This window comes from Saccharopolyspora spinosa NRRL 18395 (assembly GCF_000194155.1).
Lineage (GTDB): Bacteria > Actinomycetota > Actinomycetes > Mycobacteriales > Pseudonocardiaceae > Saccharopolyspora > Saccharopolyspora spinosa.
Genome location: NZ_GL877879.1, coordinates 1659992 through 1717662, shown reverse-complemented (window position 1 = coordinate 1717662; position 57671 = coordinate 1659992). Strand labels below are relative to the sequence as shown.

The 57671-nt window shown below is 69.3% G+C and carries 48 protein-coding genes and 3 pseudogenes (1 of these 51 cut by a window edge); 36 read left to right on the top strand and 15 right to left on the bottom strand.

The window, feature by feature from the left end; all coding sequences use genetic code 11:
- A protein-coding gene (locus tag SSPN_RS0127050) for a tetratricopeptide repeat protein (RefSeq protein ID WP_010311183.1) crosses the window boundary here: on the top strand, positions 1-1182 show its end. It extends 2820 nt beyond the left edge of the window; 1182 of the gene's 4002 nt are visible here — the last part of the coding sequence; the start codon falls outside the window, past its left edge; the stop codon is at positions 1180-1182.
- Here SSPN_RS0127050 and SSPN_RS0127045 read toward each other — a convergent pair whose 3' ends face one another.
- The gene (locus tag SSPN_RS0127045; RefSeq protein WP_010311181.1) at positions 1183-2595 is read right to left on the bottom strand and encodes a lipase maturation factor family protein; all 1413 of its coding nucleotides are present in this window, start codon (positions 2593-2595) and stop codon (positions 1183-1185) included. It lies immediately after the preceding gene.
- 61 nt (positions 2596-2656) lie between these two features.
- On the opposite strand from SSPN_RS0127045, the gene SSPN_RS0127040 reads away from it, so the two are divergent.
- Entirely contained in the window at positions 2657-3481 is an 825-nt protein-coding gene (locus SSPN_RS0127040; protein ID WP_010311180.1) for a putative RNA methyltransferase, read from the top strand.
- 27 nt (positions 3482-3508) lie between these two features.
- Here SSPN_RS0127040 and SSPN_RS52035 read toward each other — a convergent pair whose 3' ends face one another.
- Together SSPN_RS52035 and SSPN_RS0127035 are read right to left on the bottom strand one after the other, a co-directional pair.
- Positions 3509-3793 (bottom strand): DUF397 domain-containing protein, encoded by a 285-nt coding sequence (locus SSPN_RS52035; protein ID WP_010311179.1) that lies wholly within the window; start codon positions 3791-3793, stop codon positions 3509-3511.
- A complete protein-coding gene (locus SSPN_RS0127035) occupies positions 3790-4641 on the bottom strand; it encodes a helix-turn-helix domain-containing protein (RefSeq protein WP_049887668.1) in 852 nt (283 codons plus the stop codon). Before SSPN_RS0127035 ends, SSPN_RS52035 begins: the two co-directional genes overlap by 4 nt.
- A 254-nt stretch (positions 4642-4895) precedes the next feature.
- Between SSPN_RS0127035 and SSPN_RS0127030 the strand changes: the two genes are divergently transcribed.
- The gene (locus SSPN_RS0127030; RefSeq protein WP_010311177.1) at positions 4896-5147 is read left to right on the top strand and encodes a hypothetical protein; all 252 of its coding nucleotides are present in this window, start codon (positions 4896-4898) and stop codon (positions 5145-5147) included.
- Positions 5148-5667: 520 nt separating this feature from the next.
- On the opposite strand, the gene SSPN_RS52025 is transcribed toward SSPN_RS0127030, so the two are convergent.
- The 4 genes and pseudogenes from SSPN_RS52025 to SSPN_RS0127015 form a co-directional block, all read right to left on the bottom strand.
- Complete coding sequence (locus SSPN_RS52025) at positions 5668-5895, bottom strand: hypothetical protein (RefSeq protein ID WP_010311174.1); 228 nt, start codon at positions 5893-5895, stop codon at positions 5668-5670.
- Positions 5867-7645 carry a group II intron reverse transcriptase/maturase gene (ltrA, locus tag SSPN_RS0127025; protein ID WP_010311172.1) on the bottom strand — a complete coding sequence of 593 codons (1779 nt, stop codon included), beginning with the start codon at positions 7643-7645 and terminating at the stop codon, positions 5867-5869. Before ltrA ends, SSPN_RS52025 begins: the two co-directional genes overlap by 29 nt.
- 651 nt (positions 7646-8296) lie before the next feature.
- Positions 8297-9277 (bottom strand): annotated as a pseudogene (locus SSPN_RS45980) (IS630 family transposase); the annotation flags it as partial.
- Between the two features lie 189 nt (positions 9278-9466).
- Positions 9467-10930 carry an aldehyde dehydrogenase (NADP(+)) gene (locus SSPN_RS0127015; RefSeq protein WP_044574989.1) on the bottom strand — a complete coding sequence of 488 codons (1464 nt, stop codon included), beginning with the start codon at positions 10928-10930 and terminating at the stop codon, positions 9467-9469.
- A gap of 303 nt (positions 10931-11233) precedes the next feature.
- On the opposite strand from SSPN_RS0127015, the gene SSPN_RS45975 reads away from it, so the two are divergent.
- Both SSPN_RS45975 and SSPN_RS49285 read left to right on the top strand, forming a co-directional pair.
- Positions 11234-11599 carry an effector-associated constant component EACC1 gene (locus tag SSPN_RS45975; RefSeq protein ID WP_010311167.1) on the top strand — a complete coding sequence of 122 codons (366 nt, stop codon included), beginning with the start codon at positions 11234-11236 and terminating at the stop codon, positions 11597-11599.
- Positions 11580-13385, top strand: a complete 1806-nt coding sequence (locus SSPN_RS49285) for a WD40 repeat domain-containing protein (RefSeq protein ID WP_010311165.1) — start codon at positions 11580-11582, stop codon at positions 13383-13385. The genes SSPN_RS45975 and SSPN_RS49285 overlap by 20 nt, the downstream gene beginning before the upstream one ends.
- A gap of 250 nt (positions 13386-13635) precedes the next feature.
- Here the strand turns inward: SSPN_RS49285 and SSPN_RS0127000 are convergent, their stop codons facing one another.
- The gene (locus tag SSPN_RS0127000) at positions 13636-14118 is read right to left on the bottom strand and encodes a hypothetical protein (RefSeq protein WP_010311163.1); all 483 of its coding nucleotides are present in this window, start codon (positions 14116-14118) and stop codon (positions 13636-13638) included.
- A gap of 298 nt (positions 14119-14416) precedes the next feature.
- A complete protein-coding gene (locus tag SSPN_RS0126995) occupies positions 14417-15766 on the bottom strand; it encodes an FAD-dependent oxidoreductase (RefSeq protein WP_010311161.1) in 1350 nt (449 codons plus the stop codon).
- A gap of 341 nt (positions 15767-16107) precedes the next feature.
- Here SSPN_RS0126995 and SSPN_RS0126990 point away from each other — a divergent pair, with 341 nt between their 5' ends.
- The 4 genes from SSPN_RS0126990 to SSPN_RS0126975 all read left to right on the top strand — a co-directional run bounded on the left by SSPN_RS0126990 (position 16108) and on the right by SSPN_RS0126975 (position 21790).
- Positions 16108-16917, top strand: coding sequence for an SAM-dependent methyltransferase (locus SSPN_RS0126990; RefSeq protein WP_029535753.1), 810 nt, complete (start codon positions 16108-16110; stop codon positions 16915-16917).
- A 5-nt stretch (positions 16918-16922) separates the two neighbouring features.
- The gene (locus SSPN_RS0126985; protein ID WP_010311158.1) at positions 16923-19043 is read left to right on the top strand and encodes a putative bifunctional diguanylate cyclase/phosphodiesterase; all 2121 of its coding nucleotides are present in this window, start codon (positions 16923-16925) and stop codon (positions 19041-19043) included.
- 159 nt (positions 19044-19202) lie between these two features.
- Positions 19203-21218, top strand: a complete 2016-nt coding sequence (thrS, locus tag SSPN_RS0126980) for a threonine--tRNA ligase (protein ID WP_010311157.1) — start codon at positions 19203-19205, stop codon at positions 21216-21218.
- Positions 21215-21790 (top strand): HIT family protein, encoded by a 576-nt coding sequence (locus SSPN_RS0126975; protein WP_010311156.1) that lies wholly within the window; start codon positions 21215-21217, stop codon positions 21788-21790. Before thrS ends, SSPN_RS0126975 begins: the two co-directional genes overlap by 4 nt.
- A gap of 93 nt (positions 21791-21883) precedes the next feature.
- On the opposite strand, the gene SSPN_RS0126970 is transcribed toward SSPN_RS0126975, so the two are convergent.
- A complete protein-coding gene (locus SSPN_RS0126970) occupies positions 21884-22408 on the bottom strand; it encodes a YceI family protein (RefSeq protein ID WP_010311154.1) in 525 nt (174 codons plus the stop codon).
- 186 nt (positions 22409-22594) lie between these two features.
- On the opposite strand from SSPN_RS0126970, the gene pgsA reads away from it, so the two are divergent.
- Positions 22595-23200, top strand: coding sequence for a phosphatidylinositol phosphate synthase (gene pgsA / locus SSPN_RS0126965; protein WP_010311151.1), 606 nt, complete (start codon positions 22595-22597; stop codon positions 23198-23200).
- Positions 23201-23287: 87 nt separating this feature from the next.
- On the opposite strand, the gene SSPN_RS0126960 is transcribed toward pgsA, so the two are convergent.
- Complete coding sequence (locus SSPN_RS0126960) at positions 23288-25402, bottom strand: elongation factor G-like protein EF-G2 (RefSeq protein WP_010311149.1); 2115 nt, start codon at positions 25400-25402, stop codon at positions 23288-23290.
- Positions 25403-25614: 212 nt separating this feature from the next.
- On the opposite strand from SSPN_RS0126960, the gene pdxS reads away from it, so the two are divergent.
- Entirely contained in the window at positions 25615-26532 is a 918-nt protein-coding gene (pdxS, locus tag SSPN_RS0126955) for a pyridoxal 5'-phosphate synthase lyase subunit PdxS (RefSeq protein WP_010311147.1), read from the top strand.
- A gap of 81 nt (positions 26533-26613) precedes the next feature.
- Here the strand turns inward: pdxS and SSPN_RS0126950 are convergent, their stop codons facing one another.
- Positions 26614-27186: a helix-turn-helix domain-containing protein gene (locus SSPN_RS0126950; protein ID WP_010311144.1), complete on the bottom strand. Its 573-nt coding sequence runs from the start codon at positions 27184-27186 to the stop codon at positions 26614-26616.
- A 69-nt stretch (positions 27187-27255) separates the two neighbouring features.
- Between SSPN_RS0126950 and SSPN_RS0126945 the strand changes: the two genes are divergently transcribed.
- From SSPN_RS0126945 to SSPN_RS0126885, 13 genes are all read left to right on the top strand, one after another.
- Positions 27256-27963, top strand: coding sequence for an AzlC family ABC transporter permease (locus SSPN_RS0126945; protein ID WP_010311142.1), 708 nt, complete (start codon positions 27256-27258; stop codon positions 27961-27963).
- Positions 27960-28271 carry an AzlD domain-containing protein gene (locus SSPN_RS0126940; RefSeq protein WP_010311140.1) on the top strand — a complete coding sequence of 104 codons (312 nt, stop codon included), beginning with the start codon at positions 27960-27962 and terminating at the stop codon, positions 28269-28271. Before SSPN_RS0126945 ends, SSPN_RS0126940 begins: the two co-directional genes overlap by 4 nt.
- A 149-nt stretch (positions 28272-28420) precedes the next feature.
- On the top strand, positions 28421-29071 hold the full coding sequence (pdxT, locus tag SSPN_RS0126935; protein ID WP_010311137.1) for a pyridoxal 5'-phosphate synthase glutaminase subunit PdxT: 651 nt from the start codon (positions 28421-28423) through the stop codon (positions 29069-29071).
- 15 nt (positions 29072-29086) lie between these two features.
- Positions 29087-29836 (top strand): YebC/PmpR family DNA-binding transcriptional regulator, encoded by a 750-nt coding sequence (locus SSPN_RS0126930; protein ID WP_010311134.1) that lies wholly within the window; start codon positions 29087-29089, stop codon positions 29834-29836.
- A 97-nt stretch (positions 29837-29933) separates the two neighbouring features.
- Positions 29934-30443, top strand: a complete 510-nt coding sequence (locus SSPN_RS0126925) for a DUF4262 domain-containing protein (RefSeq protein ID WP_010311132.1) — start codon at positions 29934-29936, stop codon at positions 30441-30443.
- 117 nt (positions 30444-30560) lie between these two features.
- The gene (ruvC, locus tag SSPN_RS0126920; RefSeq protein ID WP_010311130.1) at positions 30561-31151 is read left to right on the top strand and encodes a crossover junction endodeoxyribonuclease RuvC; all 591 of its coding nucleotides are present in this window, start codon (positions 30561-30563) and stop codon (positions 31149-31151) included.
- Positions 31148-31747 (top strand): Holliday junction branch migration protein RuvA, encoded by a 600-nt coding sequence (gene ruvA / locus SSPN_RS0126915; RefSeq protein WP_010311128.1) that lies wholly within the window; start codon positions 31148-31150, stop codon positions 31745-31747. Before ruvC ends, ruvA begins: the two co-directional genes overlap by 4 nt.
- 10 nt (positions 31748-31757) lie before the next feature.
- Complete coding sequence (gene ruvB / locus SSPN_RS0126910) at positions 31758-32825, top strand: Holliday junction branch migration DNA helicase RuvB (protein ID WP_010311126.1); 1068 nt, start codon at positions 31758-31760, stop codon at positions 32823-32825.
- A gap of 372 nt (positions 32826-33197) precedes the next feature.
- Entirely contained in the window at positions 33198-33590 is a 393-nt protein-coding gene (yajC, locus tag SSPN_RS0126905; RefSeq protein ID WP_010311125.1) for a preprotein translocase subunit YajC, read from the top strand.
- 380 nt (positions 33591-33970) lie between these two features.
- Positions 33971-35533, top strand: a complete 1563-nt coding sequence (gene secD, locus SSPN_RS0126900; RefSeq protein ID WP_010311124.1) for a protein translocase subunit SecD — start codon at positions 33971-33973, stop codon at positions 35531-35533.
- Positions 35530-36714, top strand: a complete 1185-nt coding sequence (secF, locus tag SSPN_RS0126895) for a protein translocase subunit SecF (protein WP_010311123.1) — start codon at positions 35530-35532, stop codon at positions 36712-36714. The genes secD and secF overlap by 4 nt, the downstream gene beginning before the upstream one ends.
- Complete coding sequence (locus SSPN_RS0126890; RefSeq protein ID WP_010311121.1) at positions 36711-37277, top strand: adenine phosphoribosyltransferase; 567 nt, start codon at positions 36711-36713, stop codon at positions 37275-37277. Before secF ends, SSPN_RS0126890 begins: the two co-directional genes overlap by 4 nt.
- 224 nt (positions 37278-37501) lie before the next feature.
- Positions 37502-39820: a RelA/SpoT family protein gene (locus SSPN_RS0126885; protein ID WP_010311120.1), complete on the top strand. Its 2319-nt coding sequence runs from the start codon at positions 37502-37504 to the stop codon at positions 39818-39820.
- A 157-nt stretch (positions 39821-39977) separates the two neighbouring features.
- On the opposite strand, the gene SSPN_RS0126880 is transcribed toward SSPN_RS0126885, so the two are convergent.
- Positions 39978-40817 carry a peptidylprolyl isomerase gene (locus SSPN_RS0126880; protein ID WP_010311119.1) on the bottom strand — a complete coding sequence of 280 codons (840 nt, stop codon included), beginning with the start codon at positions 40815-40817 and terminating at the stop codon, positions 39978-39980.
- Positions 40818-41001: 184 nt separating this feature from the next.
- Between SSPN_RS0126880 and SSPN_RS0126875 the strand changes: the two genes are divergently transcribed.
- From SSPN_RS0126875 to SSPN_RS0126865, 3 genes are read left to right on the top strand one after another with little or no spacing between them, the layout of a single operon-like run.
- On the top strand, positions 41002-41685 hold the full coding sequence (locus SSPN_RS0126875) for an MBL fold metallo-hydrolase (RefSeq protein WP_010311118.1): 684 nt from the start codon (positions 41002-41004) through the stop codon (positions 41683-41685).
- A 20-nt stretch (positions 41686-41705) separates the two neighbouring features.
- Positions 41706-42974, top strand: a complete 1269-nt coding sequence (gene hisS / locus SSPN_RS0126870) for a histidine--tRNA ligase (RefSeq protein ID WP_010311117.1) — start codon at positions 41706-41708, stop codon at positions 42972-42974.
- Positions 42971-43606: a hypothetical protein gene (locus SSPN_RS0126865; protein ID WP_010311115.1), complete on the top strand. Its 636-nt coding sequence runs from the start codon at positions 42971-42973 to the stop codon at positions 43604-43606. The genes hisS and SSPN_RS0126865 overlap by 4 nt, the downstream gene beginning before the upstream one ends.
- A 120-nt stretch (positions 43607-43726) precedes the next feature.
- Here SSPN_RS0126865 and SSPN_RS45965 read toward each other — a convergent pair whose 3' ends face one another.
- On the bottom strand, positions 43727-45208 hold the full coding sequence (locus SSPN_RS45965) for a YibE/F family protein (protein WP_083822125.1): 1482 nt from the start codon (positions 45206-45208) through the stop codon (positions 43727-43729).
- A gap of 307 nt (positions 45209-45515) precedes the next feature.
- On the opposite strand from SSPN_RS45965, the gene SSPN_RS0126855 reads away from it, so the two are divergent.
- Positions 45516-46595, top strand: coding sequence for an Rv2578c family radical SAM protein (locus SSPN_RS0126855; protein ID WP_010311111.1), 1080 nt, complete (start codon positions 45516-45518; stop codon positions 46593-46595).
- Between the two features lie 221 nt (positions 46596-46816).
- On the opposite strand, the gene SSPN_RS0126850 is transcribed toward SSPN_RS0126855, so the two are convergent.
- Positions 46817-47860, bottom strand: a complete 1044-nt coding sequence (locus SSPN_RS0126850) for a hypothetical protein (RefSeq protein WP_010311110.1) — start codon at positions 47858-47860, stop codon at positions 46817-46819.
- Between the two features lie 521 nt (positions 47861-48381).
- Here SSPN_RS0126850 and aspS point away from each other — a divergent pair.
- The 8 genes and pseudogenes from aspS to SSPN_RS0126800 all read left to right on the top strand — a co-directional run bounded on the left by aspS (position 48382) and on the right by SSPN_RS0126800 (position 57564).
- A complete protein-coding gene (gene aspS / locus SSPN_RS0126845; RefSeq protein WP_010311109.1) occupies positions 48382-50202 on the top strand; it encodes an aspartate--tRNA ligase in 1821 nt (606 codons plus the stop codon).
- A gap of 127 nt (positions 50203-50329) precedes the next feature.
- A pseudogene (locus tag SSPN_RS52020) lies at positions 50330-50859 on the top strand (DUF389 domain-containing protein); the annotation flags it as partial.
- Between the two features lie 262 nt (positions 50860-51121).
- Positions 51122-52330, top strand: coding sequence for a phosphotransferase family protein (locus SSPN_RS0126825; RefSeq protein ID WP_010311104.1), 1209 nt, complete (start codon positions 51122-51124; stop codon positions 52328-52330).
- A gap of 121 nt (positions 52331-52451) precedes the next feature.
- Positions 52452-53222, top strand: a pseudogene (locus tag SSPN_RS62975) (GNAT family N-acetyltransferase).
- Positions 53223-53560: 338 nt separating this feature from the next.
- Entirely contained in the window at positions 53561-53935 is a 375-nt protein-coding gene (locus SSPN_RS0126815; RefSeq protein ID WP_049887667.1) for a hypothetical protein, read from the top strand.
- A gap of 45 nt (positions 53936-53980) precedes the next feature.
- A complete protein-coding gene (locus SSPN_RS0126810; protein ID WP_010311101.1) occupies positions 53981-54577 on the top strand; it encodes a carbonic anhydrase in 597 nt (198 codons plus the stop codon).
- Between the two features lie 86 nt (positions 54578-54663).
- Positions 54664-56178: a SulP family inorganic anion transporter gene (locus SSPN_RS0126805; protein WP_010311098.1), complete on the top strand. Its 1515-nt coding sequence runs from the start codon at positions 54664-54666 to the stop codon at positions 56176-56178.
- Between the two features lie 30 nt (positions 56179-56208).
- The gene (locus SSPN_RS0126800) at positions 56209-57564 is read left to right on the top strand and encodes a replication-associated recombination protein A (RefSeq protein ID WP_010311096.1); all 1356 of its coding nucleotides are present in this window, start codon (positions 56209-56211) and stop codon (positions 57562-57564) included.
- The last annotated feature ends 107 nt before the right edge of the window (positions 57565-57671 follow it).

The following is a 57671-nucleotide window of genomic DNA, read 5'->3' as shown; positions in this document are numbered from 1 at the left end:
CTGCGCGACGTGGGAACGGCGCAGCACGACGAGGTGGAACGGCTGTGCCTGGGCGTCATCGAAGACGACCCGTGCGACGACGAGGCGCATGCGCTGCTGGGCGTGCTGAACTTCCGGCGCGGCAACCACGCCGCCGCCGAGCACCACCTGCGCACCGCCATCGACCTCGACCCCTACGCCGGTGCCCACGTCGACCTCGCCGCGCTGTACAGCCAGCTCGGGCGGTTCGACGAGGCCGAGAAGCTGCTGGACCAGGCCGTCGAACGGGACTGGTACGACGTGCAGGCGCACGTCGAGCTGGGCAACGTCTACCTCCAGCGGGACGTCGACGGCGGGGAGCCGGGGGAGTGGGCCGGGCGGGCGACGCAGCAGTTCCGCCAGGCGACCGTGCTGGATCCGGGCAACGGGACGGCCGCGATCGGTCTGGCGCGCTCGGTGGTGCGGTCCTCCGGGGACCTGGTGAGCGCGGAGGAGCCGCTGCGCTACGTGCTCGACCGGTCGGACTGCGACCTGCCGAAGTGGCGCCTGCAGGTCGAGTTGGCCCGGCTGCTGGTCCAGCGGGGCGACGCGACCGGCAGCGAGGACCTCTACCTGGAGGCGCTGGCGGTCGCCCGGGAGGCGATCGGTTCGGCCTCGGACCAGGCCGAACCGCACTTCGTGGCCGGTGTCGCGGCGTACAAGATCGGGGAGAGCGGCGATGTGCAGCTCTCGTCGCTGCATTTCCGCCGGGCGATGCGCTACTTGCGCCGGGTGGAGCAGTTCGACAGCCGGCACTCCGAGGCGCACCGGGTTCGGGTGCTCGCGCAGCAGCGCATCCGGAGGGCCCGCTCCAGCGTGGTCGGCAGCACCGCGCTGATCACCGTGTCGCTGGTGATGCTGGCGTTGATGTGGGGCGCGTTCTTCCTGCGGTACCAGGTGCCGACCGTGCTGCTCGGCACCTTGACGCCCGTGCTCGTGGCGATGGTGGCGATCGGTTTTCTGCTGCCGTTGCTGGTCCGGCTGAAGCTACCGGGCGGCCTGGAGGCCGATCTTTCCGCGAGCCTGCACCAGGTTTCCTCCGGGCCGACCGGTGAGGTCACCCTCGGCGCCGGGCGTTACGGGGGTAGGCGCAACGAGCAGGTGCGCTCCCGACCGGCATCGCTTAGCGAGGGCCCGCGCGGGGAGCTCTCCGGCCGCAGCTGACTAGGCCAGGTCCTCCAGCGTCAGGGGCGGAATGAAGTCGCCGACGCGGCTGCGGATCCAGAACGCGCCGGTCTCGCGGCGTTCGGCGCGGGTCGCGAAGCGGTAGCGGTACAGGTGCGCCCGCACGAACATCGGCGGCGACTCCGGGAACGGGTTGTGGCGCAGCAGGCGCAGCACGTGCTCTTCGTTGCGCAGCAATGCTGCCACCAGGTTCGGCAGCCACGTCCGGCCGTAGCTGGGGGAGATCGCCAGGAACCACATCAGCCAGTCCAGGCGGAGGTGGTAGGGCGCGACCTGCGGCGGGCGCCTGCGCGGGTCACCGGGCTTGCCCTTGAACTCGTACTCCAGCCAGTCGCCGTCCGAGCCGGCCGCGCCCTCGATGATCACCTCGTAGCGGGTCCGCGTGACGCTGCCGAAGGCGCCGTAGGTGTTGCCCAGGTGCAGCCGGTTGAAGCTGCGGTTCATCACCTGCCGCCGCCCCAGCATGTTCCGCAGCGGCCAGTAGCTGAGCACCACGAAGATCACCGTCACGGCGAGCACCGCCGCCACGAACCACGGCGGCGGGGCGGTCAGCGGCGGCGGGGCGGGCGTCACCCAGCGCAGCAGCCACGAGCCCATCGCCGAGAACGCCAGCGTGATGGTCAACCAGTTCAGCCAGGCGAAGTTCCCGCTCAGCATCAGCCAGCCCTGAGTCACCACGACGATCAGCGCGGCCACCGTGGCGGCGGGCTGCGGGGCGAACAGGATGAAAGGCACCACCAGCTGCGTGCCGTGGTTGGCCGCGACTTCGACCTTGTGCAGTGTGCGCGGCAACCAGTGGAACCAGCGGCTGAACGGGCCGGGCATCGGTTGGGTCTCGTGGTGGTAGTACAGCGCGGTGAAGTCCCGCCAGCAGGAGTCGCCGCGCAGCTTGATCAACCCGGCACCGAACTCGACGCGGAACAGCAGCCAGGTGAGCAGCCACAGCACCGGTGTGGGTGGGGCGACCGATCCCGGGCCGAGGAAGATCGCCAGGAAACCCGCTTCCAGCAGCAGCGATTCCCAGCCGAACGAGTACCAGACCTGCCCGACGTTGACGATGGACAGGTACAGCAGCCACAACACCAGCCACAGCGCGATCCACACCCACAACGGCGCGAGGTCGACGACCAGCGCCAACAGGCTGCCGACGACCCCGACCCAGCAGACGCCCGCGCAGAACCGGTCGGAGTAGTGCAGGTGGAACAGGCTCGGCGAGCCGCGGAACGCGACCCGAGCCAGGAACCGGGGGATCGGCGTCAGGCCGCGTTCGCCCAGCAGGCCCCGGAACTGGCGCAGCGCGCTGGTGAAACCCAGCAGGTATCCGATCGCGATCAGGTGCTGCACCGCGAACCGCGCGGCCCAGTAGTCGGGTGCCGAAACCCAGTCCCACATCCTCCCCATCCCTGCCGGTGGACGGCTCCTAGAATCGCGTACCGACGGTGTGGAGGCGAGCTTGCTGGACGACGTGGTGGCGGTGCTGGCCTGTCCGCACTGCGGTGCGGACCTCGACCGGGCCGGTAACAGCCTGCGCTGCCCGGCCAACCACGTGTTCGACGTCGCCCGCCAGGGCTACGTGAGCCTGCTGGCCGGTGGCACGAAGGTCGTCGGTGACACGGCGGCGATGGTCGCGGCGCGCGCGGAGTTCCTCGAAGCCGGCCACTACGCCCCGATCGCCGAAGCGGTGGCCTCGGCGGTGTCTTCGCTTGATGGCTGCCTCGTGGATGTCGGCGCCGGCACGGGCTATTACCTCGCCCGCGCCCTGGCGGAATCAAACCGGGTCGGGGTCGCGCTGGACGTCTCCAAGTACGCCTGCCGCCGCGCGGCGAAGGCGCACCCGCGCCTGGGAGCAGTGGTGGCCGATGCGTGGCAGGTGCTGCCGGTGCGCAGCGGCGCGGCGTCGGCGGTGCTGAACGTCTTCGCGCCGCGCAACGCCGCCGAGATGCACCGGGTGCTGCGTCCCGGCGGCGAGCTGGTGGTGGTCGTCCCGAACTCGGGCCACCTCGTGGAGCTGGTGTCCGCCCTCGGCCTCCTGCAAGTGGACGAGCGCAAGCAGGAGCGGCTGACCGAACAACTGGCCGACCACTTCGATCTGGTCTCGCAGGATGCCCGCGAGTTCCGCCTGTCCCTGAGCCCGGAGGAGGCGGAGTCGGTGGTGGCGATGGGCCCCAGCGCCTGGCACGCCGACCCGGAAGACCTCCGCGCCCGCATCGCCGACCTTCCGAAGCCCCTCGCCCCGACCGCATCCGTCACGGTCGCCCGCTTCGCCCGCCGAGGCTGAGCCCGGTGAAGGATGGCCTGGCGCTGTTCAGCGGTCGAATCGATCCGCTTTGACGCCGCTGAGAAACCCGTCCCAAGCATCGGCCCCGAACAAAAGCGCCGGACCACTCGGATCCTTCGAATCCCGAACCCCGGTCATCGAGGCCCCAAGCCCCCCAACCTCGACGCATGCTCCGCCGTTCGGTCCGCTGTAGCTGCTCCTGCGCCAGACAGCGCCGACCTCGACGCACGCTCCGCCACCTGAGCCGCTCCGGCTGCTCCGACGCCAGGTGACGTTGGCTAACTCAGAGGCATCGGAGACATGGGTGTTCATGCTGTGTCCTCCACTAGCTTGGTCAGGAACTTCGTAGATTCTGCGGGCGATAGCGCTCTTTGCTCCAGCTGCGCGAACTCTTGGTGGAACCCGGTGACCTCGTGGGACTCTTCGAGGTACAGGCCGCCCTTCTGATTCTCGACATAGACGACGCCAGGATCGTCTGGTCTCGGAAAACCAAGCCACTGAAATGACCCCAGCTGGCCCCGATGCGGCCCTGCTTCGAACGGGATGACTTGCAACGTGACCTGCCGGTGACGGCTGACCGTAACGAGGAACTCCAGTTGCTCGCGCATCACCTGCGTACTTCCGACCCGGCGTCGCAGAGCGGCCTCGTCAACGATCGCATGGAGTTTCAACGGGTATTCCGCTCGATCAAGCGCCGTCTGCCGGTGCAAACGAAGTTCCGTCTGCTCTTCAAAATGGCGCTCAGTGGCCGTTAGGCCATCGCGAATCACCGCTGCCGCGTACGACCTTGTCTGAAGCAGACCTGGCACGTATCCCAGGTCCCACTCGTGGATCTCGCTGGCTCCCCATTCGAGTCCGATGTAGAGGGAGAACCAGTCGGGGATGGCGCGGTTACCGTCCCACCAGCCCTTTTCCATTGCCACGTCGGCGAGGTGGAGGTACCAGTCGATGCGTTCCGGCGGTACGCCGAGGAACGAGAGCATGACTTCCAGGTCAGGGCCGCTGATCGTGTTTCGCATGCTCTCCATGTGGCCGATCTTCGAAGGGTTGCATCGGAGACGTTTGGCGACCTCGCTTTGCTTCAGCCCGGCAGCTTCGCGAAGTCGACGAACTTCCTGAGCGAGCCAGCGCCGTCCCACTGTGGGACTGATCGTCGGCACCTAAGACAGGTCGGAAGCGCTCACGCTCGTCCTCTCTCGTGTCACGAATCCGGTACATCCCATCAGGTGGTCATGGCTCGCGACCATGACCCGAACGTGATCGTAGGACCTACTCAGTAGGATCTACGCTACGGTCTGTTTCTAATACGTCGCCAACCGTATTGGTATGCCACGAGTGCCGGGGAGGCTCCATGCGCTGTGCGATTGCCCTGTACCAGGTCATTCATCCCGAATCGATCGGCTCCTAGGACAAGTTGCTGCTCGTCGAGCCGTTGCCCGGGGACGAATCGCTGGCCGTGTGGCAGGGATGCCTGCACGACTGGGCGCTGGCGAAGCTCCGTCGAGGCGATCATCGCTTCGGGCTGTACCTCGCCGCCGTCGTCCCGGTCGGCGACCACGGACAACCGGACGAGGACGGGCTCGACGACCTCATCGAGCAGGACTTGGCGCCGATAGAAACCCACGTCTGCTGGTCCGGCGTCGGCGAGCTCGTCGAGGCGTCGTGAGTGATGCGAAGTGAGTGAAGGGCATCCGTGACCGAAGGACTATCGGGTCGAAGGTGCCCTTCACTAGTGTCCTGCGCCAGAAATTCGTGAGATATATTTGTGCAGGGAGTTGAGGATCTCGGTTTGTGATCCACTCGCGGACGTCTTTTTCCAGTGCCACAACGCTTTTGTGGACGCCGCGGCGCAGGAGTTGGTCGGTGAGGAAGGCGAACCACCGCTCGTCGGGTAGCTCCAGCGCGTTGCCGCGCCGGAGCCCCCTTAGAACCGGCCATGCCCGTTTCCGAGCAACCGGCTCAAGCAAGCCCTGAAGGCTCACAGGTGGACAGAAGTGCTGTGCCCACTGCCATTGCTGATGACCCGGTGCTGGCAATGGGCGTGTATGAGACGGTCTGCGGTGCGTTCGTCCGGCGTGCCCACGCCCCAAGCGGTGACCGCGACACTCCAGGTACTCCTGGCCACCTGGACAGGCCGATGCCCCACCTGCCACCAAAAACCACCATGACGATCTAACAAAGCCCTACTAGTGTCCTGCGCCAGAAATTCGTGAGATATATTTGTGCAGGGAGTTGAGGATCTCGTCTGCGGTCTTGGTCCAGGCGAAGGGTTTGGGGTCGGCGTTCCAGTTTGTGATCCACTCGCGGACGTCTTTTTCCAGTGCCACAACGCTTTTGTGGACGCCGCGGCGCAGGAGTTGGTCGGTGAGGAAGGCGAACCACGGCTCACAGGTGGACAGAAGTGCTGTGCCCACTGCCATTGCTGATGACCCGGTGCTGGCAATGGGCGTGTATGAGACGGTCTGCGGTGCGTTCGTCCGGCGTGCCCACGCCCCAAGCGGTGACCGCGTGTTTGCGGATCGCTTTGCGGGTGGCCGCGAGCCATTGTTCCCACTCCCGTGGGGTGTGCGGCTCGCGATCGGCGTGTAGCAACAACCCCTGGCAGAGCGGGCATCGACCCTGTTGGATCCGTAAAAGCCGGAGCGTGGTCGCGCCCAACGGGGGTGTGCCGCGGCGACGTCGTGTAGCCCAGTAGTCGGTCAGGGACGGATCATCCGGAGACGCCATCCCTGCGACCATCCGGTGCCGGACAATCGTGGTCCAGGCGAACTTGCGCAGGTAGAAGCCGGTTTGGTGGCTTCCGAAAATCCACGTGTCCTGCCTGGCGGGGTTGAACTTGCCGAAATACCGGGCAGTCACCCAGCGGGTCGGCTTGTTCGAGTGGGAGAAGCGGGCCCACTTATAGACCACTCTCCACACGTGAGCGTCCAACGCATTGAACACCCGTTTTGACACCCCGATCCGGTAGTAGGCAGCCCACCCGGCAATGACCGGGTTGAGTTTCGCGATCACCGCGTCGGCGTTGGCCCCACGTAGGGCCTTCACCTCGACCGACAGCCGCTTCCGGATCCGCCGCACCGCGTCGTTACTCGGCTTGGTCAACAGCTTTCCGTTGGGGTAACGGCGAATGGCGAACCCCAGAAAGTTCACGTCGCCTTGTTCAAGGTGCGTGATTCGGGTCTTGTCCTCGTTGAAGACCAACCCCCTGGGAGCCAACCACTCGGCGAGCCGCGACTTGACCTGCTCGGCCTGTTCACGGGATTGACACAAAGCGAGGAGATCGTCGGCGTAGCGGATCACCGCCGGAGAGTTCGACATCGTCTTACCGGCACGGGTGCCGGTGACGTAGTACCGCACCCCAGCGGCGGCCTCCATGCCGTGCAGAGCAACGTTAAGTAGCAACGGGCTGATCACCCCGCCCTGAGGAACTCCATCCTCGGTCGGGGTGAACCGGCCATCCTCGATCACACCGGCCGTCATCCATTGCCTGACCAGCCCTCGTGCGGGGAACGTGCCCAGCGACTGGTAGATGTGATCATGGTTGAGTCCGTCGAACGCCGCCTTCAAATCGGCGTCTAGCACCCACAGACGCTTCGCGTCAGTGCGGCTGGCCGTCGTGTGGATTGCCACGATCGCGTCATGACAACCACGACCCGGTCGGAAACCATAGGACTTCGGTTCGAATCGGGCCTCCCACTCGGGTTCCAGCGCGTTGACCGTCAGTGCTTGGAGGCATCTGTCGGCGATTACGGGAATTCCGAGCGGGCGGCGGCGCCCGTTGCTTTTCGGCACATACACCCGCTTGACCGGGCGCGGTGACCACGGCTCGGCCTGGTGCTGCACCCAGTCGGCCAGATCGGCCTTCTGTTCCGGTGTCACCACGACCTTGCCGTCGACCCCGGCAGTCTTGCGGCCAGCGTTGACCTCCGTCACCCGCCGCACACTCACCAGAGCGTTGCTGCGCGAACGGAGCATCAACTTCTGCAAATTACGGACCCTCTTCAGGTCCCCTGCCTGTGAAGCCGCGAAGATCCGCTGCCGCAGCCGCCGTACCTCGTCCTCGGCCCGTCGCCAACTCACAACGTCCCAGCCAAGAAGTCGGTCCTCGGGTCCGTTCACCGTGCCGCCGCCGGAGGCGACCATGGTCGTCTCCAGTTTCGTCATGGCGTCCAACTTGCCCCTTCGGTTCCAGCGTTGCCGATCACCTGAGTCTTCGCAGGCTCACCCGACCCGCGTCAGCACCCTTTCAGGTCAGGGCCATGCGCCCCTATCCGGCCAGTTATGCAGACAACACTGATGGAGGAATCAGCTTGTAGTGCCCGGTTTCCTGTTGCCTTTCGGCTGCCGACGTTCGCTTCTCGGGTCATCCTGCGTCCGCTGGGGAATTCAGCCTTCCTCGCAGTCGGCCTACCAAGCAGCGTTCGCTTGGACCCCATCGGGGTTTTCACGTTCCACATGAGACAGATACGACCGGGGTGGGTGCCCTCTGGACCCCGGGGACGGTGGTGCGCTCCCGCCCGGCCAAGTTCGTCCGGACGGCACCTGTCGCTTTCCAGCGACCAGTCCCTATCTCCCACTACAACATCCCATCGGCGGGAGTGATCATGACGAGGCGTCAACGAGGATTCACGCGATTCACCCGTCCGGTCTTCCCCAGCCTGTAGCCACCGGATGGAACAGCGGCCCTTGGGCATTTCCCTGGGCTTCGCACCCCGCAGTTACCCGCGACGCACGCCAAGGCAGGGACAGTCCTTACGCACTGGACCGGGCACTACACCGTCGACATCACGTCCAACCTCCTTCGATGCGTGCCGCTGTACTCATGCGACTTCGATGTCGCACCACCTGGTTGATCCACGAGGAGCCGGTGGGGGTGAAGTGCAGCTTGAAGCGCGGATGTTTGGCCAGCCAGTCGTTGATGGCCGGGGTCTTGTGGGTGGCGAGGTTGTCGCAGACCAGGTGCACGTCCAGCTCGGCTGGGACGGCTTTGTCGATGCGGGTGAGGAACTTCTTGAACTCCACGGCGCGATGCTTGCGGTGGATCGCGGAGATCACGGTGCCGTCGGCGATGTTGAACGCGGCGAACAGGCTACTCACCCCGTGCCGGATGTAGTCATGACTGCGTCGTTCGGGCATGCCGGGCATCATCGGCAACACCGGTTGCGATCGGTCCAGGGCTTGCATCCCGGATTTCTCATCCACGCACAACACCACCGCCTTCTCCGGCGGGTTGTGGTACAGGCCAACAACATCGACGACCTTCTCCACGAACAACGGGTCTCTGGACAGCTTGAACCCGTCGGCGAGGTGCGGTTTGAGTTCGAACTTTCGCCAGATGCGCCCGATGGTGGACTTCGACAGTTCGCTGCGGGCGGCCATCGACGCCCGGGACCAATGCGTGGCGTTCTTCGGCGTCTCTTCCAATGTCGCCGTGATCACCTCCTCCACCTTATCCAGCAGGATCGACGGCGGGCGCCCTGGCCGCGACTCGTCCACCAGTCCTTCCAGGCGCTTGGCCACGAACCGTCGGCGCCACTTGTTCACCGTGTTCGCAGCGATGCGCAGATCGGCTGCGACCTGTTTGTTCGTCACGCCTGGCTGGGCGCAGGCCAGCACGATCCGCGACCGCAACGCCAACGCCTGGGACGACTTTGCTCGCCGTGACCACCGCGTCAGCTGCTCTCGCTCCTCATCGGTGAGCACCAGATCAGCCTTGTGGCGCCCCGGCCGTTGCCGGTCGACCAACCCATCCAGCCTCGCCTCGGCAAACCGCTTACGCCACTTACCCACGGTCATCGCGGTCACACCCAGATCAGCGGGAGCTGATCACGCTCGTCATCACTCAAAACGAACTCGACATCAGAATCCGCCATTCACGGACCATATCAAACTAACCAACGAACTTCCAGCGCAGGACACTAGCAGATTTCGCGCGAAATCGGCACCCCGCCCACTCGAGGTGACGTGCCCGTTCTGCGCGACCGGTTACTTGGGTTCGTGGATGGTTTGCGGGATTCCCCAGGGGTTTTCGTCGCGCAGCGCCTCCGGGAGGAGGTCCTGCGGGACGTTCTGGTAGGTCACCGGGCGCAGGAAGCGGTCGATCGACGCCGTGCCCACCGACGTGAAGCGGGCGTCCGTCGCCGCCGGGTACGGGCCGCCGTGCTGCATCGCCGGGGACACCGCGACACCTGTGGGCCAGCCGTTGAACAGCACTCGGCCCGCGCGCTCGCGCAAGCGGCTCACCAGGGTTGCCGCAAACTCCGTGTCGTCGGATTCGGCGTGCAGCGTCGCGGTGAGGTTGCCTTCGAACGCCTCGGCCGCGCGCCGGGCTTCGTCCCCGGATGAGTAGGTGACCACAATGGACAGCGGCCCGAAGACTTCCTCCAACAGCTCCTGGCGGTTCGCCAGCAGTGTGTCGACGTCGGTGGCCAGCAGCGTCGGCACCGCGCCGTCGTCGACGCTGCCTTCCGCCAGCACCCGCACGCCCGCCACCTCCGTGACGGCGGCACGCCGCCCGCGGTAGCCCTCGTGCAGGCGCTCGTTGAGCAGCTTGTGCGCCGCGACGGCCTTCGACTCCGCCGCGAGCAACTCGTCCAGGCCGTGGTCAGCAGGCAGGAACAGCAGCCCCGGCTTGGTGCACAGCTGCCCGGCGTTGCCCGAGTACGACGTCACGTAGCCCTTGGCGATCTCCTCGCCGCGGGCGTGTACCGCGCTGGGCGTGACGAAGACCGGGTTCAGGCTGCCGAGCTCGCCGAAGAACGGGATCGGCGTGGGTCGCGAGTTGGCGATGTCGAACAGCGCGCGACCCGCCGGGACCGAGCCGGTGAACGCCGCCGCCTTGATCCGCGGGTCCTGCAGCGCAGCGGTGCCGACCTCGAAGCCCAGCACGACCTGGAAAGCCCCGTGCGGGGCACCGGATTCGGCCAGCGACTGCACGATGATCTCGCCCGTGCGCACCGAGAGCCGCGGGTGTCCGGGGTGGCCCTTGAGCACCACCGGGCAACCCGCCGCGAGCGCCGAGGCGGTGTCGCCGCCGGCGACGGAGAACGCGAACGGGAAGTTGCTCGCCGCGAACACCAGCACCGGGCCGATCGGCTGCAGGATCCGGCGCAGGTCCGGCTTGGCGCCCAGCGGGAATGCGGCGTCCGCGCGGTCCAGAGTGGCCTGCAGGTAGCTGCCGTCGTCGAGGACCTCGGCGAACACCCGCAGCTGGAAGGTGGTGCGCTTGAGCTCAACCCGCCCCTCGGACAGGTTGGACTCGGCCATCGCCAGCGGCACCAGCTCGCTGCTGGCGGCGTCGAGCGCGTCGGCGGCGGCGACGAGCTGGCGGGCGCGGGCGGCGGGCGGCTGCGCGCCGAAGGCCTCGGCGGCGTCGGCGGCCCGCTGCAGGACGGTGTCGAGTTCGGCTTGGGTGGTGTCCGGAATCCGGGTCGCGGTCAACGTGCCCATCCTTTGCGCGGTACGAGTGCTTGCCCCCTCACCGTAGTACTCCTACCAACCGACAGGTCGGACGACGTTCGAAATCACGTACCGGTGCTGAGAACGTGGATTTTGCGAAGGCGCGCAGGCGGGTCGGCCGTTGCCCGAGCGATGTGGAACTCGTCTAAAACCGGCGATATCCGCTGTCCGGGGCCTCGGGCGGACGGCTTTCGAAAACGGCGTGTGCGGATGTTTCCGGGTGGGCGATGCGGGAGTTGATCTCACGATAGGCTCCCGCGTCGTTACCGTGCGCGACTGCGAAAGGGGGCTGGTGTGTGGGCCAAGGTTTCGGTCGACGGTGATCCCGGCGATTTCGAGCAGCTGTTCCGGCTGCTGCGCGCCGAGCTGCGCGGGCGCGTGTCGCTGGCGCAGGACCAACCCGCCGACGGCGCGATGGGGGCAGGCGTCGAGCTGTGGATCGCGCTGCCCGCCGCGACGGTGGTCCCGGCGCTGGCCGGGGTGCTGAAGGTCTGGTTGACGCACCGCCGCGCCGACGTGAGCGCGACCGTGACCGCGCCCGACGGCCGCCGTCTCAAGGTCGACGCGAGCCGGGTGGCGGATCCCGAGGCGCTGCTGGAGAAGTTGGGGGAGCTGCTGGAGTCCGCGGAGGTGTCCGACGATGCCGACGAGGCTTCCTGAACCGGCGAGCTCACGAGTCGTCCTGATCGGCACGAGCAGTTACAAGGAACTGCCGAACCTGCCTGCCGTGCAACGAAATCTGCTCGCACTGAACGATGTGCTCACCGACGCGCGCACCGGCGGGTTCGCCTCCGAGCACTGCACGATCGTCGAGAACCCCGAGAACCCTTCGGCCGCCTACGATCCGCTGGACGAGGCGGCGCGGGCGGCCACGAACACGCTGCTGGTCTACTTCGCCGGTCACGGCCTCGTCGGGCCCGAGGCCGACAAGCTGTACCTGGGGCTGCCCGGGAGCACGACGGACAAGCCGTGGATCAACGCGCTGGACTTCGACCACGTGCGCATGGCCATGCAGAACAGCATGGCGTCGAACCGGATCCTCATCCTGGACTGCTGCTTCAGCGGCCGGGCGGTGGGCGACTTCATGACACCCGTCGGGTCGGCGGTGGCGGCCGCGACGACCGTCCGCGGCACCGTCACCCTGGCCTCGTCGCAGAGCGGCATGGTGTCGCTGGCGCCGAAGGCGGCGAAGTACACCGCGTTCACCGGTGAGCTGATCCGCCTGCTGGGGAGCGGAATTCCGGACGGCCCCGAGATGCTGCCCCTGGACCGCATCTTCGGCCTGCTGGAGCACGCGATGCGCGAGCAGGGCAGGCCGACCCCGACGATGCGCAGCACGGACAGCGCTGGAAACCTCGCGCTCACCCGAAACCGGGCCGTGGACCCGACCGCGCCGCCGTGGTCGGACCCGGTGCCCGCGCGGACCGGGTTGCCCCGCCGGAAAATGCTCAAGGCCGCCATCGGCGCGGGCGTCCTCGGGTTGGGAGCCTGGGGAACCTACGAGCTGACCGCGTGCTCGACGGTTCCGGAAAGCCTTCCCGGGCCGGATCGGGTCGAGACCTTGGCGTTCAGCCCGACGGAGGACGTGCTCGTCGCCGGGTACAACGACCGGACGCTTCGGATGTGGGAAACCAGGAACTGGCAGGAGGTCGCCCGGTTCGACACCGGTGCGTCGGTCCGGAGCACGGCGTTCAGCCCGGACGGCCGCATCCTGGCGATCGGTTCGCGCGAGACGGTTTCGAAGGTGCTGCTGTGGGACGTGCGGACCAGGCAGCCGATCGGTGCGCCGCTCCCGGCCGGGCACGGCGAATGGGTTGACGGCCTGGCCTTCGACCGGCGCGGCACGGTGCTTGCGACCTCCGGCCGCGACAGCGTGGTGCACCTGTGGGATGTGGCTGGTCAGCGCCGGATCGGGTCGCTCATTGGTCACGGCGGGGCAGCGGTGTACGGCGTCGCATTCCACCCCAGGGACGACAACACCATCGCGACTGCGGGCAACGACGGCACCGCGCGGCTGTGGGACGCGTCGAGCCAGCGCCAGGTGGGCGATTCGCTGGTGCATCCCGCATTCGTCAACGACGTGGCGTTCAGCCCGGGCGACGGGGCGCTGCTCGCGACCGCGTGCTGGGACGCGCGGGTGTGGTTGTGGGATGTCAGCCGCAGGCGGCCGCTCGACCCGCCGCTGAAGGGCCACCCGCTGCACGTCTACCGCGTGGCGTTCCGGTCCGACGGGCTGCTGGCCTCGGTCGGGTACGCCAACGAGTCCTGGGCGAACCGGCCCCTGCTGTGGGACGTGAAAACCCAGTCCCAGGAACCGCTCTACGGGCACGTCGGGACGATCAACGACCTGTCGTTCAACCGGCACGGCGACGTGCTCGCTACCGCGGGCTGGAACGACCACGCCGTACGCCTCTGGCGGCTGCCGGCTCGATTCGTGGATGAGTGAAAGTGAAGGCACCATCTGGGAGCGTATTCGCTCTGACCAGCGGTTTTACGATTTGTGGATCTTGTCAGGCCCTGTGCGGTGGAAGCCGCCCGTGTCTCGGCAATCGCCTCGGCTCTTCGGCGCAACCCACCCCGAGCAAGACGGTGGCATCGCGTTGCCTCCGGCGGGAAGGGACAAGGAACTCGCGTGGCCAGCGGAGGCGCATCAGCGAGGCGCCCCGTCTCTTCGCGAAAAGGTGGGGCGCATCGTTCTACTCGCGTTCGGCGCCATCCGGCCACACAACAGTGATGGGCATCCCGAGCTCACGCGCTGTCTGTACGACGTCGCCGGTTCCGCCGCGCCCGTCCGCTGGTTGGCCGTCCCACACCGCGAACATCGCGTCGACAGAGCCGAGGATGTGTTCACTGGCGCCCATGTAGGCGTCGCGATTCGATTCGGCAAACGGCATCGTGTGAACCTTTGCCGCCTTGCTGATCAGCTCGTCGAACTCGGCGGCATTGTCCGGCTTGACCTTCCGCTCGCGGTAATCGGCGGCTGGCAGTACGGCCTCCAGCGACCCTCCGAGGCTCAACACCACGTGAGCGAAGAGCTGATCGGCGCCCCGAGCAAGGCAACTCACGCCGACGAGTTCCTGCTCCCGGTAGGCAGAAAGCTCGGATTCCAGCGCCTTGCGAACGAGCGGGACGCACGCGGCGCTGAGGTTTGAGTGTCCAGTGATTCCGATGCGCGGCAATTTCGGCCCTTCCGTCCCGTGTTGCTCAGACTGAGATCAGATCACGAATGGCGTCGCGTGTGCTGCGCACTGTAGGGGACATGGCGAACGACTTCGATTCACGGTGGAACAGGCCGTGTCCAGGCCGTCTGAGGTCGAAAACCGTCCAAACACGTCGGTACTCCTCAGCACTATTCGTGCTGTTCAGAGCAAATTTGCGGACATTCGCCCAGATCCCGACAGGCCCCGATACAGAGGGCACCTTCGACCGGCTTGCGCGACCCGCTTGCTCGGCCGAAGGTGCCCTCACCGGAGAAGTTCACTCGGAGCGGGAGATTCGGACCATCTCGTCGCGTGGGACGACCTTGATGCGCTCGCGGCCCTGGGCTTCGCCCAGCGCCTTCTCGTGCGCGTCCAGGCGGGCCCAGCCCTCCCACGTCGTGTACTCGACGCCGCGATCTTCCAGCAGCCGCAGGATGCTCTCGCCCGACGGCTCCTCGGCCTTCGGTATCGTCGCCAGGTCCGCTAGCAGGTTGTTGATCGTCTCCAGCGCGTCGCCCTTGGTGTGGCCGATCAGGCCCACCGGGCCGCGCTTGATCCAGCCGGTGGTGTAGACGCCCGGGATGTGCTCGCCGTCGAGGTCCAGCACCCGGCCGCCCTCGTTGGTCACGGTGCCCGTCTGGTGGTCGAACGGGATGTCCGCCAGCGGCGAGCTCAGGTACCCGACCGCGCGGTAGACCTGCTGCACCGGGTAGGTCTCGTACTCGCCGGTGCCGCGCACGTTGCCGTCGCCGCTGAGCTCCATGACCTCGACCTTGAAGCCCTCGACCCGGTCGGTGCCCAGCACCTCGACCGGCGAGCGCAGGAAGTGCAGGTGCAGCCGCCGCGCGGTGTCGTGCTTCGGATCCCGCAGCGCCCAGTCCTGCAGCGTCTTGACGATCGTCTTGACCTGGTTGTTGGTGCGGATCGCCTCCTCGCTGGCCGCGTCGAGCTCGAAGCCCTCCGGGTGCACGATGACCTCCACGTCCGCCTGGTGGTCGAGCTCGCGCAGTTCCAGGGGGGTGAACTTGGCCTGCGCCGGGCCGCGCCGGGCGAACAGGTGCACGTCGGTGACGCGGGAGTCCTTCAGGCCCGCGTGCACGTTGTCCGGGATCTCGGTGCTCACCAGGTCGTCGGCCTGCTTGGCCAGCACCCGGGCCACGTCCAGCGCGACGTTGCCGGCGCCGATCACCGCGACCTCCTCGCCGTCCAGCGTCCAGTCGCGCGGGGCCTCCGGGTAGCCGTCGTACCAGTAGACGAAGTCGGCCGCGCCGAAGCTGTGCGGCAGGTCGATGCCGGGGATGTCCAGCGCCCGGTCCTGGTCCGCGCCGGTGGCGAAGATGACCGCGTCGTAGTGGTGGCGAAGGTCGTCCAGCTTGACGTCCACGCCGTAGTCCACATGCCCGAGGAACCTGATCTCCGGCTTCTCCAGCACCCGGTGCAGCGCGCTGACGATGCCCTTGATGCGCGGGTGGTCGGGAGCCACGCCGTAGCGGATCAGGCCGTAGGGGGCCGGCATCCGGTCCAGCAGGTCGATCTCGACCGGGGTCTCGGACTTGGTCAGGATGTCGGCGGCGTACACGCCGGCCGGACCGGCCCCGACGATCGCAACCCGCAGAGGGCGAGTCATTCCATCTCCTCCTACGCCCCGCACCGGCCCGAACGGATATCGGCCGGATGGCGGCGCTCGCTGACTGGCCCATGACGACTGGGCGTGGTGGGCGTCCACCAAGACCCCACCAGCTTAGGTATCCCTTACCCGGGATCCCGCGATGCGGACGGTGACAATGCTCATATCCGATCCGCATGCAGCTGGGGGCGACGCTGAGTGGGTGACTCGAAGCGGTGGGTGACAGTAGGATCGCCGCTTGATCAACGCTCCCGAGCGCGGTGACGTTCGACAGTTCGAGACGGTTCTGGTCGGAGCCGCGGTCCGGGGTGCCGGAAGACCGAGCGCTGGAGGTCACGCGCATGGAGCAGCGGCCGGACTGGATACCTGAGGGCGTCGACCTGGAGAACCCCAGCGCCGCCCGATGCTACGACTTCTACCTCGGCGGGGCCCACAACTTCGCCGTCGACCGCGAACTCGGCCGCAAGGTCATGGAGGTCGTGCCGAACGTGCAGGAGGTGGCCCGGAACAACCGGGCCTTCCTGCGCCGCGCGGTTCGGTACTGCCTAGACCAGGGCGTGCGGCAGTTCCTGGACATCGGCTCCGGGATCCCCACCGCGGGCAATGTGCACGAGACCGCGCAGGCCGTCGACCCCGCGGCCCGCGTGGTCTACGTCGACAACGAGCCGGTCGCCGTGGCGCACAGCCGCTCGATCCTCAACGGCAACGAGAACGCCACGATCGTGCAAGCCGACCTGGTCAACGTCGATGCCGTCCTGGACGCCCCGGCGACCCGGCGGATGCTCGACTTCTCCCAGCCCGTCGCGGTCATGATGGTCGCGCTGGTGCACTTCGTCCCGGACAGCAGCAAGCCCCGCGAGGTGATCCGGAGCTACCACGACCGACTCCCGGCTGGCAGCTACCTCGGCTTCTCCCACGTCACCGGCGACCATTACCCGGAAGGCGTCCAGGGCCTGGTCGACCTGTACAAGAGCAGCACCAACCCGGTCACGCTGCGTACCCGCGACGAGGTCGCCGAGCTGGTGTCCGACTTCGAGATCGTCGATCCGGGCGTGGTCTACGTGCCCGATTGGCGCCCCGACACCCCGGAGGACGTCTGGGAGAAGCCGGAGCGGTCGATCGTCTATGGGGCCGTGGCCCGCAAGGTGTGACGCGCATGCCAGGAACGGGCGGATCGGCCGCCGACAGCGGGGAGCTAGGACCGGAGGACGTGGTGAGGCAGTGGACCTCTGAGGTCATCCACACCAGCTACGTCCCGATGGGCCGCCCCGACGTCGAGGCCTTCCTGGCCGAATGCGTCGACGAGCTGCTGCTGGTCCTCGATGGCGGACCGGTCGGTGCCGCGCGCGGTATCGGCGAGCGGCTCGTCGGGGTGCACCTCACCAACTCGGCGGCGCTGGCCCGCACGCTGCGGATCCTCGCCACGGAGCTGCCGAGGATCCGGGAGATCGACCCGGTCAGGCTGATCGAGGCGCTCAGCGAGCTGGCCGCCGGGTTCGCCGGGGCGCTGCGGGAGCAGACACTGCGCGAACAGGAAGTGATCCAGCGCGCCGTGTCGGACGCCCGGGACGCGGCGGAGGAGGCGCTGCGGGCGAGCGAGGCGCGCTCGCGGGCGGTCTTCACCTCCTCGGCGCTGGGCATCGCGGTCGTCACGCTGGACGGGGTGGTGGAGGAGACCAACGGGGCGCTGGCGCGGATCTTCCGGCGCCCGGAGGCCCAGCTCGTCGGCGGCACCGTGTTCGAGCTCGCCGACGAGACGTGGCAGGCGCAGCTGACCGGCACCATCGCCGAGCTGGCGGCCGGCGTCGCGGACCGGAGCTTCCTGGACGTCCGCTTCACCGTTCCCGATGGCGCGCACGTGTGGACCCAGCTGTCCGCGTCGCTGGTCCGCGACGCCCGCGGCGAACCGGACTACCTGGTGCTGCTCTACGAGGACATCACCGACCGGCACATGCTCCAGGAGCACTTCCGCCAGCAGGCCGTCCGGGATCCGCTGACCGGCCTGGCCAACCGCACCAAGCTGGGATCCAGCCTGGACACCGCGCTGGAGCCGACGCACCCGGGCCGCCGGGTGGGGCTGTGTTTCTTCGACCTCGACGGGTTCAAGGCGGTCAACGACAGCCTCGGTCATCCGATCGGCGACCGGTTGTTGCGGCAGGTCGCGCAACGCCTGGAGGCGACGGCCGCGGAAGTGGGCGCGGTCGCGGCGCGGATGGGTGGCGACGAGTTCCTGGTGCTGGTTCCCGACTCGAGCGGCGCAGGCCCGGTGATCGACCTGGTGGAACGCCTGTTGCGGGAGATCACGCGGCCGGTGCTGATCGGCGCGCACGAGCTCAGCGCTTCGGCCAGCGTCGGCGTCGTGGAGCGCGAGGTGGCCGGCACCGACGCCGAGGCGCTGCTGCGGGACGCCGACATCACCCTCTACCGGGCCAAGAGCGACGGCCGCGCGCAGTGGGTGCTGTTCGACCCCGAACGCAACGCGGCGGCGCGCGACCGGTTCAAGCTCTCGGCGGCACTGCCTGCGGCCCTGGACCAGAACGAGCTGTTCGTCGAGTACGAGCCGATCGAGGACCTGGCCACCGGCTCGCTCGCGGGCGCCATCGCCGCCGTGCGCTGGGACCACCAGGAGTTCGGCGAGCTGGGCGAGGAGCGGTTCCTGGGGCTGGCGGAGGAGACCGGGCTGATCGTCCGGCTCGGCAGCTGGGCGCTGGAGCAGGTCTGCGAGCATGCGGCGCGCTGGTTGCGGCAGCTCGGTCCGGCGGCCCCGGTCCCGACGGTGAACCTGTCGCAGCGGCACTGCCGCGACCCCGAGCTCGTCGCCGACGTGCAAGGCATCTTGCGGCGCACCGGGCTGCCACCGGGCGCGCTGGCGCTGGGGCTGCCGGGGTCCGCCCTGTTCGACCACCAGGGCGACCCGGTCGACACCCTGGAGATCTTCGCCGACATGGGGATCAAGCTGGTGGTCAACGAGTTCGGCGACGGCGGCGCGCTGTTGGGCCGGCTGCGCGGTCTGCCGCTGGCCGGGGTGCGCATCGACGGGCCGCACGTGGCTGGCCTGGCCGACCCGGGCGACCCGGACCCGCTGGACCAGCACCTGGTCGTCGCCGCTGTAGGGGGCGCGCGGCTGCTGGGGCTGCCGGTGCTCGCCACCGGGGTGCGCACCGAGTTGCAGGCCGACCGGCTGCGCGAGCTCGGCGTCAGCACGGTCCAGGGCCCCTACGCCGGCTACCGCGCGTCGGCGCTGGAGATCGAGCAGTACGTCGCGGCGATTCGCTGAGCAACCACCTGTTCCGAGCGCTGCGGGGAGCGGGGGAAATGTGGTGGCGACAGGCCGATAGCATCGGTAAGCGAAGTGCATCCGCGCCGGTCGGTGGGTCGGCCCAGCCTAGGAGTGATCGTGTCCGTACAGCCTTCCCAAGCTCAACAAGCTCTCCGGGTGAAGGTTCCGGCGGGCACTACTGCGGGCGAGGCGGTCGCCGAGGCGGGGCTGCCGTCGAAGGGGCCGGAGGCGGTCGTGGTGGTTCGCGACGCCGAGGGCAACCTGCGCGACCTCGCGTGGGCGCCGGAGGCCGACGTCGAGGTGGAGGCGGTCGCCGCCGACACCGAGGACGGCCGCAGCGTCATCCGGCACTCCGCGGCGCACGTGCTCGCGCAGGCGGTGCAGAACCTCTTCCCCGACGCGAAGCTCGGGATCGGCCCGCCGGTCCGGGACGGCTTTTACTACGACTTCGACGTCGACCGCCCGTTCACCCCGGAGGACCTGCAGGCGCTGGAGAAGCGCATGAAGCAGATCATCAAGTCCGGGCAGAAGTTCTCCCGCCGCAGGCTGGAGTCGGTCGACGCCGCCAAGAAGGAGCTGGCGGGCGAGCCGTACAAGCTGGAGCTGGTGGACATCAAGTCCGATGTGGACACCAGCGAGGTGATGGAGGTCGGCGGCGGCGAGCTGACCGTCTACGACAACATCGACCGGCACGGCGAGGTCGTCTGGGGCGACCTGTGCCGCGGCCCGCACGTGCCGCACACCCGGTTCATCCCGGCGGTCAAGCTGATGCGGGTGGCCGCCGCGTACTGGCGCGGCAACCAGAACAACCCGCAGCTGCAGCGGGTCTACGGCACGGCCTGGGAGTCCAAGGAGAAGCTCGACCAGCACCTGGAGTGGCTGGCCGAGGCCGAACGCCGCGACCACCGGCGGCTCGGCGCCGAGCTGGACCTGTTTTCCTTCCCGGACGAGATCGGCTCCGGGCTGCCGGTGTTCCACCCCAAGGGCGGCATCATCCGCCGCGAGCTGGAGGACTACTCCCGCAAGCGGCACGAGCAGGCGGGCTACGAGTTCGTCAACACCCCGCACATCACAAAGGACACGCTGTTCAAGACCTCCGGGCACCTGGACTGGTACAAGGACGGCATGTTCCCGGCGATGCACCTCGACGAGGAGCGGGACGCCAACGGTGAGCTGCGCAAGCCGGGCGTTGACTACTACCTCAAGCCGATGAACTGCCCGTTCCACAACCTGATCTTCCGCTCGCGCGGGCGCTCCTACCGGGAGCTGCCGCTGCGGCTGTTCGAGTTCGGGTCGGTGTACCGGTACGAGAAGTCCGGCGTGGTGCACGGGCTGACCCGGGTGCGCGGCATGACGCAGGACGACGCGCACATCTACTGCACCCCCGAGCAGCTGCAGGACGAGCTGAAGTCGCTGCTGGGCTTCGTGCTGGACCTGCTGCGGGACTACGGCCTGGACGACTTCTACCTGGAGCTGTCCACCCGCAACGACGAGAAGTACGTCGGCAGCGACGAGAGCTGGGCGGTGGCCACCGAGGCGCTGCGCACCGCCGCCGTGGACTCCGGCCTGGAGCTGGTGCCGGACCCGGGCGGGGCGGCGTTCTACGGCCCGAAGATCTCCGTGCAGGCCAAGGACGCGCTGGGCCGCAGCTGGCAGATGTCGACCATCCAGGTCGACTACCACCTGCCGGAGCTGTTCAACCTGGAGTACACCGCGCCGGACGGCAGCAAGCAGCGGCCGATCAAGATCCACCGCGCGCTGTTCGGCTCGATCGAGCGGTTCTTCGGGGTGCTCACCGAGCACTACGCGGGTGCCTTCCCGGCCTGGCTGGCGCCGGTGCAGGCGGTCGGCATCCCGATCGCCGACGAGCACGTCGAGCACCTGCAGCAGGTGGCGAAGGCGTTGCGCGACAAGGGGATCCGCATCGACGTCGACACCAGCGACGACCGGATGCAGAAGAAGATCCGCACCCACACCACGCAGAAGGTGCCGTTCCTGCTGCTGGCCGGCGGCAAGGACGTGGAGGCCGACGCGGTGTCATTCCGGTTCCGCGACGGCAGCCAGATCAACGGGGTCCCGGTGGACACCGCGGTCGCCGCGTTGGAGGACTGGATCGGGCGCCGCGAGAACGCGTCGCCGACCGCGGAGAACTTCCAGGCGGAGCGGGCGTGAGCGGAGTTCGCGGCCCGGAGGGCGTGGAGCTGACCGAGCAGCACGGCGTCGGCGTCCAGGACGCGTTGCAGCGGCTGTGGACCCCGCACCGGATGGCCTACATCCAGGGCGAGAACAAGCCGGAGGGCGACGACAGCGACGGATGCCCGTTCTGCCGGCTGCTCGAGTCGGGGCGGCCGGACGACGAGACGCTGATCGTCGCGCGCGACGAGCTGGTCTTCGCGATCCTCAACCTGTACCCGTACAACCCGGGGCACCTGATGGTGCTGCCGTACCGGCACGTGGCCGACTACACCGAGCTCAGCGCGGCGGAGACGGTGGCGGTCGCGGAGTACACGCAGCGGGCGATGCGGGTGATCCGGCGGGTTTCCGCGCCGCACGGCTTCAACATCGGGCTCAACCAGGGGCCGGTGGCGGGGGCGGGCATCGCCGCGCACCTGCACCAGCACGTGGTGCCCCGCTGGGGTGGCGACTCGAACTTCATGCCGGTCATCGGCCACACCAAAGTGCTGCCGCAGCTGCTCGGCGAGACCCGCCAGCTGCTGGCCGACGCCTGGTCCGAAGTGGACTGACCGGGTGACCGCCAGTTTCAATTGAAACTGGGCCGGGCCGGCAGAAGCGGGCCGAGGACGTGGTCGTCCCCGGCCCGCTTCGACGTCGTGAGCTCAGCTGCGGAGCTTGGCCTCGATGTCGAGGGTGATGGTGATCTTCTCGCCAAGCATGGCGCCACCGGCCGGGCCCACACCGAAGTCGGTGCGGTTGAGGACGACCTTGGCGGACAACCCCAGCAGGCCCTCGGCGAAACCGCCCAGCTCGGTCTCCAGCGACACCGGCTTGGTGACGCCGTGCAGGGTGAACTCGCCGTCGATCACGAACTCGTCGCCGTCCTGGCGGACGCCGGTGGAGCGGAAGGCCGCGGTGGGGAACTGCTCTACGTCGAGGAAGTCGGCGTTGCGCACGTGCGCGTCGCGGTCGGCGTTGCCGGTGTCGATCGACGAGGCGTCGATCGTGGCGGTGACCGTCGACTCCACCGGGTCGGCAGAGGTGACGATCTCGCCCTGGAAGCTGCCGAACCGGCCGCGGGACTTGCCGACGCCCATGTGGCGAACGGAGAACGTGATGTCCGAGTGGACGGTGTCGATGTCCCAGGTACCAGCGACGTAGCCGGGGATCTGCGCCGTTGCCGTCATGCTGCCTCCAAGAGAAGAACGCGATGGGAGTTTCAACCGTAAAACGCGGTTGAAACTTCAACCATTCCGCGCTGTGTCCGAGCTCACTGCGCCCGAGTTCTCGGGCGTCTGCCGGTGCCGCTGATCACCGACGGCTAATCTGCAGGAAAGGACAACTCGGTGCACAGGCGGCTGACACTACAAGCAATGCTCAACATCTTCGCGCGGGCTTCTATATCGCGACTGACCGACCCGATCGGCGCGGGCCTGGTCTGCCTCGGGCTGTCACCGAACGCGGTGACGGTGACCGGCACGGCCGCCAGCATCACCGCGGCGCTCTGGTTCTTCCCACGCGACCAGCTGTTCGTGGGCACCGTGGTGGTCGCGGTGTTCCTGATGTTCGACATCCTCGACGGCGCGATGGCGCGGTCCGGCGGTAAGGCGACGAAGTTCGGCGGCGTGCTGGACGCGAGTTGCGACCGGCTGGTCGACGGCGCGCTGTTCGGCGCGCTGGTGTGGTGGTCGCTGGTCGTCGAGGTGAACCACCTGCGCGGCCTGGCGTTGCTGATCTGCCTGGTGGGCGCCCAGGTGATCTCGTACGTGAAGGCGCGTGCGGAGGCCAACGGCCTCAGCGCCGACGGCGGTCTCGCGGAGCGCGCCGAACGGTTCCTAGTGGTCCTGGTCGGCACCGGCCTCCACGGCCTGGGCGTGCCGTACGTGCTGGACGTCGCGGTCTGGCTGCTGGTGGTGCTGTCGCTGATCACGATCGCCCAACGCCTGATCGCCGTCCACGCCTCCTACCGCGACCTCTGACGCGCCCTCCCACCCCGGGTTCCCCGCGATTTCAATGGAAATCGAAGGTTCGATTTCCATTGAAATCGCACGGGACCGTGGCGGTGGTCACTTCTGCGGGACGAGGGACTCGGGCATCGGCTCGTAGCTCTCGAACTGCCGCGTGTAGGTCGCGCTGCCGGAGCTCAACGACCGCACGTTCACGGTGTAGCGCACGAGTTCGCTCGCCGGCACGTGCGCGCGCACCACGGTCCACCCGCTGTCCTCCGGCTCGGTTCCGATCACCTTGCCGCGTCGGCTGGACAAGTCGCCGAGCACCGCCCCGAGGTGCTCGTCGGGGATGCGCACCGCGACCTCGTCGACAGGCTCCAGCGTGATCAGCCCCGCCTGCTCGGCGGCGGCCTTGAGCGCCAGCGCGCCGGCGGCCTGGAACGCCGCATCGGAGGAATCGACGCTGTGCGCCTTGCCGTCCACCAGCGTGACCCGCACGTCCACCAGTGGGGCACCCTCGTTGATGCCCTTCTCGATCTGCGCCCGCACGCCCTTCTCGACGCTCGGGATGAACTGCCGCGGCACCGCGCCGCCGACCACCCGGTCGGCGAACTCGAAGCCCGAACCGCGCGGCAGCGGCTCGACCTCGACGTCGCACACCGCGTACTGGCCGTGCCCGCCGGACTGCTTGACGTGCCGCCCGTGGCCCTTGGCGGGCTGGGCGAAGGTCTGCCGCAGGGGCACCCGAACCGGCACCGTGTCGACCTCCGCGCCGCCTTCGCGCAGCCGTTGCAACACCACTTCCGCGTGCGCTTCGCCCATGCACCACAGCACCAGCTGGTGCGTCTCGCTGTCGCGCTCCAACCGCAGGCTCGGATCGGCGGCGATCAGCCGGTTGAGGTTGCGCGCCAACGCGTCCTCGTCGCTGCGGGTGTGCGCGGTGACGGCGATCGGAAGCAGCGGCTCCGGCATCGGCCACGGCTTGAGCAGCAGCGGCTCCGCCGGATCGGACAGCGTGTCACCGGTCTCGGCCGAGCCGATCTTGGTCAGCGCGCACAGGTCGCCGGCGATGCAGTGCGGCACCTCGCGCAGGTTCACGCCCAGCGGCGAGTACAGGTGGGCCACCCGCTCGTCCTCGTCGTGGTCGGGGTGCCCGCGCTCGGCCATGCCGTGACCGGAGACGTGCACCGGCCGCTCCGGTCGCATCGTGCCGGAGAACACGCGTGCCAACGAGACGCGGCCCACGTACGAGTCGACCGAGGTGTGCACCACCTCGGCCGCCAGCGGCCCGTCCGGGTCCGGAGTGAGCGTGTGCGGATTGCGGCCCTGCGGGTCGGTGAACTCCGGCAGCGGGTGCTCCAGCGGCGACGGGAAGCCGCGCCGGATGCCGTCGAGCACCTCGCGGATGCCGACCCCGGTCATCGAGCACACCGGCAGCACCGGGTGCAGGCCACCCTGGGCCACCGCCTTCTCCAGGTCGGCGATCAACGTGTCCTCGTCGATCTGCTCGCCGTTGAGGTAGCGGTCCATCAGCGACTCGTCTTCGCTCTCGGCGATGATCGCCTCAATGAGCTCGCCGCGCGGCTGGTCGATCTGCTCGCGCAGCCGCTCGTCGGCCGCGATGGTGCCGCCGAGCTCGTAGACCTGCTCGGTGAGCAGGCCGACCAGCCCGAAGAGTTCGCCTTCCGCGTCGGAGTGCGGCAGGTACAGCGGCAGTACCCCGGAGCCGAAGGCGTCCTGGCAGCTCAGCAACGCGGTTTCGAAGTCCGCGCGCGGCTGGTCCAGCCGGGCGATGACCACCGCGCGCGGCATGCCGACCGCCGCGCACTCCTGCCAGATCGCACGGGTCGCGGGGTCGACGCCTTCCGCGGCCGCTACCACGAACAACGCGGCGTCTGCGGCGCGCAGCCCGGCGCGCAGCTCGCCGACGAAGTCCGCGTAGCCGGGCGTGTCGATCAGGTTGATCTTGATGTCGCCGTGGTGCATCGGCGCGACGGCGAGGCCGATGGATCGTTGCTGCTCGACCGAGGCGGGCTCGTGGTCGCACACCGTGGTGCCCTCGGTGACCAGCCCGGTTCTCGGGATAGTCGAGGTGGCGGCCAGCATCGCCTCGGCGAGCGTTGTTTTGCCGGCCGCCGACGGGCCGACCAGCACGACGTTGCGGATCTTCGCGGGTTCTGAGGGGGCCGGGATCGCCGACCCTCCTACCGTGCCGCTTTGTTTGCTACCCATGAGTCAACTCCCTGCGCGCTCCCGGCGACCGACTGTGTCTCCGATCACACACCTCGTTTTCGGGTCGTGCAAGGCCGGTGGTCACCCGTCGTGCGGGTGGTTTCCGCTGGCCGCAAGTGGACTACCGGAATTCGGGGTTAGTGGACCGTGGAAATGGTCCAGTTCCGGAATAGCCTGGTCGCGGCAGAGCACCGACAACAGGAAGGCCGAAGGTGACGACCGTCGACGCCAAGGACACCACCGGCAACGCCCAGACCGGTACGGACGGGGTCAAGCGGGGCATGGCCGAAATGCTCAAGGGCGGCGTGATCATGGACGTGGTGACGCCCGAGCAGGCCAAGATCGCCGAGGCCGCCGGTGCGGTCGCGGTGATGGCGCTGGAGCGGGTGCCCGCCGACATCCGCGTCCAGGGCGGTGTAGCCCGCATGTCCGACCCGGACATGATCGAGGGCATCATCGACGCCGTGTCCATCCCCGTGATGGCCAAGGCGCGCATCGGCCACTTCGTCGAGGCGCAGGTGCTGCAGTCGCTGGGCGTGGACTACATCGACGAGTCCGAGGTGCTCACCCCGGCCGATGAGGTCAACCACATCGACAAGTGGGCGTTCACCGTGCCGTTCGTGTGCGGCGCGACCAACCTCGGCGAGGCCCTGCGGCGCATCTCCGAAGGCGCGGCGATGATCCGCTCCAAGGGCGAAGCCGGCACCGGGAACGTCGTCGAGGCGACCCGGCACATGCGGCAGATCCGCGCCGAGATGCGGCGGCTCTCGGTGCTCGGCGACGACGAGCTCTACGTCGCGGCTAAGGAGCTGCGCGCCCCGGTGCAACTGGTCCGGGAGATCGCCAAGACCGGGAAGCTGCCGGTCGTGTTGTTCACCGCGGGCGGCATCGCGACCCCGGCCGACGCGGCGATGATGCGTCAGCTGGGCGCGGAAGGGGTCTTCGTCGGCTCGGGCATCTTCAAGTCCGGCGACCCCGCGAAGCGCGCCGAGGCGATCGTCAAGGCGACGACGTTCTACGACGACCCGGACGTGATCGCGAAGATCTCCCGGGGTCTCGGCGAGGCGATGGTCGGCATCAACCTCGACGACCTCACCGAGCAGCAGCGCTACGCCCAACGCGGCTGGTAACCGCGATCGTGTGCAGGGCGAAGGGCGCCGCTGGCCGGCTACGTCGGTCGGCGGCGCCCTTCGCGTCATTCGTGGTCGCCGTCAGGCGTGTTCCATGACGAGGACCGCTTTGGTGCTCGGTTCGAGGGCTTCGTAGACGTGGGGGACGTCGCCGGAGAAGGAGATGTAGTCGCCCACCGCCATCTCCACCGGGTTCTCTTTCGGGCCCGCTCGCAAGCGCCCCGAGGTCAGGACGACGTGTTCGACGGAGCCGGGGATGTGGGCGTCCGCGTGGCGGACTCCGCCCGGCTCCAGTTCCAGGACGTAGAGGTCGCGGCGGGCGCCGGAGCGGCCCGAGGACAGCAGCGCCGCGGCGTAGGTCGACTGCTCCGAGCGCACGAGCGGGACCTGGCCGGCTCGGACGACACGCACCTGCGGAGTCGGCGGGTCGACGAGGCGGCTGAACGGCACTCCCAGCGCAACGCCGAGCGCCCACAGCGTTTCCACGCTGGGGTTCCCGGTGCCTGATTCGAGCTGCGACAGGGTGGACTTCGCGATCCCGGCGCGCCGGGCGAGTTCGGTGAGGGTCAGCCCGGCCCGGTCGCGTTCGCGGCGGAGGGAGGCGGCGATGGTCTCCAGCGGCGGCGCGGCCGCGGTGTTCTCGGTCTCACTCATGGCTGTTCGCTCTATCAGTCCTTGAATTCGGTTTGACGAACACGGCCCTTGGTGTTCAGGATAGCGAACGTGGGTACGTTAGAGCGAACACGAGCGGGATTCTGGCGGGATGCGCTGCTGCGCGACGTGCTTTCGATGGCGGTGGCGATGGCCATCGTCGGCGCCTCGCTCGGCGCCATCGCGGTGAGCAAGGGCGTGCCGCTGTGGATGATCACGCTGATGGGCGCGGTCGTGTTCGCCGGCGGCTCGGAGTTCATGACGGTCGGCCTGGTCACCGCCGGTGCCGCCCCGATCACCGCCATCCTCGGCGGGCTGATGCTCAACGCCCGCCACCTCCCGTTCGGCGTGGCGGTCGGTGGACTGCTGGATCGCGGCTGGCCAAGCCGGTTGATCGGCAGCCACCTGATGGTCGACGAATCCGTCGCGTTCGCGCTCGCGCAGGACACCGTTGCCGAGAAGAAGCGCGCGTACTGGCTGACCGGCATCACGCTGTACTGCGCCTGGGCCCCGTCGGTGTTTCTCGGCGGGCTGCTCGGCCAGGGCGTCGGCGACCCGGGCGCGTTCGGCCTGGACGCCGCGATGCCCGCGGCCCTGCTCGCGCTGATCATGCCGTCGCTGCGTGAATTCCGGACCCTGCGGGCGGTCGCGGTGGGTGCGCTGGTCGCCGTGGTCACCACCCCGCTGTTGCCGGAAGGCCTGCCCGTGATGGCCGGGCTGGTCGGCCTGGCCGCCGCGCTGCCGCTGCCGAAGCGACTGGCGGGGGAGGCGGCCCGATGACGCTCGGAGTGGTCTTCGCGCTCGCCGCAGGCACCTACGCCATGCGCCTGGCCGGCCCGCTGCTGCGCGGCCGGATCCGGATCTCCGACCAGTGGGAGCAGCTGATGTCGATCGCCGCGATCGTGCTGCTCGCGGCGTTCGTCGCCACCAGCACCGCGTTCGAGTCCGGTGGCTTCGCCGGGTGGGCCCGCTTCGCGGGTGTCGCGGTCGGCGGTGTGCTGGCCTGGCGCCGGGCCCCGTTCGTGCTCGTAGTGGTCGCCGCAGCCGCCACCACGGCCCTGCTCCGGCTCACCGGCATCGCGATGTAGGTCCTCGGTTCGCCGCAAAATCGGACCTTCGATTTCAATGGAAATCGGACCTTCGAGTTCCATTGAAATTGCGGTAGCGCCGGGCGCGGGCTCGCGAGCGACGCATCCCGGGCTTCGGCTGCGGGCGGAAGTGCAGGAGAATCGGAACCGTGACGAAACCCCTGATCGGAGTCCTCGCGCTGCAGGGCGGCGTGGCAGAGCACCTGGCCGCGCTGGAGCGCAGCGGGGCCGACGCCCGGCCGGTCCGCCGCCCCGAGGAACTGGCCGCGGTGCACGGCATCGTGGTGCCGGGCGGTGAGTCGACCACGATGACCCGCCTGCTGGACACCTTCGAGCTCTACGAGCCGCTGCGCGAGCGGCTCGCGGCGGGGTTGCCCGCCTACGGCTCGTGCGCCGGGATGATCATGCTCTCCGGCGAAGTGCTCGATGAGGGCCGGAAGCCGCCGGCGGTCCGCCCGCTGGGTGCGCTCGACATCGTCGTGCGCCGCAACGCCTTCGGGCGGCAGGTCGACTCCTTCGAGACCGACCTGGACTTCGCGGGCATTCCGGACGGCCCGGTGCATGCGGTCTTCATCCGCGCACCGTGGGTCGAGAAGGTCGGCGCCGACGTGGAGGTGCTGGCGACCGTGCCCGACGACCCGGACAACACCGGGCGGAACGAGGCCGCCGGTAGGATGGTTCAGCAGGGACCGGTGCTCGCCACCTCCTTCCACCCGGAGCTGGTAGGCGGGGACGAGCGCGTGCACCGCTATTTCGTAAAGATCGTCCAAGCGCGGCTGAATACCGCAGCGCAGGCGTAGAACGACGGAGGAGAGATGAGCGGCCACTCAAAGTGGGCCACCACCAAGCACAAGAAGGCCGCCCTCGACGCCAAGCGCGGCAAGCTCTTCGCGAAGCTGATCAAGAACGTCGAGGTTGCCGCGCGGACCGGTGGGGGCGACCCCGAGGGCAACCCGACCCTGTACGACGCCATCCAGAAGGCGCGTAAGAACTCGGTGCCGATGGACAACATCGAGCGGGCGCGCAAGCGCGGTGCCGGTGAAGAAGCCGGCGGCGCCGACTGGCAGACGATCATGTACGAGGGCTACGGCCCCAACGGTGTCGCGATGCTGGTTGAGTGCCTGACCGACAACCGCAACCGGGCGGCCGGCGAGGTCCGCACCGCGATGACCCGCAATGGCGGCTCGATGGCCGACGCGGGCTCGGTGGCGTACCTGTTCAACCGCAAGGGCGTCGTGCTGCTGCCGAAGAACGGCCTCAGCGAGGACGACGTGCTCTCGGCGGTGCTGGAGGCCGGCGCCGAGGAGATCAACGACCTCGGGGAGAGCTACGAGATCCTGGCCGACCCGACCGACCTGGTCGACGTGCGCAAGGCGCTGCAGACGGCGGGCATCGAGTACGACTCGGCGGAGACCAACTTCCTGGCCTCGGTCAACGTCGAGCTGGACGCCGAGGGCGCCCGCAAGATCTTCAAGCTGATCGACGCGCTCGAGGACTGCGACGACGTGCAGAACGTCTTCGCCAACTTCGACGTCTCGGACGACATCATGGCCGAGGTGGGCTGACACGAGCCGTGCACGGACCGCTCCCGTCGGTGTCCACAGTGGCCCAGTGCCCCGGGTGCCGGCGGGGGCGGTTTTGCTTCGCGGGCAGACGGGCAGAATGACGGCCGTGGTCGACACTGATGAGGCTCTGCGCAAGTGGATGGTGAACACCGCAGACGAGCACGGCGCCGCGGTGATGCACGTGGCGGGTGACGACCGCGGCGCGGCCTACGCGTTCTCGGTGGGCGCGTGGCGGCGCTTCGGAAAGCCCGAGGTCGTCGTGATCGGGCTGCCCCAGGACGTCGCGCACGCGGTGGTCAACACCTACGTGGAGCGGGTGGGCAGGGGCGAGCGGTTCCAGCCGGGACAGCTCTACGACGGCTTCCTGCAGGGTTGCCCGATCACCTTCGAGAAGGTCGCGCTGCAGCACTACCCGGAGTACCTGGGCAGCGCGTTCCTGGTCTACAACGGGCCGGACTTCCCGGCGGTGCAGCTGATCGCGTCGAGCCCGGAGGGTGGCAAGTTCCCCTGGCAGCCCGATGCGCCGGGCGGCTTCCGCGAGTACCAGCCGATCCTGACCGACAGCGGCCTGCCGGAGAGCTGGACCCCCGGCGCCAACGGCCCCTGATTGCCCACGCCGCCCCGCATCGGGGGAGCGCGTGCGTGTCGGTGCGGTGTCGGTGCTCGGCGGTTCGATAGGATTCGAACGAATGTTCATCAGGCGAGGGCTAGGGCGGGTGGCGTCGTGCGCGTGCTGGGAGTCGACCCCGGGCTGACTCGCTGCGGGCTCGGCGTGGTCGACGGCGGTCGCGGCCGGGAGCTCGCCTGCATCGCGGTCGGCGTGGCGCGCACCCCGCCCGAGGACGAGCTGGCCAGCCGACTGCGGTCGGTCGCCGACGTGGTAGAGCAGTGGATGGACGAGCACCGCCCCGAGGTGGTGGCGATCGAGCGCGTCTTCAGCCAGCACAACGTGCGCACCGTGATGGGCACCGCGCAGGTCTCCGGCGTCGTTGCGCTGGCCGCCGCCCGGCGCAACCTGCCGGTGGCGTTCCACACGCCGAGCGAGGTCAAGGCCGCCGTCAGCGGTTCCGGCCGCGCCGACAAGCGCCAGGTCGCCCTGATGATCACCAAGATCCTCGGGCTGGCCGCGACGCCCAAACCGGCCGACGCCGCAGACGCGCTGGCGCTGGCGGTCTGCCACCTGTGGCGGGCCCCGATGGCGGCCCGGCTCGCCGTGGCGGAGGCCCGGGCCGCCGAGCTCGCCCGAAACCACCGCGCCCGGTTGAAGGCCGCACAACAGGCCACCCGGGCTCGAACAGGAGGGATTTCCCGATGATCTCCACGGTGCGAGGTCCCGTGCTGTCCGTCGGGCTGGCCCACGCCGTGATCGAAGTCGGCGGCGTGGGCATGGCGGTGCACGCCACCCCGGTCACGCTGGCCGGTCTGCGCCGCGGCGAGGAGGCGCTGCTGTGGACGTCGCTGATCGTGCGCGAGGACTCGCTGACGCTCTACGGCTTCGCCGACGCCGAGGCCCGCGACCTCTTCGTGCTGCTGCAGACCGCCTCCGGGGTCGGCCCCCGGCTCGCGCTGGCCACGCTCGCGGTACTCGCGCCCGACCAGCTCTGCCAGGCGCTGGCCGATGGCAACCTGACGAAGCTCACGCAGGTGCCCGGCATCGGGAAGAAGAGCGCCGAGCGGCTGATCCTGGAGCTGCGCGACAAGGTCGGGGTGGTAGCCGGGACCGCGGCCGGTCCGGCGGCGACGGTGGACCGCGGCCAGGTCCGCTCGGAGGTGTCCGAGGCGCTGGTGGGCCTGGGCTTCTCGGCCAAGCAGGCCGAGCAGAGCGTCGAGGCAGTGCTGGCCTCGGGCAACGGCGACCTGGACACCTCGGCGGTGCTGCGCAAGGCGCTGGCCACCCTCGGCCCGAAGTGAGGCCGGCCTGATGCACGAGGACAACGACGGCTGGCCATCCGATGACGGGGTCGCCCTGACCCCGCACCAGGATCCGGGCGACCAGGACGTCGAGATGACGCTGCGCCCGCGCAAGCTGAGCGAGTTCGTTGGCCAGGCCCGGGTGCGCGAGCAGCTGGAACTGGTCCTGCACGGCGCGCTCAAGCGCGGCGAACAGCCCGACCACGTGCTGTTCTCCGGCCCGCCGGGGCTGGGCAAGACCAGCCTGTCGATGATCATCGCGACCGAGCTCGGCGCCTCGATCCGGGTCACCTCCGGCCCGGCCCTGGAGCGCCCCGGCGACCTCGCGGCGATGCTGTCCAACCTCGCCGAGGGCGACGTGCTGTTCATCGACGAGATCCACCGGATCGCCCGGCCCGCCGAGGAGATGCTCTACCTGGCGATGGAGGACTACCGGGTGGACATCGTGGTCGGCAAGGGCCCGGGGGCCACCAGCATCCCGCTGGAGCTGGCCCCGTTCACACTGGTCGGGGCCACCACCCGGTCCGGCGCTCTGACCGGGCCGCTGCGCGACCGGTTCGGCTTCACGGCGCACATGGAGTTCTACACCGCGGTGGAGCTGGAGAAGGTGGTGCGCCGCTCGGCCGGGATCCTGGCCGTGGACCTGCGCGACGACGGGGCCGTCGAGATCGCCGGCCGGTCCCGGGGTACCCCGCGAATCGCCAACCGGCTGCTGCGGCGGGTCCGCGACTTCGCGGAGGTGCGGGCCGATGGAGTGGTGACCCGCGAGATCGCGCGGGCCGCGCTGGAGGTCTACGACGTCGACGAGATCGGCCTGGACCGGCTGGACCGGGCCGTGCTCGGGGCGCTGATCAGATCCTTCCGCGGGGGCCCGGTGGGGATTTCGACGCTGGCGGTCGCGGTCGGCGAGGAGCCCAGCACCGTCGAGGAGGTCTGCGAGCCGTTCCTGGTGCGGGCCGGCATGCTCGCCCGCACCCCGCGCGGCCGGGTCGCGACGGTGGCCGCGTGGCAACACCTGGGCATGACGCCGCCGCAGCACGCGCTCGGCGAGTCGCAGGCAGACCTCTTCGGCGAGTGATCGAATAGTGACAAATCACCGATACGGTGTCCCACGCCCAGCCATCGGCTCGCCGTCGGGCTGCTGGTCCGTGTTTGCGGCGTGACGTTATCCTCCTCACGTCCCGCCCGGTGGCGACGAGCCGTGTCAAGCGGCGCCGCCGGACGGGTGGTGTGCAGCGCGGCAAGCGCGAACTGCGTCCCGCGCGAGAGCGGGGAGGCGTGTCCGCGAACAGCTCGCGGCCCGCTCGTCCGGGCCGTGGAAACTCTCCTGGTTCCCAGCGGGAGATGACGTCGACCCGAGTTGACCTGGCACACTGGGGCAGAACATCCGAACAATTCGGGCGCAGTACTGCGAGGGCTGGGCCCCGAAGCGTCCGCTGAACGGAGCACGATGGACCTCCAATCCCTGATTCTTCCGCTGCTGATCGTCCTGCTGGCGGTGCCGCTGTTCCTGCAGGCCCGCAAGCAGAAGCGCTCGATGGCCGAGCAGCAGAAGCTGCAGAACTCGATCGCCCCCGGCGACAAGGTGATGACCACCTCCGGCGTGTTCGGCACCGTCGTCAGCACCAGCGACGACAGCATCGACCTGGAAATCGCGCCGGGCACGACCACCACCTGGGTGCGCGCCGCGGTCCGCGAGAAGGTCAACACCGACACCGCCGCGGAGGCCGTGGAGGCGAAGAAGGACGAGGCTCCGGCCGAGGCGGACAGCGCCGAGGCCGCCGTGATCACGGAGTCGAAGGCCGAGGTCGCCGAGCCGATCGAACAGCAGAAGATCAACTGACGTCCGGCGGGACGTTCCCGCGCCACCGGGTGCCGCTTCGGCACCCGGTAGGCAGGGCCGTCGCCGCCCGGGGCGCGACGCGGGCACCGGTTCTCCGGGCCCGCGTCTGTGCGTAATCGTCGATCAACGCACAGTTGCTACCCGGGCCGGTGGCGCCCGCACCGGGCCTGTCAGACTGGGAAGAGGAATGCGGTGATCCGCCACTCAGTGGTGGCGAAGATTGCCACGAGATCGCGCCGATCGGGGAAACCTGGCGAACCCGGCTGTAGGTTGGCGGCGTGCGGTGGAACCGTCCGCCGCGGCTCGCGCAGTTCGGTAGGTGACGCCTATGCGAACCGACCGCGCACCCGATACGGACCGTGGACAGGAGAACTGACGCCGTGGCACCTCCGGCCGGGCAGATTCGCCCAGGGCGTTATCTGGCGATCTTCGCGCTGATCGTCGTGGGGCTGTACGCACTGGTGTTCTTCACCGGTGACGGCAAGCCGACGCCGAAACTCGGGATCGACCTGCAGGGCGGCACCCGCGTGACGCTGACGGCCCGGACGCCGGACGGCAAGCCGCCGACGAACGACTCGCTGAACCAGGCCCGGCAGATCATCGAGACCCGCGTCAACGGCATGGGCATCAGCGGTTCCGAGGTGACCCGGGACGGCAACAACCTGGTGATCACCGTGCCGGGCGCGGGCGGTGAGGAAGCCAAGCAGCTGGGGCAGACCGCCGAGCTGAACTTCCGCAAGGTCGTCAACTCGGTGCCCGCGGGGCAGCCGCCGGCGGGGACCACCCCGCAGCAGGCCGCGCCGCCGCCCGGGCCGGGCGACCAGCAGAAGGCGATCGACGAGGCGAAGGCGCTCCGGCAGAGCACCGACCCGAACGTCCAGATGCAGGCGCTCCAGTCGCTGAACTGCGCCGCCGAGGATCCGCTGCGCGGCAACGACGATCCGAAGCTGCCGCTGGTCACCTGCGACCGCGAGGGCCAGCAGAAGTACCAGCTGGAGCCGGTGTTCCTGCCGGGCAAGGAGGTCGCGAACGCGCAGGCCGTGCCGCCGCAGCCGCAGGCCGGGCAGCCGGGCTGGACGGTGTCGCTGGACTTCAAGAGCGAGGGCGCCAAGGTCTGGGCCGACTTCACTTCCGCCAACGTCGGTCAGCAGGCCGCGTTCGTGCTGGACACCGAGGTGGTGTCGGCGCCGCAGATCCAGCAGGCCCTGCTGGGCGGCACCGCCAGCATCAACGGGCAGTTCAACCAGGAGAGCGCCACCGACCTGGCCAACGTCCTCAAGTACGGGTCGCTCCCGCTGGCCTTCGACCAGTCCGAGGCCGAGACCGTGTCGGCGACCCTCGGGGTGGCCTCGCTGGAGGCGGGCCTGATCGCCGGCGGCATCGGCCTGGTGCTGGTCGCGGTGTACTGCCTGCTCTACTACCGGCTGCTGGGCATCCTGACCGTCCTGTCGCTGGCGCTCTCCGGTGGCGTGGTCTACGCGGTGCTGGTGTTGCTCGGCCGCTGGGTCGGCTTCACCCTCGACCTGGCCGGCATCGCCGGTTTCATCGTCGCGATCGGCATCACCGCGGACTCGTTCATCGTGTTCTTCGAGCGGCTCAAGGACGAGATCCGCGAGGGCCGCACCTTCCGCTCGGCGGTGCCGCGGGCTTGGTCCCGGGCCCAGCGCACGATCCTGTCCGCCGACGCGGTCAGCTTCCTGGCCGCCGCGGTGCTGTACGTGCTCGCCGTCGGCCAGGTGAAGGGCTTCGCCTTCACCCTGGGCATGTCGACGGTGCTCGACCTGGTCGTGGTCTTCCTCGTCACGCATCCGCTGGTGGCGATGGCTTCGAAGAACAAGTTCTTGTCCAAGCCCTCGGTCTCCGGCCTGGGGGCGGTGCAACGGCTCGGTGACCAGTACCGGGCCGCCCGCAAGGCCGCCGCGACCACCGCCAAGGAGGCGTGAAGGTGACGACTCCAGGAACGGAAGGCGCCCAGCGAGGAAGCGTCTTCCACCGCCTCTACACCGGAACCGGTGCCTTCGACATAGTCGGCAAGCGTTCCCGGTGGTACATCTCGCTGGGCCTGCTGGTGCTGGTGTGCATCGGCGGCATGGGGTTCAAGGGCTTCAACCTCGGCATCGACTTCGAGGGCGGCACCAAGATCCAGATGCCCGCGGTCGGCGTTCAGGGGCCGATCCAGGCCAACCAGGTGCAGGCCGCGTTCCAGGACGCGCTGGGCCACCCGGCCGAGACGGTGCAGATCGCCGGGGCCGGGGGCAACCAGAGCATCCAGATCCGCTCGTCGTCGCTGACCACCGAGCAGGTGGCCGCCGTCAAGCAGTCGCTGTTCAACGAGCTGCAGCCGCTGAACGCGCAGGGCGCCCCGAGCCAGCAGGTGATCAGCGACAGCGCGGTCAGCGGCACCTGGGGTGGCGAGATCACCCAGCAGGCGCTGATCGCGCTGGGCGTGTTCCTGGTGCTGGTCACGATCTTCCTGGCGTTCTACTTCGAGAAGTGGATGGCGGTGGCGGCGCTGATCGCGCTGCTGCACGACGTCGTGGTGACCGCCGGGATCTACTCGCTGGTCGGCTTCGAGGTCACGCCGAGCACGGTCATCGGCCTGCTGACCATCCTCGGGTTCTCGCTGTACGACACGGTGGTGGTCTTCGACAAGGTCAAGGAGAACACCCGCGGCCTGCTCGGGCTGACCCGCCGCACCTACAGCGAGGCCGCGAACCTCGCGGTCAACCAGACCCTGATGCGCTCGATCAACACCTCGGTGATCGCGCTGCTGCCGGTGATCGGACTGCTCGTGGTGGGCGCCGGGCTGCTCGGCGTCGGCGTGCTGCAGGACCTGGCGCTGGTGCAGATGGTCGGCATGATCACCGGTGTGGTGTCGTCGATCTTCCTGGCCACGCCGCTGCTGGTGGACTTCAAGATGCGTGAGCCGAAGTTCCGGGAGCACGCGGCGAAGGTGCAGCAACGCCGCGAGCGCGCCGCTGTCAAGGCCGCCGCCGGGGACGACGTCCCGGCCGAGCCGAAGCGCGCGGCCGAGCCGAAGCGCGCCGTCGCGGCGGGCTCGGGTTCGCGCGGTGGGCGTCCCGGTGGCAAGGCGGGACGCCCGTCGGGGAAGCGGCGGCGTTGACCGCGCCGGAGGAGACCGCCATTTCCGTCCAGGTGACCGATGCGACCGATCACGCGCTCCGGCAGGCGGCTGAGCTGATCCGGGAGGTGCCGGACTTCCCCGAACCAGGGGTGCTGTTCCGCGATATCAGCCCGCTGCTGGCCGACGGTGCCGGGCTGAACGCCGTGGTGTCGGCGCTGGGCAGGGACTTCGAGTTCGACGTGGTGGCCGGTGTCGAGGCGCGCGGCTTCCTGGTCGGCGCGGCGGTGGCGCAGGAGTTCGGAACCGGCGTGATCGGGCTGCGCAAGCCCGGCAAGCTGCCGGTGGTCGCGGACCGGGTGGACTACACCCTGGAGTACGGCCGCGCCACGCTGGAGCTCCCGGCGGACACGTTGCGCGCCGGTCAGCGGGTCCTGATCGTGGATGACGTGCTGGCCACCGGTGGCACCCTGGGCGCGGCGTGCCGCCTGGTCCGCCAGGCCGGTGCCGACGTCGCGGCGGCGGCCGTGGTCCTCGAGCTGACCGCGCTGGAAGGCCGGGACAAGATCATGGGCGAGACCGTCCGGGCCCTGCTGAAGGCCTGATTCGTCGAGGTGAGGGGCACTCGTGACCTGCTGGCCGGGTCGCGGGTGCCCTTTGCCGTGCTGATCGGTCGGGCTGAAGTTCCCGGGTCCGTCGACTGCGCCAGGTGACCGCTGGGCGTATCACACCCGGACCAGGGAAGGTCCGTAGCCCGGATGGCGTTATTCTCAGTGTCCGGGTCCCCCGGACCTGGGACGAGAGCAATGCCTGAGCCCGGGAGCGTGCGGTGAGCCAACACGTCGAATCTTCTGCTGCGGCGACCGATCCGGTTGCCGAGCCGAGGGCGGCCTCCGCGACGCGTCGGGTCCGCGCCCGGCTGGCCAGGAAGATCACGGCGCAGCGGGCCACCCCGGTGAAGCAGGTGCTGGAGCCGCTGGCCACGGTGCACCGCGAACTCCACCCGCAGGCTGACCTCGCGCTGCTGCAGCGCGCCTACGACGTCGCCGAGGAGAAGCACAGCAGCCAGCGGCGCAAGTCCGGCGACCCCTACATCACGCATCCGCTGGCGGTCGCGACGATCTTGGCCGAGCTCGGCATGGACACCACCACGCTGGTGGCCGGGCTGCTGCACGACACCGTCGAGGACACCGACTACTCGCTGGAGAAGCTCGGCGCCGAGTTCGGCGAAGAGGTGGGGCACCTAGTCGACGGGGTCACCAAGCTGGACAAGGTCAAGCTGGGTGCCGCCGCCGAGGCCGAGACCATCCGCAAGATGATCATCGCGATGGCGCGTGACCCGCGGGTGCTGGTGATCAAGCTCGCCGACCGGCTGCACAACATGCGCACCATGCGCTTCCTGCCACCGGAGAAGCAGGCCCGAAAGGCACGGGAAACCCTGGAAGTGCTGGCGCCGCTGGCGCACCGGCTGGGCATGGCCACCATCAAGTGGGAGCTGGAGGACCTGGCGTTCGCCATCCTGCAGCCCAAGAAGTACGACGAGATCGTGCGCCTGGTGGCCAACCGCGCGCCGTCCCGAGACACCTACCTGCGCACCGTCATCCACGAGCTCTCGCACCAGCTCGACACGGCCCGGCTGGCCGCGAAGGTGGAGGGCCGCCCGAAGCACTACTACTCCATCCACCAGAAGATGATCGTGCGGGGCCGCGACTTCGACGACATCCACGACCTGGTGGGCGTGCGGATCCTGGTCGACGAGGTGCGCGACTGCTACGCCGCGATGGGCGTGGTGCACGCGCTGTGGCAGCCGATGCCCGGCCGGTTCAAGGACTACATCGCCCAGCCCCGCTTCGGCGTCTACCAGTCGCTGCACACCACGGTGATCGGCCCGGAGGGCAAGCCGCTGGAGGTGCAGATCCGCACCCACGAGATGCACCGCACCGCCGAGTACGGCATCGCGGCGCACTGGCGGTACAAGGAGACCAAGGGCCGCAACGGCAGCGGTGTGCAGTCGGCCGTCGAGGTCGACGAGATGGCGTGGATGCGGCAGCTGCTCGACTGGCAGCGGGAGGCCGCAGACCCCGGCGAGTTCCTGGAGTCGCTGCGCTACGACCTCGCGACCAGGGAGATCTTCGTCTTCACGCCGAAGGGCGACGTGATCACGTTGCCGTCCGGCTCCACCCCGGTGGACTTCGCGTACGCGGTGCACACCGAGGTCGGTCACCGCTGCATCGGCGCCCGCGTCAACGGCCGGCTGGTGGCGTTGGAGCGCAAGCTGGAGAACGGCGAGGTCGTCGAGATCTTCACGTCCAAGGCGGAGGGTTCCGGCCCGAGCCGGGACTGGCTGTCGTTCGTGTCCTCGCCGCGCGCCAAGGCGAAGATCAAGCAGTGGTTCGCCAAGGAGCGCCGCGAGGAGGCGATCGAGTCCGGCAAGGAGCTGATCGCCAAGGAGATCCGGCGGCTCGGCCTGCCGGTGCAGCGCCTGGTGTCGGCCGAGACGCTCGGCGCGGTGGCCCGCGAGCTGCACTACGTCGACGTCACCGGGCTTTACGCGGCGGTGGGGGAGAAGCAGCTGTCGGCGCAGCACCTGGTGCAGCGCCTGGTGGCGTTCATCGGCGGACCAGAGCAGGCGGCCGACGAGATCGCGGAGCGTTCGACGCCGTCGACCCTGCGCGGCAAGCGCCGCAGCAGCGGCGACTCCGGTGTCGTGGTCAAGGACGCCGGGGACGTGTGGGCGAAGCTGGCGCGCTGCTGCACGCCGGTTCCGGGCGACGAGATCCTGGGCTTCGTGACCCGCGGCGGTTGGGTGAGCGTGCACCGCACGGACTGCACCAACGCCGACGACCTGCGCCGCACGCCCGAGCGGCTGGTCGAGGTGTACTGGGCGCCGTCGGCGTCGTCGGTGTTCCTGGTCGCGATCCAGGTGGAAGCCCTGGACCGGCACCGGCTGCTCTCCGACGTCACCAAGGTGCTGGCGGACGAGCGGGTGAACATCCTGTCGGCATCGGTGACGACCTCGAAGGACCGGGTGGCGGTCAGCCGCTTCTCCTTCGAGATGGGCGACCCGAAGCACCTGGGCCATGTCCTCAAGGCGGTCCGCAACATCGAGGGCGTCTACGACGTCTACCGCGTGACCTCGGCGGCGTGAGACCTGTTCTCCGGACTCGTTTTGCATGGCGGTGCCGTTAGCGGAACCGCTTCAAGGACAAAGAAATGTGAAGGGGCGCAGCAGGCTGCGGTCCGCAAGAACCTTCGATTTCAATGGAACTTGCGGAAGAGCAGGCTGCGCCCCTCTTCGCGTTCGGTCAGCCTTGGACGTCGACCTTTTCGAAGGTCACGTTCTCCTTCGGGTGGCCGCCGCCCGGCGACGGCTCGAACGCGCCGTCGTGGCCCGCGCGGGCGATACCGTCGATGACCTGCAGGCCTTGCTCGGAGATCGTGCCGAACACGGTGTAGTCCGGCGACAGCGGAGCATCTCCGAACACCATGAAGAACTGGCTGCCGTTGGTGTTCGACCCCGCGTTGGCCATCGCGAGGTAGCCGCGCCCGTACTGCAGCTCAGGGAACGTCTCGTCGTCGAAGGTGTAGCCGGGGCCGCCGGAACCCTTGCCCGTCGGGTCGCCGCACTGCAGCATCTGCAGACCCTCGGTGCCGATCCGGTGGCACGACGTGCCGTCGTAATAGCTCTGCTTGGCCAGGTTGATGAAGCTGTTGACGGTGCACGGGGCCAACGCGCGGTCGAGCGTCAGCGGGATCGCGCCGTGGTTGGTGTTGATGGTGGCCTGCACGGTGCCCTTGGACGACACCTCGCCGTTGGCCGGTGGCTGAACCGGCTTGCTCGCACCCTTGCTGTCCGGCTTGTACTCGCAGGAGACCGGGTCCGGTAGCGGCGTCGGCCGAGCCGGCGGTGGTGCGAGCTGGGTGGGGATCTGGATCTCTGGCTGCGCTTGCGGCGACTGCTGCTGCTGCGCCGTGTCGCTTCCCGTGCGGGTGAAGTAGAAGACGCCCACCACGACCGCGATGACCACGACGATCGTTGCGCCGATGGTGATCACCCGGCGTCGCTTGGCCTGCTCCGCACGGCGCTGCAACTGGCGTTCGAGCTTCCGCTTGGCCGCCTGGCGACGTTGCTCGTTGCTGGGCACCTGCTCACTCCCCGGATTTGGTGAACCTGATGTCGTCCGGGGAGTTTATGGGGTCGGTCGCGGACCGTTCCTGAGAGCCTGCGCATCGTGCGTGCCGCGCGCGAAGGCGCACGTGGGCGGGACGATAACCTTGGGACAACCGACCCGCTCCGTCGGGTGTCGCCGCAACGAAAGGTCGCACTTCGTGCTTGTCCTCGGGTTCCCGGTCGGACCGCTGCAGGCGAACTGCTACGTGCTCGCGCGCGGGGAAGGCGAACCCTGCGTCGTCGTGGATCCCGGTCAGGACGCCGTGCCGCCGCTGGACGAACAGCTGCGCAAGCACCGGCTCGCGCCCGCCGCGGTGCTGCTCACCCACGGGCACTTCGACCACGTCTTCTCCGCAGGTCAGGTGTGCGCCGCGCACGACGTGCCCGCCCACGTCCACCCGGCCGACCGGTTCATGCTCGACGACCCGGGCGCCGCGCTCGGCCCGGCCGGCCGGCAGCTGTTCGGCGACGGCCCGGTGATGGACGCGCCAGCCGACGTCCGCGACCTCGCCGACGGCGACGTGCTGGAACTCGCCGGACTGCGCTTCGACGTCACGCACACCCCGGGCCATACCGGCGGATCGGTGCTGTTCGGCGTCGGGACCGACGAGGGCGGGCGGCTGCTGCTGTCCGGCGACACCCTCTTCGCCGGCGCCATCGGGCGCACCGATCTGCCCGGCGGCGACCACGGCCGGATGCTTGAGTCGCTGAGCACCAAGGTGCTGCCGCTGGACGACGAGACCGTCGTGCTGCCGGGCCACGGACCGACCACCACCATCGGGCGCGAACGCGCGGGCAACCCGTTCCTGCAGGGTCTGCCGGCGTCCGAAGCCACTTCCTGACGAGGACTGAACCACCACTCATGAGCACGTTCACCGCACCCAAGGGCATCCCGGAGTACTTCCCGCCGGAGTCGGCGGGCTTCCTGGTGGTCCGCGACACCCTGGCCGACGCCGCGCGCCGCGCCGGCTACGGCTACATCGAGCTGCCGCTGTTCGAGGACACCACCCTGTTCGCGCGCGGCGTCGGGGAGTCCACCGACGTCGTCACCAAGGAGATGTACACCTTCACCGACCGCGGCGGCCGGTCCATGACGCTGCGCCCCGAGGGCACGGCGGGCGTGATGCGCTCGGTGATCGAACACGGCCTCGACCGCGGCCAGCTGCCGGTGAAGCTGTACTACAACGGCGCCTTCTTCCGCTACGAGCGGCCGCAGGCCGGCCGCTACCGGCAGCTGCAGCAGGTCGGGGTGGAGGCGATCGGCGTCGACGACCCGGCGCTGGACGCCGAGGTCATCGCGATCGCCGACGAGGGCTACCGGCGGCTGGGGCTCAGCGGGCACCGCATCGAGGTCACCTCGCTTGGCGACAACACCTGCCGCCCCGCTTACCGGGCGAAACTGCAGGAGTTCCTGCACGGGCTGCCGCTGGACGAGGAGACCCGGCGCCGCGCCGAGCTCAACCCGATGCGGGTGCTTGACGACAAGCGGCCGGAGGTGCAGGAAATGGTCGCCGACGCGCCGCTGATGGTCGACCACCTCTCGGTGGCGGCCAAGGAGCACTACGAGCAGGTCAAGGCGCACCTGGTGGACCTCGGCGTGCAGTTCGTGGAGAACCCGCGCCTGGTGCGTGGCCTGGACTACTACACCAAGACCACCTTCGAGTTCGTCCACGACGGGCTCGGCGCGCAGTCCGGCATCGGCGGCGGCGGGCGCTACGACGGCTTGATGGCCGAGCTCGGCGGGCAGGAGTACTCCGGCGTCGGCTTCGGACTCGGTGTCGACCGCACCCTGCTGGCCTGTCAGGCCGAGGGGCTGACCGTCGGCGACCAGGCGCGCTGCGACGTGTACTGCGTGCCGATGGGCGAGACCGCCAAGCGCCGCCTGGTGGCGGCTGCGGGCGGACTGCGGGCCGCCGGGGTCCGCGTCGACGTCGCCTACGGCGGCAAGGGCCTCAAGGGCGCGATGAAGGCGGCGGACCGCTCGGGTGCCCGCTTCGCGCTGGTGCTCGGCGAACGCGACCTCGAAGCCGGCACCGCGCAGCTCAAGGAGCTGGCCAGCGGCGAGCAGCGCGCGGTTGCGCTGGATTCGCTGGTGGACGAGGTCAGGGCCGCCGTGGCGGAGCGGAGATGACCGGAGTCGAGACGATTCCGCTGGATCTGCTGGATCGCAAGACGATTCGGACCCGGGCTCGGAACGTCGCGATCGCCGCGTTGATCGTCGCGGCCGCGCTGGGCGGCATCGTGAGCCTGTTCGCGGGCCCCACGGGCTTCGCGATTACCGCGGCGATCGTGGGAATCCCGTTGCTGCTGCTGGCTTTTGCGGAATCCCGCAAGACCATCGCGTTGCGCGGCAGCGAATTGGTGGCGCGCGCGGTGGGAACCCGAGTGGTCGATGTGAAGGCCGCGGAACGCTTCGACCTGTTCGTCACCGACCTGCGCGGCGCGCGGACGATCAACCTGCTGATCGGCGGGCCGCCAAAGGGCAAGGCGATCAGCGTTTCGCTGGCGCTGTACGCGGGCACCGGCGGCCGGGAGCTCGGGATTCTCGCGCTGCGCAGGCTGGCGGACACGCTGGCCGGTTCGGCCGATACCCGGGCGCTGGTGCTCTCACAGCTGATCGTGGCCCAGCTGAGGGCGGAGGCTCGTGGCGACGCGGCCCCGGACCGCCCGCTGTACCGGCTCGCATCGGTCGCACCGCCGGGCCGGATGGCGCAGCGCCTGCATCCCAACGCGGTCGCCAAGTTCGTAGCCGCCTTGGGCTAGCGGCTCGTTCCGCGCAGCCTCCCCCGACCAAGGGTGTTGGTGCGGACCTTCGATTTCCATTGAAATTGCGCTGGCATGCGGCGTCGGGCGCGTTTGCGGCTTCGTCCCGCAGCCGGATGGTCAGCGTCCCGGCCTGCTGTTCGGCGGACGCCACCACACCGTCGCCGTCTCCGAGCCGGTAGCGGCCGCACGCCCCACGCGGTCCGTGACCGAGCTCCCGGTGCCGCCCGCTGCGGCCTTCGCGGGCTCCCGAACCGCTACCGCGGCGGCGATCGCCGTCGTGATCGGCACCGCCGCCACCAGGCCGATGCTGCCGACGAGGGTGCGCACCAATTCCTGCGCCACCGCCTGCGAGCTCACCACCTCGCCGAAGGTCCGGCCGGAGAGCGCGTAGGCCAGCAGCATCGGCAGGGCCGCGCCCGCGTAGGCCAGGACCAGGGTGTTCACCGCCGATGACACGTGGTCGCGGCCGATTCGCTGCCCCGCCTTGTACAGCTGCCGCCAGGACAGCGCCGGGTTGGCCTTGCGCAGCTCCCACACGGCACTGGTCTGGGTCACCGTCACGTCGTCGAGCACGCCCAGGGCACCGATCACGATCCCGGCCAGCAGCAGCCCGCGCGCGTCGATCGGCGCGCCCAGCACGCCCATCAGGCTGGACGTGTCCTCGTCCAGCCCGGTCAGGCTGGTCGCCGCCGAGAAGGCCGCGCTGAGCACGCCGATCAGGGCGAGGCTCAGCAGGGTGCCCAGCACCGCGGTCGAGGTCCGCGCGGAGAAGCCGTGCGTCAGGTAGAGCACCACGAACATGATCAGCCCGGCCCCGACCACCGCCACCAGCAGGGGGTCCTGGCCGGCGAGGATGGCGGGCAGCACGAAGCCGACCAGCACGACGAAGCTCAGCCCGAGCGCGACCAGCGCCGCCAGGCCCTGCCAGCGGCCGAGCACGATCACCGCCGCGGCGAACACCAGAGCCAGGACCAGCAGCGGCGCGCCGCGCTGGAAGTCGACGACCTGGAATGACGTCGGGTCGTCGGGGTTGGCCCCGGCGTAGCTGAGCACCACCCGGTCACCGACGGCGAAGCGTGGCGAGCCGGGGTCGGTCGGCACCACCTGCTGGATGGTCTGACCGGGCCGCGGGCCGTCCTGCATCCGCACCCCGAGCACGACGCAGCCGCCCTGGTCGGGCGAGTCTTGGGTGCAGGAGCCGACGACGGCGGAGACGACCTCGGCGTTGACCGGGGCCTGGCCGAACCCGAGATCGGCGCCGGTGCGTTGCTGGTGGCCGAACGGGTAGAGCAGCAGGACGCCGACGATGGTGGCCAGCGCGAAGGGCACCAGCGCGATGGCGAGCACCCTCTTGACCTGCTTCGACGCTGGCTCGGCGGGGCCGTGCCCGTGCCCGTGGCCATGCCCGTGCGCGGTGCTGCTGTCGGAGCTGGGGCTGCGACCGCGTTGTGCCTGCTCGGGACTCGCTTTCTGCTGAGGTGTTTGGTCCCTGGCGGCCTGCGCCCGGGGCGTCTGGTCGCGATCGGCGGCTCGGCGGTGGCGTGCCCGGTGGCCGCCTCCGAGCTCGGGAGGCTCTCCGGCGGGACGGCGGTCGGTCACCGGGCAATTATGCGGACCGCCCACCGAGCGACCACCGGAGAGGTACCCGACGACCCTCCGTCGCCGCCGTTTCCCCAGCTGAAGGCGAATCCGGGCCTTGGGCTTCGAGCTGTCGCGAGGCGAACGAATCCACAATGGACATTCGCAACTACCGGATGCGGCAGTTGTTGCGGGCGTTTCCGATGGGGTTCGTCGTTCCGCCGACGTTGTCCGGTCGGACGTGCCACGTGCGTTGGCGTTTACACGAAAGGTGGGTGTCCGTTCAAGGCACTCGACACGATCTCGAAACTATGTTCGAATTCAGGTCATGCGATGGGAACAGCAACGGGTCACGCCTCCGGCCGGGGATGCGCCGGAACTGCCGCTCGTGCTGCCGGAGCCGCAGGCGCGGTCCGGTGGGCGCGCGGGCCTGCGGCTGCCGGATCCGGTGCCGATCGAGGCGGGCACCGCTGAGGCCTACGCGATCGAGATCCACGCCAAAACGATCATCAACCGGGTGCCGGGCCCGGCCAGGATCCCGTTCGCGTGGACCATCAACCCGTACCGAGGTTGCGGCCACGCTTGCCGGTATTGCTTCGCGAGACGCACCCACACGTACTTGGACCTGGATGCGGGGCACGACTTCGACAGCAAGATCGTGGTCAAGGTCAACGCCGGATCGCTGGTCCGCAAGGAGCTGGCCAGTCCGCGCTGGTCCGGCGAAGCGATCGCGATGGGCACCAACACCGACCCGTACCAGCGCGCCGAAGGGCGCTACCGGCTGATGCGGGAGATCCTCGCCGCGCTGCGCGACCGGGCCAACCCGTTCTCGATCCTCACCAAGGGGACGCTGATCCTGCGGGACGTCGACCTGATCGTGCAGGCCGCCGGGGTGGTCCCGGTGTCGGTCGCGGTCTCCGTCGGCTCGGTCGACGAGCGGCTCTGGCGGGCCGTCGAACCGGGGGCGCCGTCGCCCCGGCGGCGGTTGGACGTGGTGCGCCGGTTCGCCGACGAGGGGATCGGCTGCTCGGTGCTGATGGCCCCGATCCTGCCCGGGCTCAGCGACTCGCCCGAGCAGATCGACGCGACGGTCCAGGCGCTGGCCGAGGCAGGCGCCGCGAACGTCACGCCGCTGCTGCTGCATCTGCGGCCGGGGGCGCGGGAATGGTTCCGGGAGTGGCTGCAGCGCGAGCACCCGGAGCTGGTGCCGAGCTACACGAGGCTCTACCGGGAAGGCTCCTACCTGCCGAAGCCGTACCAGCGGGAGGTCCTCGCCCGGGTGGCCGACGCGAAGCGGCGGCACGGCATCGGCTCGTCGCGGGCGGGGGAGTTCCGCGAGGTCGAAACCGGTGGCACCGCCAGGTCCGCGGCCGACGAGGTGGGGGTGCGTCAGCTCAGCCTGTTATGAGCTCGGTCGGGTAGTGAAAGCGCTTCAGCAAATGCATATCATTTTCGATTGGGGTTGGACAATGTCGCGGAAAATGATCTCTGCGCAGTTCGGTAAGTCGATCATTCGTTTCCGGAATGTAAAGGCGGCGGCGCTGTTCGCGATTCGGCCGGGGTTCGGAGACGCGCCGATTTCCGGTTACCTTCCGTGCTGGTCGTCGGGCCGCTCGCCCCCGGATCCGGTCAGCGCGTCGTCGTGCGCGAAGACGTGCTGGAGCCCAGGTGCTCCTCGGGCTGCCACCGGACGCCGAAGACGCCCATGCCGAAGTCCAGAGCCACCGCGTGCGTCCGGCCGAACCGGTCGACCGTCAGCGGCTTGGGGGGCTCCACCTCCTGCGTGGTGGAGTCGCCGACATAGCTTTCGCACCGGGTGGGCGGGTGCGCCGGGTCGAATTGCAGCTCGACCACGTACTGCCGCACGGGCAGCCGGAAGAGCCGGCAGAAGCTGTGCTCGACCTCGTTCGGGCCGGTCGGCGGGTCGATGATCTCGTACTCCAGCAGCAGCGTCTCGCCGCGTGCCAGCGCCCGGTCAAACAGCAGCTCCGCCACCACCAGGTCGCGGGCGTGGTCGGTGAGTACCTGACCGAGCCGGCAGGACCGGATCGGGCGGATGATCGGCGGCGTCTCGCCGGACGAGGCACCGTCGAACATGATCACCCAGCGGTCGACGCCGTTGGTCTCGGCGCGGACCAGCTTGCGGGTCCGGATCTTGCGCAGCTCACCGTGCTGGTCCACGTGCACTACGTCGTGGTGGCTCAGCCGCGCGAGCTTGCTGTCGTGGCTGGTGTCGATCTTGGTGAGCAGCTCGGCGGCCGACTCGTTCTCCGACCAGAGCGCGCTCAGCGGCGGCGCTTCGGCGGGGGCCTGCCGGGAGCGGCCGCGCGGTCGGGGCGGACCCAGCAGCGCCGACAGCGAGCTCTCCGGCACGCCCAGCACCTGCTCCAGCTGTTGCAGCGCGAGCAATGAGTCGGGGCGCTCCGGGCGTCGTCGGCCCGACTGCCAGTAGCTCAGCGCGGTGATGCTGACCGGGGTGCCGCGGGTTCGCAGCCGGTGCTGGATGCGTTCCAGGCTCAACCGGCTCGCCCGGATCGCGGTGCGCAGGGCGGCTTCGAACGGACCGGTTCGGAGCAGTTCGGAGAGTTCGGCAGACAACGCGCTCACTCCTTGCTGCGTGCCGCGGAGGGCCGGGCGGGTCGCCGGGCGAGCCTCGGTTCTCGGACCGGTCATCGTTACTCCTCGTGTCCGCCGAATTCCGAACTTACGCTAAACAGTGGGGTCAGTGTTGCGCAACGACCGAGTTCCGGTAGGCGCCTCCGACCAAAGGAGGAAACCGGAGGTACTAAAGGTGGGAAATCGCCTCCTTCATCGCTTCGCGGGTGCCTAACAATGCCATCGCGTGATCGTCGCCGGTGCCTCGAATCGCTTGAATTGTGGACCATCAGAGGTGAAATTGGTATCGACCATTTGGTGTCGCTGCGGCGAACGGGCGAACCGGACACCGCCGCCGCGAACTGGCAGGGTGGTGGCGGCGACGTAGCGGGGCGCGGTCACGCTCCGCGTCGGCGGGTCCGACGCGCGGCACCTGCGCGCTGCGCCCCGGTGCCCGTTGGCTAGCCTTAATGTCTTGCGTCCTGGCTGCTGAACACCGTGATCGGAGGCTTCCCGACGATCGGGTGCGGCGAGGCCCGGGACCAGCTACACGTCAGTACCGTCAAGCGCTGAACAGCGGAAGAAGGAGCTCAATACCCGTGATGCGCACGCACGAGGCCGGGTCGCTTCGCGCCGGTCATGCAGGGCAGACCGTCACCCTCGCCGGGTGGGTGGCGCGCCGTCGCGATCACGGCGGGGTCATCTTCATCGATCTGCGCGACGCATCGGGCGTCGCCCAGGTGGTCTTCCGCGAAGGCGAGATGGCCGAGCGCGCTCACCGGTTGCGCGCCGAGTTCTGCGTCCGGGTCACCGGCGAGGTGATCCGCCGCCCGGAGGGCAACGAGAACCCGGAGATCGCCACCGGCGAAATCGAGGTGACCGTCACCGGGCTGGAGGTGCTCTCGGAGGCCGCGCCGCTGCCGTTCCCGCTGGACGAGCACCTGGAGGTCGGCGAGGAGGTCCGGCTCAAGCACCGCTACCTGGACCTGCGGCGCGCCGAGCCGGCCCGGATCATGCGGATGCGCAGCGAGGTCAACCGGCTCGCCCGGGAGGTGCTGCACGGCCGCGACTTCGTCGAGGTCGAGACGCCCACCATGACCCGTTCGACGCCGGAGGGTGCCCGGGACTTCCTGATCCCGGCCCGGTTGCAGCCCGGCAACTGGTACGCCCTGCCGCAGTCGCCGCAGCTGTTCAAGCAGCTGCTGATGGTCGGCGGCCTGGAACGCTACTTCCAGATCGCGCGCTGCTACCGCGACGAGGATTTCCGCGCCGACCGGCAGCCGGAGTTCACCCAGCTCGACATCGAGATGAGCTTCGTCGAGCAGGACGACGTGATCGAGCTTGGCGAGGCGGTCCTGGCGGCGCTGTGGGGCAAGCTGGCCGACCACGAGATCCCGCGTCCGATCCCCCGGATGACCTACGCCGAGGCGATGGCCAAGTACGGCACGGACAAGCCGGACCTCCGCTTCGGGCTCGAGCTCACCGAGATGACCGAGTACTTCAAGGACACCACGTTCCGGGTGTTCCAGGCGCCCTACGTCGGGGCCGTCGTGATGCCCGGCGGTGCCGACCAGCCGCGCCGGCAGCTCGACGCCTGGCAGGAGTGGGCCAAGCAGCGCGGGCACAAGGGCTTGGCCTACGTGCTCGTCGGGGCCGACGGCACGCTGTCCGGCCCGGTCGCGAAGAACCTGTCCGACGCCGAGCGCGAAGGCCTCGCCAAGACCGTGGGCGCGTCCCCGGGCGACTGCGTGTTCTTCGCCGCCGGCCCGCGCTCGGCGGCCCGTGGCCTGCTCGGCGCGGCGCGGCTGGAGATCGGTGAGCGCTGCGGCCTGATAGACCACGACGCCTGGTCGTTCGTGTGGGTCGTGGACGCCCCGATGTTCGAGCCGGTCGACGAGACCGACGACGTCGCCGTCGGCACCGGCCGCTGGACCGCCGTGCACCACCCGTTCACCTCGCCGAACGCCGACTGGATCGACAACTTCGACCAGGATCCCGAGCACGCGCTGGCCTGGGCCTACGACATCGTCTGCAACGGCAACGAGATCGGCGGCGGCTCGATCCGTATCCACCGCTCCGACATCCAGGAGCGGGTGTTCGAGTTGCTCGGCATCTCGCAGGAGCAGGCGCAGGACAAGTTCGGCTTCCTGCTGGACGCGTTCAAGTTCGGCCCGCCGCCGCACGGCGGCATCGCCTTCGGCTGGGACCGGATCTGCATGCTGCTGGCCGGTGCCGACTCGCTGCGTGACGTCATCGCCTTCCCGAAGAGCGGCGGCGGTTTCGACCCGCTGACCGGCGCGCCGTCGCCGATCACCATCGAGCAGCGCAAGGAAGCCGGGATCGACGCCAAGCCCGCGGCGCAGGTCGGCGACCAGAGCATCTCGGTGTTCCCGCCCGGTGTGGTGGAGAAGCAGGGCTGACCTGGGCGCGGTGGGCACCGCGTGCTGTACCTGCGGATCATCTGTCCGGCCGAGTGCACCGTTCGGGTGCTGGCCGGGGTCCGGGCGCACCCCGGGCACGGCGCACCTGGTGGTCGTGCCCGGCGGCGACGCGGTGGCCTGGGACGAGTTGATCGCCCGCACCGGCGAGGAATGTCGGTTGAACGGCACGTTCCTGGCGTTCCGGTCAATCGTCTGCGTGCTTTCGGCGGTCGGGGTGGTAACCGGCTAACTGGTGACGATCGTCGGCGCGATGGTGGTCGGCCCCGCGTTCGGGCCGCTGGCCGCGATCACCGTCGGGGTGGTGTCCCGCCGCGGCTCGGCCTGATCGACCGGCTCGGCCTGCCGGAGAACAGCCAGGTGGCGTTCGTCCACCAGGTCGGCTGGTCGTCGCTGATCGTGTCGCTGTTGGCCGGGGCCGCCGGGATGCTGTCGCTGACTTCGGCGATGTCGGCAGTCCTGGTCGGCGTGTTCATCTCGGTCGCGATGGTGCTCGCCGCCCGTTACGCGGTGGTGGCGGCTACGCTCGGCGACTGGGCACAATGTGCTGGCTCGTTCGGGCGGCTGGTGGTCAACCTGGTCGGCATCATCGCGTCGGCGTCCGTGGTCCTGGCGCTGCGGTGGGCAGGCGGGCGAGCCTGGCCGGCCGGGTGCCGATGCGGGAGATGCGGTGAGGCGTGCAGCGCCGCGGTCCCGCAATTTTCGCGGCCGTGCAACGCCGTCGTCGCTTGGTTCCGTCAGCGTCTACGGGGAGACTACGTCCGATGGCCGGTCGAGGAGTGGGAGGCAGGACTGTCGGGCGAACACGCTGCGGTTACGAGTGCTGACCGATCGTGTGTCACTTGACCGGTCATGCCCTTTTGGGTTCAGGTTGTGGGGGTAGTGTCTGGAGACGATGAGCGTGGAGATCACCACCGGCCCCCCGGAGGTTCGCGTCCCGGCCAGCGCCGAGGCGACCGACACCGTCGGGACCGCGGAAGCTGTGCTGAGCAAGCGGACGGGAGCACCGGTCCGGCTTGCCGATGCGGAGGACCTCGGCGGCAGTGACCGTTCGGTCGTGATGCGGGTGCGGATCGCCGCATCGCCGTTCGAGCTGCCTCGCACCGTCGTGGTCAAGCACTACGGCGAGTGCCCGGTGGAGGCCCGTTCCGACCCGTTCGCGCACGAGGCGGCGAGCTGCCAGCTCACCACCGCCCTGCCGCCGGAGGCCCGGGTCGGCCCGGAGCTCATCGCGCACGATGCCGCCGAGCGCCTGCTGGTGCTGGAGGACCTCGGGCGGGGCTCCACCTTGGCCGACGTGCTGTTCGCCGACGACCCGCGGGTGGCGGAGCGGGCGCTGCTGGCGTGGGCTCGGGCGCTGGGGCGGCTGCACTGCACCACTGCCGGCTGCGAGGCGGACTTCGACGCGCTGATGCGCCGACTGGGCGCGAAGTCGTGGACCGACCCGGTCGCCGACGACATCGTGCGTTCGGTGGGCGAGCTGCCCGAGCTGCTGTCGCAGACCCTCGGCGTGGACACCCCGCCGCTGATGGTGGAGCGGCTGACCGCCGCCGCCGAGCTGCTGGAGTCGAGCCGGTACCGGGCGTTCAGCCCGTCGGACATCTGCCCGGACAACAGCCTCGTGACCGGTAGCAGCGGTGTGCGGTTCCTGGACTTCGAGTGGGGTTGCGTGCGCGATGTCGCGATGGACGCCGCGTACCTGCAGTACCCGTTCCCGTCGTCGTGGTGCTCGTACGCGCTGCCGGCCAACCTGGCCGAGAGCATGTTGTCGACGTGGCGTTCGGAGATCGTCGAGGTCTGGCCGGAGCTGGACGACGACGCGGTGCTGATGCCCCGGTTGTTCAACGCCCAGCTGCTGTGGGTGTGGGTGTCGACCTGGTGGTTCCTGCCGCGGACCGGGGAGACCGACCGGCCGATCGACCTGCACATGCCTTCACCGCGCCGCAGCACGGCGCTGGTCGACCGGTGGCGGCACCTGCGTTCGGACGCGGACAGGGCGGACATGGCCGACGTGGCGGAGTTCGCGGACCGCGTGGTCGACGCGCTGGTGGACCGCTTCGGTGCCGGTGCGCTTCACCTGCAGCCGTACCCGGCGTTCCGGACCGAGTAGGCGCCTACGAGAGCTTGCGCGCGGCCGCGGGCGTTTTGGTGTGGTGGGGGAAAGCGGCTGACGCTGCCTGGCGGGGCGCGGCCTCCTAGTTGAGTTGTGAGCCTTCGCGTCCCATGCTTGGATGTGTATACGGAGTCGTGCATCATATGCATCGGGAGCGCGGGTGGGTTTCGCCGAGTCGGAGATCGAGCGGGCCGCCGTCGCGACCTGGCCCGCTTCGACGATCGAACGGGTCGACGGCTGGCTGCTGCGGCACTGCGGGCTGCTGAACCGCAGGCGCTCGAACTCGGCGCTGCCGCCCGAGGTCGTGGCGGATCCCGAAACGGCGGTCGAGAGCGTGGAGAAGTTCTACGCCGCTCGGGACGCCGCGCCGGTCGTGCAGGTCAGCCCGCTGGACCGGCATGCCGAGCTGGATGCGTTCCTGGCCGGTCGGGACTACCGCATCGTCGGTTCCACGGCCGTCATGTTCGCCGGTGGCGAGCGGGTGCTAGCCGAATCCCCGGGTGCGCCGTTCGAGGTCCGGCTGGAGTCCGGGCCGCGGCCGTCCTGGCTCGTCGCCGGTGAGGCGGTGGGCAGCAGGCCGGAGGCGAGCCTGGACCGCGTTCCGTAGCCCGTGCGGTTCGCCATTGCCCTGCACGGCGGTGTTCCGGTCGGGGTCGGGATGTTCGCCGTTTCGGACGGTTGGTGCGGGATCTACTGCATGGCCACGCATCCCGACTGGCGGCGGCGTGGCGTGGCCAGCGCGGTCCTGCGCGCGGGAGTTCGGTGGGCGTCGGGTGCCGGGGCGGGGCGGTTCTTCCTCCAGGTCGAGGCGGACAATCCCGGTGCGCGGCGGTGCTACGAGGCACTGGGCTTCGCGCCCTCGCACGAGTACCGCTATCGGGTTCGCTAGGATTTCGTGTTTCGGGCATGTTGCATGGCTGAATAAGCTTCGGCTGCTCGACTACTTCGTTGCGGTAATGCTGGTCACATCTCGAATACGGTCCGTAGTGAACATCGTTTACGCAGCGCAGTGATGGGCCTCTTGTCCACCCGGCATACGGGTGAATTCGCAGGTCGAACCGGGTTGCATTAGAACCTCTTCATTTGTTTCCGGGCGGCGTGACCGGAACTGTGACTTGCGCTCGTACCGCAGTTGTCGGATACCTTTGGTTCAGCGTCTCGCTACTTCTCCCCGCTACCGTCGATGGCGCCGGAAGGGGATCGGCTGCTCTATTACGGGAGGCATTCGTGCGCGGCAAGGCATGGCGGATCACGAGGGCGGGGTTGTTCCTGCTCTTGGCGGTCGTGCTCGCCTTGCTGGGGCCGCTCAACGCCGAAGCCGGCCCGCAGTTTCGCACCGGGCCTGGGGAAACGAAGTCCGAGACCAACGAACACCGGGACGGCGAGAAGCTGCGCGAACGGGTGCCGGGCATCGCGTTGTACCGGCGTTGCAGCGACGGCCAGGAAGGTCGCCGCCCGCTCCTGCCGCGGGGACAGCAGCACGTCGTCGATATCGGGAAGCAGGTGCTGACGGGGAAATTCCCGAACGCGAGGAGCAAACCGCACGACGCCTTCGCCAAGGTCAGACATTCCCCCGCCGTCCTCCAGGTGGTCCGCCACTGATCGATGCTCGCGGCATATTCCGAGCAGACAATCAGAGAGGCGACAATGAGCTTCGAACATTTCGTGCGACACGCTCGGCAACACCCGAGCATGCTTTCCGCTGACCGCCGCAGGCAGCTCGCCGCAGGTCAGAAACCGGCCGCGCTGTTCATCGGTTGCTCCGATTCGCGGGTGATCCCGTCCCAGATCACCGGCGCCGAACCGGGGAATCTGTTCGAACTGCGGACGGCCGGCAATGTGGTGCCGAAATACGCGCCGAACTCGGCGTCCAGCGAAATGGCCACAATCGAGTACGCCGTGCTGCAGCTGCGCGTCCCGGAGATCATCGTCTGCGGGCACTCGCACTGCGGTGCCGTGACGGCGTTGGCCCTGGCCGGGCGCGGCTTGGAGGAACTGCCGGCGCTGCGGACCTGGCTCGGCACCGACGGGCTGGCCGGTGTCGAACCGGACGATCCGAGCGTGCGCGCCGAGAGCAAGCGGCACATCCACGCGCAGCTGCAGACGCTGCGCGAATACCCGTTCATCCGGGACCGGCTCGACGCCGGTGAGCTGCGGTTGCACGGCTGGTTCTACGAGATCGACACCGGTCTCGTCTACGCCTGCCCGCAAACTCCGGAAGTGCCGGACTTCCTCCCGCTCTAACTCCCGTCCACCGGGTCGACGCCCGCACCGCCAGGTGCGCGGCGCGATACCCGTTTCCCGCATTCCAACCTGCCCTGGAGGGCATCGTGACGACTCGACTCGAAACGCCTCGCCCGGCGCGCCGCAGCCTCGGCGTGCCGCGCTGGCCGAAGGCCACCTTCGGTGCCGACCTGGGGGCCTCGCTGGTGGTGTTCCTGGTGGCGGTGCCGCTGTGCGTCGGCGTGGCCGTCGCCTCCGGCGTCCCCGCCGAACTGGGCATCGTCACCGGCATCGTCGGTGGGCTCGTGGTCGGCCTGCTGCCCGGCAGCACGATGCAGGTGAGCGGCCCCGCAGCGGGGCTGACCGTGCTGGTGGCCTCGGCCGTGGACAAGCACGGGCTTGGCGCGCTCGGCGTGATCGTGCTCGGCGCCGGCGTGGTCCAGATCGTGCTCGGGCTGAGCAGGCTCGGCACCTGGTTCCGGGCGATCTCGCCGTCGGTGGTGCAGGGCATGCTCGCCGGCATCGGGCTGGTGCTGATCCTCGGCCAGATCTACCCGGTGGGCGGGCTCGCGCAGCCCGACTCCACCTGGACGAAGGTCGCCGGTATCCCGGATCTGCTGGTCACCGCGGTGACCAGCCCGGAGGGCGGCAGCGGGCTGGTGCTGGCGGTACTGGCCCTGGTGATCATGACCGTCTGGAAGAAGGTGCCAGCGAGGCTGCGGCTCGTGCCCGGCGCACTGGTGGCCGTCGTGGCGACCAGCGCCTTGGCGGCGATCGCCACGATGCCGGTGCACAAGGTGGAGGTCGGCTCGCTGCTCGCGGCGCTGAACATCCCCACCGCCGCTGCTTGGGGCGAACTCGTCACGCCCGCCGTGCTGGGTTCGATCCTGACCTTCGCCCTGATCGCCTCGGCGGAAAGCCTGTTCAGCGCCGCTGCCGTGGACCGCATGCACGACCGCCCGAAGACGCAGTACAACAAGGAACTCGTCGCGCAGGGCGCGGGCAACGCGCTCTGCGGCCTGCTCGGGGCGTTGCCAATGACCGCGGTCATCGTGCGCAGCGCCGCGAACGTGCAGGCCGGCGCGAAGACCAAGCTCTCCCGCGTGCTGCACGGGTTCTGGCTGCTGCTGTTCGTGGTGCTGCTGCCGGGCGTGCTCGCCTTCATCCCGACGGCCGTGCTCGCGGCCCTGCTGATCCAGGCCGGCTGGAAGCTGCTGGAGCTGCGGCAGGTCGTCGCGCTGGTGCGGGAACACCGCTCCGAGGCTTTCGTGCTGGTGCTGACCGCGACCATGATCGTGGCCACCGACCTGCTGATCGGCACCCTGGCCGGTCTCGCGGTCGCCATCGTCAAGACCGCGATCGAGGTCTCGCGGCTGTCGGTGACGGCCCAGCACGGTGATGAGCACGTGCGCGTCGAGATGGGCGGCAACGCGACGTTCCTGCGGCTGCCACGGCTGCTGGACCACCTCGAACAGCTGCCGACGAGCAAGCACGTGCACCTCGACCTGACGATGGTCCGGCACCTCGATCGCGCCTGCCACCAAGCGGTCGAGCACTGGGCGGCCCAGCGGCGCCGAGGAGACTGCACAGTCGAGGTCGCCCTGCCCGCCCGGGTGGGCTGAGCGGTCAGGGGTGACCGGTAGCGTCGGGGTGTGAGCGAGGGCTTGTTCGACGAAGGGCTGTTCGGCGCCGACACCGAGATGCGAGCGGGCGAGAAGCTGGCCGAGAACGCGCCGTTGGCGGTGCGGATGCGGCCCCGCTCGTTGGATGAGGTCGTCGGGCAGCAGCACCTGCTGGGGGCGGGGGCTCCGCTGCGCCGCCTGGTCGAAGGGGCCGCACCGGCGTCGGTGCTGCTCTACGGCCCGCCCGGCACTGGCAAGACCACCCTGGCCAACCTCGTCTCGCTGGCCACCGGCCGCCGGTTCGCGGCGCTGTCCGCGCTGTCGTCCGGCGTCAAGGAGGTGCGTGCCGTCATCGAGGAGGCGCGCCGCCGACTCGGCCGGTCCGGCGAGTCGACGGTGCTGTTCATCGACGAGGTGCACCGCTTCTCTAAGACCCAGCAGGACGCCCTGCTGGGTGCGGTCGAGGACCGCACCGTGCTGCTCGTGGCGGCCACCACGGAGAACCCGTACTTCTCCGTGGTGGCCCCGCTGCTCTCGCGATCCCTCGTGTTGCAACTGCGCAGCCTGGAGGACGACGACATCCGCACGCTGCTGCGCCGGGCGGTCGGCGAGGAACGTGGCCTGGGCGGGGCGCTGGGCCTGGAAGAGGCGGCGGAGGAGCATCTGGTGTCGCTCGCCGGCGGCGACGCGCGGCGGGCACTGACCGCGTTGGAGGCGGCGGCCGAGTCGGCGAGCTCGACCGGCGCGGAGGCGATCGACCTGGCGACGGTGGAGGCCACCGTGAACCGCGCCGCCGTGCTCTACGACCGAGGCGGCGACCAGCACTACGACATCGCCAGCGCGTTCATCAAGTCCATCCGCGGGTCCGATGTGGACGCCGCGCTGCACTACCTGGCCCGGATGGTGGAGGCGGGGGAGGACCCCAGGTTCATCGCGCGCCGACTCGTCGTGCACGCCAGCGAGGACATCGGCATGGCTGATCCGACCGCGCTGCAGTCCGCCGTCGCGGCGGCGCACGCGGTGCAGTTCATCGGGATGCCGGAGGGCCGGCTGGCGTTGGCGCAGGCCACCATCCACCTCGCCACCGCGCCCAAGTCGAACGCCGTGATCATGGCTATCGACGAGGCGCTGGGCGACGTGCGGGCGGGCAAGGGCGGCCCGGTGCCGCCGCACCTCCGCGACGGGCATTACGCCGGGGCGAGCAAGCTCGGCAACGCCAAGGGCTACCAGTACCCGCACAGCAAGCCGGAAGGCGTGCTCGCCCAGCAGTACCCGCCCGACCAGCTGGTGGGTCGCGACTACTACCAGCCGACCGGCCGCGGCGCGGAGCGCACGCTCAACGACCGTGTGCCGAAGCTCCGCGGCATCATCCGCGGGGAGGACTGACTTCCCAACGGATCACCGGCTGGCAGCAGTTTCAATTGGGTGTGGCTCTTTTGAGGTGAGGTCATGCTGCCTGGGGGATGGCGTTGTGGGTGGGGTGGTTGCGTTGT

Excerpts from the sequence above, each read along its gene's own strand:
- SSPN_RS52035 (WP_010311179.1), bottom strand. The coding sequence starts at position 3,793 with ATGAACACCCATGTCTCCGATGCCTCTGAGTTAGCCAACGTCACCTGG.
- pgsA (WP_010311151.1), top strand. The coding sequence starts at position 22,595 with ATGCTCAACATCTTCGCGCGGGCTTCTATATCGCGACTGACCGACCCG.
- SSPN_RS0127045 (WP_010311181.1), bottom strand. The coding sequence starts at position 2,595 with ATGTGGGACTGGGTTTCGGCACCCGACTACTGGGCCGCGCGGTTCGCG.
- SSPN_RS0126865 (WP_010311115.1), top strand. The coding sequence starts at position 42,971 with ATGACCGGAGTCGAGACGATTCCGCTGGATCTGCTGGATCGCAAGACG.
- SSPN_RS0126970 (WP_010311154.1), bottom strand. The coding sequence starts at position 22,408 with ATGACGGCAACGGCGCAGATCCCCGGCTACGTCGCTGGTACCTGGGAC.
- SSPN_RS0127015 (WP_044574989.1), bottom strand. The coding sequence starts at position 10,930 with ATGGGCACGTTGACCGCGACCCGGATTCCGGACACCACCCAAGCCGAA.
- yajC (WP_010311125.1), top strand. The coding sequence starts at position 33,198 with ATGGACCTCCAATCCCTGATTCTTCCGCTGCTGATCGTCCTGCTGGCG.
- ruvB (WP_010311126.1), top strand. The coding sequence starts at position 31,758 with ATGCACGAGGACAACGACGGCTGGCCATCCGATGACGGGGTCGCCCTG.
- ltrA (WP_010311172.1), bottom strand. The coding sequence starts at position 7,645 with ATGACGAAACTGGAGACGACCATGGTCGCCTCCGGCGGCGGCACGGTG.
- SSPN_RS0126985 (WP_010311158.1), top strand. The coding sequence starts at position 16,923 with ATGCCAGGAACGGGCGGATCGGCCGCCGACAGCGGGGAGCTAGGACCG.
- SSPN_RS49285 (WP_010311165.1), top strand. The coding sequence starts at position 11,580 with ATGCCGACGAGGCTTCCTGAACCGGCGAGCTCACGAGTCGTCCTGATC.
- SSPN_RS0126810 (WP_010311101.1), top strand. The coding sequence starts at position 53,981 with ATGAGCTTCGAACATTTCGTGCGACACGCTCGGCAACACCCGAGCATG.
- SSPN_RS0126995 (WP_010311161.1), bottom strand. The coding sequence starts at position 15,766 with ATGACTCGCCCTCTGCGGGTTGCGATCGTCGGGGCCGGTCCGGCCGGC.
- SSPN_RS0126850 (WP_010311110.1), bottom strand. The coding sequence starts at position 47,860 with ATGACCGGTCCGAGAACCGAGGCTCGCCCGGCGACCCGCCCGGCCCTC.
- ruvA (WP_010311128.1), top strand. The coding sequence starts at position 31,148 with ATGATCTCCACGGTGCGAGGTCCCGTGCTGTCCGTCGGGCTGGCCCAC.
- SSPN_RS0126925 (WP_010311132.1), top strand. The coding sequence starts at position 29,934 with ATGACGGCCGTGGTCGACACTGATGAGGCTCTGCGCAAGTGGATGGTG.
- SSPN_RS0126960 (WP_010311149.1), bottom strand. The coding sequence starts at position 25,402 with ATGGGTAGCAAACAAAGCGGCACGGTAGGAGGGTCGGCGATCCCGGCC.
- SSPN_RS0126990 (WP_029535753.1), top strand. The coding sequence starts at position 16,108 with ATGGAGCAGCGGCCGGACTGGATACCTGAGGGCGTCGACCTGGAGAAC.
- hisS (WP_010311117.1), top strand. The coding sequence starts at position 41,706 with ATGAGCACGTTCACCGCACCCAAGGGCATCCCGGAGTACTTCCCGCCG.
- SSPN_RS0126950 (WP_010311144.1), bottom strand. The coding sequence starts at position 27,186 with ATGAGTGAGACCGAGAACACCGCGGCCGCGCCGCCGCTGGAGACCATC.
- SSPN_RS0126940 (WP_010311140.1), top strand. The coding sequence starts at position 27,960 with ATGACGCTCGGAGTGGTCTTCGCGCTCGCCGCAGGCACCTACGCCATG.
- SSPN_RS0126855 (WP_010311111.1), top strand. The coding sequence starts at position 45,516 with ATGCGATGGGAACAGCAACGGGTCACGCCTCCGGCCGGGGATGCGCCG.
- SSPN_RS0126930 (WP_010311134.1), top strand. The coding sequence starts at position 29,087 with ATGAGCGGCCACTCAAAGTGGGCCACCACCAAGCACAAGAAGGCCGCC.